General features: G+C 62.8%; 54 protein-coding genes, 1 tRNA gene and 1 pseudogene (1 of these 56 only partly in view). 26 read left to right on the top strand and 30 right to left on the bottom strand.

Features of this window, described 5'->3' with window-relative positions; translation table 11 throughout:
- Both NKI10_RS17840 and NKI10_RS17835 read right to left on the bottom strand, forming a co-directional pair.
- On the bottom strand, positions 1-220 hold the start of the coding sequence (locus tag NKI10_RS17840; RefSeq protein ID WP_352861225.1) for a CobW family GTP-binding protein. It extends 890 nt beyond the left edge of the window; only the first 220 of its 1110 coding nucleotides appear in the window; the start codon lies at positions 218-220; the stop codon falls past the left edge of the window.
- A 3-nt stretch (positions 221-223) separates the two neighbouring features.
- Entirely contained in the window at positions 224-1402 is a 1179-nt protein-coding gene (locus NKI10_RS17835) for a D-alanyl-D-alanine carboxypeptidase family protein (RefSeq protein WP_352861223.1), read from the bottom strand.
- Positions 1403-1635: 233 nt separating this feature from the next.
- On the opposite strand from NKI10_RS17835, the gene NKI10_RS17830 reads away from it, so the two are divergent.
- Both NKI10_RS17830 and NKI10_RS17825 read left to right on the top strand, forming a co-directional pair.
- Positions 1636-2799 (top strand): M20 aminoacylase family protein, encoded by a 1164-nt coding sequence (locus NKI10_RS17830; RefSeq protein ID WP_352861221.1) that lies wholly within the window; start codon positions 1636-1638, stop codon positions 2797-2799.
- 106 nt (positions 2800-2905) lie between these two features.
- Positions 2906-2982: transfer RNA gene (locus NKI10_RS17825), tRNA-Arg, on the top strand.
- 10 nt (positions 2983-2992) lie between these two features.
- On the opposite strand, the gene NKI10_RS17820 is transcribed toward NKI10_RS17825, so the two are convergent.
- The 5 genes from NKI10_RS17820 to NKI10_RS17800 all read right to left on the bottom strand — a co-directional run bounded on the left by NKI10_RS17820 (position 2993) and on the right by NKI10_RS17800 (position 8222).
- The gene (locus NKI10_RS17820; protein WP_352861219.1) at positions 2993-3979 is read right to left on the bottom strand and encodes a methyltransferase; all 987 of its coding nucleotides are present in this window, start codon (positions 3977-3979) and stop codon (positions 2993-2995) included.
- A 237-nt stretch (positions 3980-4216) separates the two neighbouring features.
- Complete coding sequence (gene chrA / locus NKI10_RS17815; RefSeq protein WP_352861217.1) at positions 4217-5608, bottom strand: chromate efflux transporter; 1392 nt, start codon at positions 5606-5608, stop codon at positions 4217-4219.
- Positions 5605-6423 carry a chromate resistance protein ChrB domain-containing protein gene (locus NKI10_RS17810; protein WP_023670055.1) on the bottom strand — a complete coding sequence of 273 codons (819 nt, stop codon included), beginning with the start codon at positions 6421-6423 and terminating at the stop codon, positions 5605-5607. The genes chrA and NKI10_RS17810 overlap by 4 nt, the downstream gene beginning before the upstream one ends.
- A gap of 140 nt (positions 6424-6563) precedes the next feature.
- Positions 6564-7352 carry a 3-hydroxybutyrate dehydrogenase gene (locus NKI10_RS17805; protein WP_352861215.1) on the bottom strand — a complete coding sequence of 263 codons (789 nt, stop codon included), beginning with the start codon at positions 7350-7352 and terminating at the stop codon, positions 6564-6566.
- 333 nt (positions 7353-7685) lie between these two features.
- Positions 7686-8222, bottom strand: a complete 537-nt coding sequence (locus NKI10_RS17800; RefSeq protein ID WP_023693712.1) for a TetR/AcrR family transcriptional regulator — start codon at positions 8220-8222, stop codon at positions 7686-7688.
- Positions 8223-8371: 149 nt separating this feature from the next.
- Here NKI10_RS17800 and NKI10_RS17795 point away from each other — a divergent pair, with 149 nt between their 5' ends.
- Positions 8372-9667 carry an efflux RND transporter periplasmic adaptor subunit gene (locus NKI10_RS17795; RefSeq protein ID WP_352861213.1) on the top strand — a complete coding sequence of 432 codons (1296 nt, stop codon included), beginning with the start codon at positions 8372-8374 and terminating at the stop codon, positions 9665-9667.
- The gene (locus tag NKI10_RS17790; RefSeq protein ID WP_023696405.1) at positions 9664-12747 is read left to right on the top strand and encodes an efflux RND transporter permease subunit; all 3084 of its coding nucleotides are present in this window, start codon (positions 9664-9666) and stop codon (positions 12745-12747) included. Before NKI10_RS17795 ends, NKI10_RS17790 begins: the two co-directional genes overlap by 4 nt.
- 164 nt (positions 12748-12911) lie before the next feature.
- On the opposite strand, the gene NKI10_RS17785 is transcribed toward NKI10_RS17790, so the two are convergent.
- Positions 12912-13373, bottom strand: coding sequence for a L,D-transpeptidase (locus tag NKI10_RS17785; protein ID WP_023683946.1), 462 nt, complete (start codon positions 13371-13373; stop codon positions 12912-12914).
- 331 nt (positions 13374-13704) lie between these two features.
- Here NKI10_RS17785 and NKI10_RS17780 point away from each other — a divergent pair, with 331 nt between their 5' ends.
- Positions 13705-13932, top strand: a complete 228-nt coding sequence (locus NKI10_RS17780) for a hypothetical protein (protein ID WP_352861211.1) — start codon at positions 13705-13707, stop codon at positions 13930-13932.
- Between the two features lie 137 nt (positions 13933-14069).
- Complete coding sequence (locus NKI10_RS17775; protein WP_023670062.1) at positions 14070-14240, top strand: hypothetical protein; 171 nt, start codon at positions 14070-14072, stop codon at positions 14238-14240.
- A 71-nt stretch (positions 14241-14311) separates the two neighbouring features.
- Here the strand turns inward: NKI10_RS17775 and NKI10_RS17770 are convergent, their stop codons facing one another.
- Complete coding sequence (locus tag NKI10_RS17770) at positions 14312-15016, bottom strand: response regulator transcription factor (RefSeq protein ID WP_023670063.1); 705 nt, start codon at positions 15014-15016, stop codon at positions 14312-14314.
- Positions 15017-15110: 94 nt separating this feature from the next.
- Here NKI10_RS17770 and NKI10_RS17765 point away from each other — a divergent pair, with 94 nt between their 5' ends.
- Together NKI10_RS17765 and NKI10_RS17760 are read left to right on the top strand one after the other, a co-directional pair.
- A complete protein-coding gene (locus tag NKI10_RS17765) occupies positions 15111-15839 on the top strand; it encodes a response regulator (RefSeq protein ID WP_023670064.1) in 729 nt (242 codons plus the stop codon).
- Between the two features lie 222 nt (positions 15840-16061).
- Positions 16062-18152 (top strand): hybrid sensor histidine kinase/response regulator, encoded by a 2091-nt coding sequence (locus NKI10_RS17760; RefSeq protein WP_023670065.1) that lies wholly within the window; start codon positions 16062-16064, stop codon positions 18150-18152.
- Between the two features lie 235 nt (positions 18153-18387).
- Here the strand turns inward: NKI10_RS17760 and NKI10_RS17755 are convergent, their stop codons facing one another.
- Complete coding sequence (locus NKI10_RS17755) at positions 18388-18768, bottom strand: hypothetical protein (RefSeq protein ID WP_352861209.1); 381 nt, start codon at positions 18766-18768, stop codon at positions 18388-18390.
- Positions 18769-19272: 504 nt separating this feature from the next.
- Between NKI10_RS17755 and NKI10_RS17750 the strand changes: the two genes are divergently transcribed.
- Positions 19273-20475 carry an aromatic ring-hydroxylating oxygenase subunit alpha gene (locus NKI10_RS17750; protein WP_352861207.1) on the top strand — a complete coding sequence of 401 codons (1203 nt, stop codon included), beginning with the start codon at positions 19273-19275 and terminating at the stop codon, positions 20473-20475.
- Positions 20476-20490: 15 nt separating this feature from the next.
- Here NKI10_RS17750 and NKI10_RS17745 read toward each other — a convergent pair whose 3' ends face one another.
- Positions 20491-21903: an aminotransferase gene (locus NKI10_RS17745; protein WP_352861205.1), complete on the bottom strand. Its 1413-nt coding sequence runs from the start codon at positions 21901-21903 to the stop codon at positions 20491-20493.
- Between the two features lie 293 nt (positions 21904-22196).
- On the opposite strand from NKI10_RS17745, the gene NKI10_RS17740 reads away from it, so the two are divergent.
- From NKI10_RS17740 to NKI10_RS17730, 3 genes are all read left to right on the top strand, one after another.
- Positions 22197-23114 carry an ABC transporter permease gene (locus NKI10_RS17740; RefSeq protein ID WP_023701363.1) on the top strand — a complete coding sequence of 306 codons (918 nt, stop codon included), beginning with the start codon at positions 22197-22199 and terminating at the stop codon, positions 23112-23114.
- Entirely contained in the window at positions 23111-23935 is an 825-nt protein-coding gene (locus NKI10_RS17735; protein ID WP_023670071.1) for an ABC transporter permease, read from the top strand. The genes NKI10_RS17740 and NKI10_RS17735 overlap by 4 nt, the downstream gene beginning before the upstream one ends.
- Before the next feature lie 91 nt (positions 23936-24026).
- Positions 24027-25100: an ABC transporter ATP-binding protein gene (locus NKI10_RS17730; RefSeq protein WP_352861203.1), complete on the top strand. Its 1074-nt coding sequence runs from the start codon at positions 24027-24029 to the stop codon at positions 25098-25100.
- Positions 25101-25140: 40 nt separating this feature from the next.
- Here NKI10_RS17730 and NKI10_RS17725 read toward each other — a convergent pair whose 3' ends face one another.
- The 5 genes and pseudogenes from NKI10_RS17725 to NKI10_RS17705 all read right to left on the bottom strand — a co-directional run bounded on the left by NKI10_RS17725 (position 25141) and on the right by NKI10_RS17705 (position 30276).
- Complete coding sequence (locus NKI10_RS17725) at positions 25141-26436, bottom strand: flavin monoamine oxidase family protein (protein ID WP_352861201.1); 1296 nt, start codon at positions 26434-26436, stop codon at positions 25141-25143.
- A complete protein-coding gene (locus NKI10_RS17720; protein WP_023670074.1) occupies positions 26433-27509 on the bottom strand; it encodes an extracellular solute-binding protein in 1077 nt (358 codons plus the stop codon). Before NKI10_RS17720 ends, NKI10_RS17725 begins: the two co-directional genes overlap by 4 nt.
- A 116-nt stretch (positions 27510-27625) precedes the next feature.
- Positions 27626-28709, bottom strand: a pseudogene (locus NKI10_RS17715) (ABC transporter substrate-binding protein).
- A 58-nt stretch (positions 28710-28767) separates the two neighbouring features.
- Complete coding sequence (gene betI, locus NKI10_RS17710; RefSeq protein ID WP_352861199.1) at positions 28768-29448, bottom strand: transcriptional regulator BetI; 681 nt, start codon at positions 29446-29448, stop codon at positions 28768-28770.
- 27 nt (positions 29449-29475) lie between these two features.
- Positions 29476-30276, bottom strand: coding sequence for a class I SAM-dependent methyltransferase (locus NKI10_RS17705; RefSeq protein WP_352861197.1), 801 nt, complete (start codon positions 30274-30276; stop codon positions 29476-29478).
- A 202-nt stretch (positions 30277-30478) separates the two neighbouring features.
- On the opposite strand from NKI10_RS17705, the gene NKI10_RS17700 reads away from it, so the two are divergent.
- Genes NKI10_RS17700 through NKI10_RS17685 form a run of 4 tightly spaced genes read left to right on the top strand, consistent with a single transcriptional unit; the run spans position 30479 to position 35176 of the window.
- Positions 30479-32098: a phytoene desaturase family protein gene (locus NKI10_RS17700; RefSeq protein WP_352861196.1), complete on the top strand. Its 1620-nt coding sequence runs from the start codon at positions 30479-30481 to the stop codon at positions 32096-32098.
- Positions 32085-33650 (top strand): phytoene desaturase family protein, encoded by a 1566-nt coding sequence (locus NKI10_RS17695; RefSeq protein ID WP_352861194.1) that lies wholly within the window; start codon positions 32085-32087, stop codon positions 33648-33650. The genes NKI10_RS17700 and NKI10_RS17695 overlap by 14 nt, the downstream gene beginning before the upstream one ends.
- A 51-nt stretch (positions 33651-33701) precedes the next feature.
- Complete coding sequence (locus NKI10_RS17690) at positions 33702-34928, top strand: aminomethyl transferase family protein (RefSeq protein WP_352861192.1); 1227 nt, start codon at positions 33702-33704, stop codon at positions 34926-34928.
- Positions 34929-34930: 2 nt separating this feature from the next.
- Positions 34931-35176, top strand: coding sequence for a hypothetical protein (locus tag NKI10_RS17685; protein ID WP_023715012.1), 246 nt, complete (start codon positions 34931-34933; stop codon positions 35174-35176).
- Between the two features lie 3 nt (positions 35177-35179).
- Here NKI10_RS17685 and NKI10_RS17680 read toward each other — a convergent pair whose 3' ends face one another.
- The 4 genes from NKI10_RS17680 to NKI10_RS17665 form a co-directional block, all read right to left on the bottom strand.
- Positions 35180-36238 carry a dipeptidase gene (locus tag NKI10_RS17680; protein WP_352861189.1) on the bottom strand — a complete coding sequence of 353 codons (1059 nt, stop codon included), beginning with the start codon at positions 36236-36238 and terminating at the stop codon, positions 35180-35182.
- Between the two features lie 250 nt (positions 36239-36488).
- Positions 36489-36788 carry a GNAT family N-acetyltransferase gene (locus NKI10_RS17675; protein WP_023683956.1) on the bottom strand — a complete coding sequence of 100 codons (300 nt, stop codon included), beginning with the start codon at positions 36786-36788 and terminating at the stop codon, positions 36489-36491.
- Positions 36781-37413, bottom strand: coding sequence for an alpha/beta hydrolase (locus tag NKI10_RS17670; RefSeq protein ID WP_352861187.1), 633 nt, complete (start codon positions 37411-37413; stop codon positions 36781-36783). Before NKI10_RS17670 ends, NKI10_RS17675 begins: the two co-directional genes overlap by 8 nt.
- A 4-nt stretch (positions 37414-37417) precedes the next feature.
- Positions 37418-38350, bottom strand: coding sequence for a VOC family protein (locus NKI10_RS17665; RefSeq protein ID WP_023670085.1), 933 nt, complete (start codon positions 38348-38350; stop codon positions 37418-37420).
- Between the two features lie 218 nt (positions 38351-38568).
- Between NKI10_RS17665 and NKI10_RS17660 the strand changes: the two genes are divergently transcribed.
- A complete protein-coding gene (locus NKI10_RS17660; RefSeq protein ID WP_352861185.1) occupies positions 38569-40128 on the top strand; it encodes an alkaline phosphatase family protein in 1560 nt (519 codons plus the stop codon).
- Between the two features lie 91 nt (positions 40129-40219).
- Here the strand turns inward: NKI10_RS17660 and NKI10_RS17655 are convergent, their stop codons facing one another.
- Complete coding sequence (locus NKI10_RS17655; protein ID WP_352861183.1) at positions 40220-41524, bottom strand: PRC-barrel domain-containing protein; 1305 nt, start codon at positions 41522-41524, stop codon at positions 40220-40222.
- Between the two features lie 258 nt (positions 41525-41782).
- On the opposite strand from NKI10_RS17655, the gene NKI10_RS17650 reads away from it, so the two are divergent.
- Complete coding sequence (locus NKI10_RS17650) at positions 41783-42703, top strand: diacylglycerol/lipid kinase family protein (RefSeq protein ID WP_023683959.1); 921 nt, start codon at positions 41783-41785, stop codon at positions 42701-42703.
- A 26-nt stretch (positions 42704-42729) separates the two neighbouring features.
- On the opposite strand, the gene NKI10_RS17645 is transcribed toward NKI10_RS17650, so the two are convergent.
- Positions 42730-42957: a hypothetical protein gene (locus tag NKI10_RS17645; RefSeq protein WP_023693688.1), complete on the bottom strand. Its 228-nt coding sequence runs from the start codon at positions 42955-42957 to the stop codon at positions 42730-42732.
- A gap of 166 nt (positions 42958-43123) precedes the next feature.
- Here NKI10_RS17645 and NKI10_RS17640 point away from each other — a divergent pair, with 166 nt between their 5' ends.
- Complete coding sequence (locus NKI10_RS17640) at positions 43124-44644, top strand: sensor histidine kinase (protein ID WP_502897548.1); 1521 nt, start codon at positions 43124-43126, stop codon at positions 44642-44644.
- Between the two features lie 59 nt (positions 44645-44703).
- Here NKI10_RS17640 and NKI10_RS17635 read toward each other — a convergent pair whose 3' ends face one another.
- From NKI10_RS17635 to NKI10_RS17625, 3 genes are all read right to left on the bottom strand, one after another.
- Positions 44704-45165 carry a hypothetical protein gene (locus tag NKI10_RS17635; protein ID WP_352861179.1) on the bottom strand — a complete coding sequence of 154 codons (462 nt, stop codon included), beginning with the start codon at positions 45163-45165 and terminating at the stop codon, positions 44704-44706.
- 11 nt (positions 45166-45176) lie between these two features.
- Positions 45177-45503 carry an ElaB/YgaM/YqjD family protein gene (locus NKI10_RS17630; RefSeq protein WP_023670092.1) on the bottom strand — a complete coding sequence of 109 codons (327 nt, stop codon included), beginning with the start codon at positions 45501-45503 and terminating at the stop codon, positions 45177-45179.
- Between the two features lie 124 nt (positions 45504-45627).
- Positions 45628-46389: a Crp/Fnr family transcriptional regulator gene (locus tag NKI10_RS17625; RefSeq protein WP_352861177.1), complete on the bottom strand. Its 762-nt coding sequence runs from the start codon at positions 46387-46389 to the stop codon at positions 45628-45630.
- 340 nt (positions 46390-46729) lie between these two features.
- On the opposite strand from NKI10_RS17625, the gene NKI10_RS17620 reads away from it, so the two are divergent.
- On the top strand, positions 46730-47047 hold the full coding sequence (locus NKI10_RS17620) for a response regulator (protein ID WP_050587123.1): 318 nt from the start codon (positions 46730-46732) through the stop codon (positions 47045-47047).
- A 53-nt stretch (positions 47048-47100) separates the two neighbouring features.
- Here NKI10_RS17620 and NKI10_RS17615 read toward each other — a convergent pair whose 3' ends face one another.
- Positions 47101-47652: a sigma-70 family RNA polymerase sigma factor gene (locus NKI10_RS17615; RefSeq protein ID WP_023670095.1), complete on the bottom strand. Its 552-nt coding sequence runs from the start codon at positions 47650-47652 to the stop codon at positions 47101-47103.
- Between the two features lie 3 nt (positions 47653-47655).
- The gene (locus NKI10_RS17610; RefSeq protein WP_023670096.1) at positions 47656-47859 is read right to left on the bottom strand and encodes a NepR family anti-sigma factor; all 204 of its coding nucleotides are present in this window, start codon (positions 47857-47859) and stop codon (positions 47656-47658) included.
- A gap of 212 nt (positions 47860-48071) precedes the next feature.
- On the opposite strand from NKI10_RS17610, the gene NKI10_RS17605 reads away from it, so the two are divergent.
- The 6 genes from NKI10_RS17605 to NKI10_RS17580 all read left to right on the top strand — a co-directional run bounded on the left by NKI10_RS17605 (position 48072) and on the right by NKI10_RS17580 (position 51548).
- The gene (locus tag NKI10_RS17605; protein WP_352861175.1) at positions 48072-48866 is read left to right on the top strand and encodes a response regulator; all 795 of its coding nucleotides are present in this window, start codon (positions 48072-48074) and stop codon (positions 48864-48866) included.
- A gap of 219 nt (positions 48867-49085) precedes the next feature.
- A complete protein-coding gene (locus NKI10_RS17600) occupies positions 49086-49253 on the top strand; it encodes a DUF1328 domain-containing protein (RefSeq protein WP_023670098.1) in 168 nt (55 codons plus the stop codon).
- Positions 49254-49413: 160 nt separating this feature from the next.
- Positions 49414-50448, top strand: a complete 1035-nt coding sequence (locus NKI10_RS17595) for a sensor histidine kinase (RefSeq protein ID WP_023711673.1) — start codon at positions 49414-49416, stop codon at positions 50446-50448.
- A gap of 129 nt (positions 50449-50577) precedes the next feature.
- A complete protein-coding gene (locus NKI10_RS17590) occupies positions 50578-50754 on the top strand; it encodes a hypothetical protein (RefSeq protein ID WP_023754149.1) in 177 nt (58 codons plus the stop codon).
- 141 nt (positions 50755-50895) lie between these two features.
- On the top strand, positions 50896-51222 hold the full coding sequence (locus NKI10_RS17585) for a hypothetical protein (protein WP_023670101.1): 327 nt from the start codon (positions 50896-50898) through the stop codon (positions 51220-51222).
- An 83-nt stretch (positions 51223-51305) separates the two neighbouring features.
- Positions 51306-51548, top strand: coding sequence for a YMGG-like glycine zipper-containing protein (locus NKI10_RS17580; RefSeq protein ID WP_023670102.1), 243 nt, complete (start codon positions 51306-51308; stop codon positions 51546-51548).
- Positions 51549-51587: 39 nt separating this feature from the next.
- Here NKI10_RS17580 and NKI10_RS17575 read toward each other — a convergent pair whose 3' ends face one another.
- The 3 genes from NKI10_RS17575 to NKI10_RS17565 all read right to left on the bottom strand — a co-directional run bounded on the left by NKI10_RS17575 (position 51588) and on the right by NKI10_RS17565 (position 55516).
- Entirely contained in the window at positions 51588-53234 is a 1647-nt protein-coding gene (locus tag NKI10_RS17575) for a CHASE domain-containing protein (RefSeq protein WP_352861172.1), read from the bottom strand.
- Positions 53235-53389: 155 nt separating this feature from the next.
- Positions 53390-54187, bottom strand: a complete 798-nt coding sequence (locus NKI10_RS17570) for an ATP-binding cassette domain-containing protein (protein WP_352861170.1) — start codon at positions 54185-54187, stop codon at positions 53390-53392.
- A gap of 12 nt (positions 54188-54199) precedes the next feature.
- Positions 54200-55516, bottom strand: a complete 1317-nt coding sequence (locus tag NKI10_RS17565; RefSeq protein ID WP_023670105.1) for a sugar ABC transporter permease — start codon at positions 55514-55516, stop codon at positions 54200-54202.
- Positions 55517-55740: the final 224 nt, after the last annotated feature.

Below are 55740 nucleotides of genomic sequence, written 5' to 3'. Positions count from 1 at the left end.
CGCCGCGCACCGTGCAGCACAGACAGCCGTCGGACAACTGGATGATGCCGTCCGAGGCCTGCTCGACCAGCAGGTGGTCGATCGCCACCTCACCGAATTCGTTGATGATGACGGCCGTGTCGACCAGTGCCGGATCTTTGAGCAGCCGGTTGAGCAATGTCGTCTTGCCGGCGCCGAGGAAGCCGGTGACCACCGTGACGGGTATCGGAAAGCCAGCCATCGCCTAGTTCGCGGCTTTGACCAGCTGGTCGCCCTGCACCGCGGTTGCCTGGCCCACCACGGCCGGTTCGGCGCCCTTTGGCGCCGGAATGTCTGGCCGCCAGCTCGGCAGCGGCACATCGGCGTATTCCTGGCCGCCCTGGTCGAGTATCGCCTTCGGCGCCGGCCCGGTGGCGCCGCCGAGGCCCACGGCAACCAGCGTCGGCACGTGGTCGAGCTTTTCCTGATAGGGCGATTTCGGCACGTCGGCACCCTTCGCGGCCACCGGCGGAGCCGCCTCGGACTGCTCGTGCGGCGCCTTCTTCCTGCAGATCTCATCATGCATGTCGTTGGGTGACATTGTATCGCCATAGGAAGGCATGGCCGCGACCGTGAGCCAGTTCGGGTCGGGCGTGGCAAAGCCCTGGTCGAGCAGCCTGGCGGCGGTCTCGGCACGGCTGATCGCCGATTTTTCGCCAAGCACGACCGCGACCAGCGTGCGGCCATTGCGTGTCGCCGAGCCGATCATGTTGAAGCCCGAGGGACAGACAAACCCGGTTTTCATGCCGTCGGCGCCGGGATAGCGCCCGATCAAGAGATTGTAGTTGGAGATCGCCTTCTTGCCGACGGCAAGGCCTTCGATCGAGAACCAGGGGGCGTATTGCGGGAATTCCTTGCGGATCGCCATCACCAGCAGGGCAAGATCGCGCGCCGTCGTATACTGCTCCGGCGAAAACAGTCCGTTCGGATTGACGAAATGCGTTCCGGTCATGCCGAGCCGCGCCGCCTCCGCATTCATGCGAACGGCGAATCCGACCTGCGAGCCGCCTATGTTTTCGCCGATGGCCATGGCGATATCGTTGGCCGATTTGACCAGCATCATCTTCAACGCATTGTCGAGCCGCATCACCGAGCCCGGCTTGAAGCCCATCTTGCTCGGCGGTTCGCCCGCCGAATGCTTGGTCACCTTGATCGGTGAATCGAGCTGGACCTCGCCGGCGGCAATCGCCCGGAAGGTGACATAGGCGGTCATCAGCTTGCTCAGCGAAGCGGGATACCAGCGCTTGAATGCGTCCTGGTGCTGCAGAACCTTGCCGCTGTTGAGGTCGAACAGGATCACCGGATTGGCCAAAGCTGGCCCAGCCAGCATGGGTAGCGCCAAGCCGCCCGTTAGCAGTAATTTGAGGATATGGCTGTGCCGCATCATGGAATCCGAAATCGCCTCTTGCCGTAGTCGCCCCTGGCTCCGTAAGATTTCGTTACGCGATGGCCAGCATGACCTGATCCGGCCCTCAATTTCCGGATCACATTGTCTGGGGTGCTATTTACCCTATGTGACGCCAAGATGGCAAAGTGCCAAGATGGCAACAAGCATGGCAATCACAATTGCAATCAAGCAGGCCAGATCGTCTGCTCCAACAGCGAGATGGAACCATTATGCCGATTCTCAACCGCGCCGCCGAGATGCAGGATGAAGTTGCCGGCTGGCGACGCCATCTGCACCAAACGCCAGAACTGAATTTCGATGTCTTCAAGACCGCCGCCTTCGTCACCGAGAAGCTGAAGGAATTCGGCTGCGACGACGTGGTGACGGGCCTCGGCAAGACCGGCGTCGTCGGCATCATCCATGGCCGCAAGGGGCAAGGCGCGACCATCGGCTTGCGCGCCGACATGGACGCGCTGCCGATCAACGAGATCACCGGCAAGCCCTATGCCTCGACCATTCCTGGCAAAATGCATGCCTGCGGCCATGACGGCCATACGGCGATGCTTTTGGGCGCCGCCAAATATCTGACCGAAACGCGCAATTTCGCCGGCTCGGTCGCGGTCATCTTCCAGCCGGCGGAAGAGGGCGGCGGCGGCGGCAACGAGATGGTCAAGGACGGCATGATGGAGCGTTTCGATATTTCGCGCGTCTTTGGCATGCACAACATGCCGGGCCTGCCGGTGGGCCAGTTCGCCATCCGGCCGGGCCCGATCATGGCGGCGACCGCCGAGTTCACCATCACCGTGAAGGGCCGCGGTGGCCATGCGGCGATGCCGCACGGCACGATCGACCCGATCGTCATCACCAGCCAGTTGGTCGGCGCCCTTCAGACGGTCGCTTCGCGCAGCACCGATCCGGTCGAGGCGGTGGTGGTTTCGGTGACGAAGTTCCACGCCGGCGACGCCTACAACGTCATTCCCGAGACCGCCGAGATTGCCGGCACGGTACGCACACTGAAGAAAGAGATCGCCAAGAAGTCGGAAGAGCGCATCCGCACCATCTGCGAAGGAATAGCCACCGCCTTCGGCGCGACGATCACTGTCGACTATGACGCCAACTATCCCGTGACCTTCAATCATCCGGAAGAAACGGTCTTTGCCGGCGATGTCGCGGCACATGTCGCCGGCGACACCCAGGTCCACCGCGCCATCCAGCCGGTGATGGGCGGCGAAGACTTCTCCTACATGCTGGAAGCCCGACCTGGCGCCTTCATCTTCATCGGCAATGGCGAGACCGCCGGCCTCCATCATCCGGCCTACGACTTCAACGACGAAGTCATACCGCACGGCATGAGCTACTGGGTGAAACTGGCCGAAACGGCGCTGACAGCCTGACCTGCCCCGACGAAAGGCCGGCCGATTAGCCTTCGGCCGGCCTCTTCATTGCCTTCGGCGAGCCTCTTGGCGAAACGATCGGAAGCGGCTATGTGTCGGGCCGCGTGGTCCCGTAGCTCAGTAGGATAGAGCGGCAGATTCCTAATCTGTAGGTCACAGGTTCGATTCCTGTCGGGATCACCAGCAGCCACGATCAGTCCGTGAGGCGCCCACGAAACAACGTGGTGCCGTCGGTCAGCTGCGACCTGGAGATATCCCGGAACCCAGCCTCGGCCATCCACCCGCGATACTGACCTTCCGTGTACGATTCGCCTGCGCGGTAAAGGTTCAGGAAGGTGAGATTGAGAAAGACACCCTCAGGCGGGCCGAGACGGTCGTCATCGACGACACCCCACCCCGCAATTGCGATCTCGCCTCCTCGGGTGAGGCAACGCGCCGCGTTCAGGATCGAACTGCGCGCCTGGTCCGGCGGCAGGACCTGGACGACGGCCTTCAGGATCGCCAAGTCATGCAGGCCGGTCGATGGCGCGACCGTTATGTCGCCTTCTTCGACAACCACATCGCCGGCACCGTATTCCGACAGGGTCGCTGGTGCGACCGCCGCGACCGTCGGGAGTTCCATCAATGTCGCCGCAATATGCGGCCATCGCTCGCGAAGACCGACCAGAATGGTCCCGGCGCCGCCGCCGATGTCGATCACCGAACGGACCGCCGAGAGGTCCAGCTCGCGGGCGAGATTTCGGCCGAAAATCACCCCTCCCGGTGCGAGCATGCGGCTGAAGGCCGCTGCGGATTCTGGTCCCGCTTCGGAAAAGTCGTGCAGCGCGGCCGGCCGGTTCTGCCGCAGCGACTCTGCGGTCAAAAGGTCGGCTCCCCAGAGTTCGCGCAGCAGCACATGATCGCCGCCGCGATAGGTCGGCTTGGACGCGTCGAGAAACTCCGACGATTCGGCTCCGTTGCGAAACTCACCATCCTCGACCTCGAGGAGACCGATGCTGGCGAGCGCGTAGAGGAGCCGCGACAGACGAGCGGGCTCGACTTTGAGCGCTGCCCCAAGGCTGTCGGCAGTCGCAGCATCGCCGCCGAGCCGGGTGAAGATGCCAAGGTCCAGCCCGGCACGAAGCGCCAAGGCAGGGGGCACCCCTGCGATCAGCTTGTCGATCCGATCGGAATCTACCATGTCATATCCCGTTGTGCGATCCAGGATCGACTTTGAACAGCTCGGCCAACCTCGTCAAATCAGTTCACCAGCGCGCCGCTCTCCGCGTCGAACAGGTTCAGCTTGGCGGTATCGGGTTCGACGTAAAGCGTATCTCCGGGGCCGGCGCTGATCCTACCAGCGCCCGCGACCGTTGTGCGCCGCCCCGGCATACCTCAAAAATCCGGCTGTGATGATGGCTGGCCGCGCCTTCGAACGCTACGCAGGCAAGGCCAGCAGCGCCAGTCCGGCCAGCGCCGAGCCGGCCAATGTCGGCAGCATGCCGATCCTCAGTTTCAGCATGGCGACCATGGCGGCTGCCGCCAGCAGCGCGGCACGCCAATCCAGCGACGACAGCACCGGCACCTCCATCCCCAGGCCAACGCGGTGCACCGCGCTGAAGACGACATGCAGTGCGAACCACAACGCAAGGTTCATCACCACGCCGACGACAGCCGCCGTGATCGCACTCAGCGCCGCCGACAGTGCCTTGTTGCCGCGCAGCGCTTCGATGTAGGGGGCACCGAGAAAGATCCAGAAGAAGCACGGCACGAACGTCACCCAGAGCGTCAGCAATGCGCCGAGCGATCCGGCGACAAGCGGTCCCATCGCACCGGCGTGACGATAGGCGGCGACGAAGCCGACGAATTGCAGCACCAGGATCAATGGTCCCGGCGTCGTCTCGGCCAGGCCAAGCCCATCGACCATTTCACCCGGCGCCAGCCAGCCGAACGAGGTCACGGCTGCCTGCGCGACATAGGAGAGCGCGGCGTAGGCGCCGCCGAATGTGACCACCGCCATCAGGCTGAAGAAGCCGCCAAGCTGTGCCCAAACACTGGCAGGGCCGGTCAGCGCCAGGATCAGTACGACCGGCCCGAGCCAGATCGGCAGCCAGATCGCGATGGTGCGCGGCGCGTGCCATTTCGTCGGCTTGGTGTGAGCGAGTTCGCCGCGTTCGAACATGACGTCGACGGCGCCCCTGACATCGGGCAAATTGTCCTTGCTGCGTGCGGCTCCGGAAAAACGCGCCGGTGCCAAGCGGTTGCCGATCCAGCCGGTCAGCCCTGCAACCAAGATGATCAGCGGAAACGGCAGCCTGATGACATAGATGGCAAGGAACGCGGCCACCGCGATCGCCACCATCACCCGGTTCTTGAGCGCCCGTTTGCCGATGCGGAGGACCGCCTCGACGACGACGGCCAGCACCGCCGCCTTGATGCCGAAAAACAGCGCCTCGATGACAGGCGCATCATTGTAAAGCACGTAGAAGATGCTGAGGCCCAGCATGACAAACGCACCGGGCAGCACGAACAGGATGCCCGCGACGAGGCCGCCGGCGGTCCGGTGCAGCAGCCAGCCGATATAGATGGCGAGCTGCTGTGCCTCGGGGCCTGGCAGAAGCATGCAGTAGTTGAGCGCATGCAGGAACCGCTGCTCGCCGATCCAGCGGCGATCCTCGACCAATTCCTTGTGCATCAGCGCGATCTGTCCGGCCGGCCCGCCGAAGGAGAGCAGGCCGATCCTTGCCCACAGTTTCGCGGCTTGGCGGAAGGTCGGGACGATCGGAGCCTCGGTAGCCTGTGCATCGTCGTCCGCGGCGAGGGCGCTCATGGCGCTTTGCCCGCGCTGGGCCAATTGTGGGTTTCGTCAGTGGCATCGCGGCACCATCTGAAGAACGCATCGTAGAGCAGCATGCCGGCATCAAGCTGTTCGAGATCGTCGCGGAACATGCGCGACAGCCCGAGCGATGCAGCGAGGAACCCGGCCGCCTGCGGTACGAGATCGAGGCGCGCCGTATCGGCTGCACGCACGATCAGCGCAAGGCGATCGAGCGCTTCGGACCGCAACCCGAACTCTTCGATCATCGTGTCGAAGGTGCAGCGCTCGCCGCGATGGCTCCAGAACACGTCGTCGATGTCGAAGGCAACTGCCCCAAACCGATCGGCGGCCGCCAGCACTTCAGACGGCTCGACAAACAGGAACACCGCTGAGGGATCGACGAAGCGGCGGATCAGCCAGGGACAGGCGATGCGGTCGACCTTGGGGCGGGCACGCGTCACCCAGACCGTGCGGCCCTTGTCGTCGCGGGGCGGTATCTTGTCGGCCTTGACCAGAAGTCCCTTGGCCGCCTGCCACGCCTCGAAGCCGCCTTCAAGGGATTCGGCAGCAATGCCCTCATGGCGCAGCCATGCGGCAACGCCTTGCGAGAGCTTCAGCCCCTTCTGGCAGATGACGACAGCATGAGCCCCCGTGAACTCGGCCGCCCAGCTCGAAACAGACTTGAAGTCGCGCCGGCACGAGGCCGGAAGCAGGCGCGGATCGGCGTCGTAGTCTTCGTCGATGCGGACATCGACAAGAACAGGCGCGTCGGACAGACCGACAAGGCGGGAAAGCTGCGCTACGGTGATTGCGGTTGTTGACGGCATGGCGTCCACCTCCAGAGTGAGAGTTTGGACGCGATCATTGGGCTGACGCCTCACGGGGTCGTCGCGAAGGAACCCCTTGCCACAATGCTGGATTGATCCTTCGCCTTTGTCAAGGAAAGAGCGGCGCCGGGGGACCGCGCCTACTGCGCCGTCCAGCCGCCATCCATCGGCAAGGTGGTGCCGGTGATCTGTCTGGCTGCGTCAGAGCACAGGAACAGGGTCAGCGCGGCGAGCTCCTCGACGGTGACGAATTGCTTCGTCGGCTGCGCTGCCAGCAGCACGTCGTGCTTGACCTGTTCCTCGGTCATGCCGCGCGCCTTCATCGTGTCGGGGATCTGCTTTTCGACCAGTGACGTCCAGACATAGCCGGGCGCGATGGCGTTGACGGTGATGCCGTCCTGCGCGACTTCCAGCGCTACCGTCTTGGTCAGACCCGCTATGCCGTGCTTGGCCGAGACGTAAGCCGACTTGAACGGCGAGGCGACCAGTGCATGCGCCGACGCGGTATTGATGATGCGGCCCCATTTGCGCGCCTTCATGCCGGGCACCACGGCCTTGATCGCGTAAAAGGCGGCCAGCAGATTGATGCGGATGATGGCTTCCCACTTGTCATCGGGAAACTCCTCGATTGGCGCGACATGCTGTATCCCGGCATTGTTGACCAGAATGTCAAGGCTGCCCAAGGCCTGCTCGGCTTCGTGCACCATGGCGGTCACCGCTGCGCCGTCCATCATGTTGGCGCCGGAGTAGCGGCACTGGACGCCGAAATCCTTCTCGATGCCGGCGCGCTCCTGTTCGATCGCCGCGGCTTCGCCAAGGCCGTTGATCGTGACGTTGGCGCCCTCGGCGGCAAGGGCGCGCGCAATGGCCAGACCAATGCCGCTGGTCGATCCGGTGACGAGCGCATTCTTCGAAGACAGGGAACCCATGGAGATCTCGCGACTGTTGGGAGGACTACAAAGGCACATAGTTTGTGCGCCGCAACATGACAATGCCATAACCATATGTCGGCGCGATCACAGCCCTAAAACGCGCTTTGCCGGCCTCGCCGAGCGCCGTCTCAAGGCTGACACGGCAGTGTTATGGTGCGGCGCAACATAGTCGGCCGCGCATTCGCGCAGTCATTCCTGAACCATCAATCCAACGAATCAGGGGGCTGTAGCTTGAAATCGCCGATGTCGTGATGCGTGCCTATGCCATGCCGCTCACCAACCGTCCTTTCCGCCCGGCCCGTATCGCTTCTTCGACCGCGACGCCCTGAGCTATCCCGCAATCTCCAGCAGGGCCGATACCAGCAAGCGGCGTTCGTCGGCGGAAAGCACGTCGGAATCGAAGAGGTTCATGCTGCGCAGCCCTTCGATGGCCAGAAAGCAGACCAGCAGCGTCTTCAGGTCCGGCGTCTCGCTCTTCAGCCGCTGCAGCAGCTGCGACTTGAAGGCTTTTATCGGCGTCAGGAAATCCGGATCCTCGGCGATCGCCGAGAATATCCACGAAGCCGTCGGCTTCGGCTCCTCGCAATCATCCGCCGAGAGCCGGATATAGGTGGCGAGCAGGCTCTCGCCGCTGGCGCCGGCGACACGGCCCGATTCCAGCGCCAGCTCGAACGCGCGCAGGTAATTCTCCACCAGGCCCTGCATCAGCTTGGCCTTGGTCGGAAAGTTATATAACAGGCCGCCTTTCGACACGCCGGCGCGGCTGGCGACGGCGTCAAGCGACAGGCTGCCGGGACCGGTCTCGCGTGCGACATCGGCGGCGGCGGCGAGTATCTTGTCGCGCGAATTTGCCCTTTGGGTCTTCATCGATCCCTTCCCCCGCACCAGCCTAGGCGGAATTGACAAGACCGTCCAGACGGTACAGTAAGTTCGCCGTCATTTGTAATCGGGACCTGGCGTCGATAAGTGTCCCGCTATTCGGCTATTTTGCCGGACATCGGCCGAGGGGACAGTTCGTGAAGCGCTTCATCTCTATCACCGCAATTCTGCTTCTGCTCGCTCTGGTGTGCGTCGGCGTTGTCGGCTTCAACCTGTTCCGCGACAACGCTATCAAACAGTATTTCGCCACCATGAAGCCGCCGGCGACGACCGTATCGACGGTTGTCGTCAAGCCTTCCGACTGGACGCCGGGCGTCGAGGCGATCGGCACGGTACGCGCCGTGCGCGGTGTCGACCTTACCGTCGAGACCACCGGCATCGTCAAGGACATCCTTTTCCATGCCAACCAGAAGGTGCCGGTCGATTCGGTCCTGCTGCAGCTCGACGATGCCGTCGAACGCGCGGATCTCGTCGCGGCCAAGGCGCAGTCCGTGTCCGACAAGACGGCGCTCGAACGCGCGCTGGAGCTGCAGCGGCGCGGCGTCGGAACGGATGCCACGCTCGACACCGCTCAAGCCGCTGCATCGGCCTCCGCCGCGCAGGTCAACAAGCTGCAGGCCGTGCTTGATCAGAAGCAGCTGACGGCGCCGTTCGCCGGCACCGTGGGCATCCCCAAGATCGACCTCGGCCAATATCTCTCGCCCGGCAACGCAGTGGTGACCTTGCAGGATCTGGACACCATGCGGGTCGATTTCTCGGTACCCGAACAGCAGCTGCCGCTGCTCAAGATAGGCCAGGCGGTGCGGCTCGGCCTCGGCGGCACCGGCGGCGGCGCCGACATGCCGTTTGCCGGCTCCATTCGCGGCATCGATCCCAAGATCGACGCTTCAAGCCGCCTGGTGTCCGTCCGCGGCGAGGTCGCCAACCCCGACGGCAAGCTGACGCCCGGCCAGTTCGTCCAGGTTCGCGTCGAGCTGCCGCAGGAGAAAAACATTCTGTCCTTGCCGCAGACGGCATTGACGTCGAGCCTCTATGGCGACTTCGTCTTCGTCGTCGTTCCGGCGAAGCCGGCGGAAGGCGCCCCGGCCGCGAAACCCGTGGAAAAGCCTGCCGCAGGGGCCGACGCGGCAAAGCCGGCCGCAGATGCAAAGCCGGCCGGCGCGAAACCGGCTGCCGAAGACGCCGCGGCGAAGCCCGCGGACAAGCCGGCTGTCGACCCCGCGGCAGAACCAGAAAAGCCGGCGCTTGTGCTGTCGCAGGTGTTCGTGAAGCCCGGCCGCCGCAACGACGGCATGGTCGAGATCATCGAGGGCATCAAGGCCGGTGACGAGGTCGTCACCGCCGGTCAGAACCGTCTCTTCAACGGCATGTCCGTTGCTGTCGACAACACCATTGACCCCAGCAAGTCGGCGAACCAGCAGGCTCAGAAATGAACTTTTCCGACATCTTCATTCGCCGGCCGGTCCTCTCCACCGTCCTCGCCTGCATGATCCTGCTCCTGGGTTTCCAGGGCATCTTCAACCTGTCGATCCGGCAGTATCCCAAGGTTGACGAGACGGCGATCACCATCACCACCGCCTATCCCGGCGCCAGCGCCGACCTGATCCAGGGCTTCATCTCCGCCCCGATCGCGCGGGCCGTCGCCTCGACCGAGAACATCGACTACGTCACCTCGTCCAGCCGGCCGTCTTCGAGCACTGTGGTCGTCCAGATGAAGCTCGGCTCCAATCCGGATGTCGCGCTGACCGAGGTCCTGTCGAAAGTGCAGGGCGTACGCGGCACCTTGCCGGATGCATCCAAGGACCCGGTCATCGTCAAGGGCACCGGCCAAGAGTTCGCGATGATGTACATCTCGATGCAGAATCCGAACATGAGCAAGGAGCAACTCACCGAATATATCGAGCGCGTCGTGCGGCCCCGCATGTCGACGGTCGAAGGTGTCGCCGACGTGCAGATCTTCGGCGCCGAGGAATATTCGATGCGGGTCTGGATCGACCCGGTCAAGCTTGCTGCGCGTGGCGTCACCGCCGCCGAAGTGCTGGCGGCGATCAACAACTCCAACTTCCTGTCGGCGCCCGGCAACACCGAGAACGAATATGTCGTCTCCTCGATCACGGTTCGCTCGACGCTGCAGACGCCTGAGGCCTTTGCCGAGCTTCCGCTGCGCTCGACGGACGGCCAGGTGGTGCGCTTGCGCGACGTGGCGCGAGTCGAGCTTGCCGCCGAGAGCACCGACACGAGGGTGAGCTTTAATGGCAAGCCCGGCACCTTCCTCGCCATCTTCCCGACGCCGGCCGCCAACCCGCTGACAACGGCGGAGGCGATCCACAAGATCGTGCCTTTGATTCAAGAGACGCTGCCGAAAGGCATGACCATCGAAATCGTCTACGATTCCACCGAACAGATCAGCGCCTCGATCGATGAAGTGTTCAAGACCATCGCCGAAGCCGTCGCCATCGTCGTCGTGGTCATCCTGTTGTTCCTCGGCTCATTCCGCTCGGTGATGATGCCGATCGTGACCATCCCGCTGTCGCTGGTCGGCGTCTGCTTTCTTTTGTTTGCGGTCGGCTATTCGATCAACCTTCTGTCGCTGCTGGCCATGGTGCTGGCCATCGGCCTTGTCGTCGACGACGCTATCGTGGTGGTGGAGAACATTCATCGCCACATGGAGGAGGACCACATGTCGCCGATGCAGGCGGCCTTCAACGGCATGCGCGAGATTTTCTCCGCCATCGTGGCCATGACCATCACGCTCGCCGCCGTGTTCGCGCCGCTGGCCTTCACCGGCGGCCTGACCGGCGCGCTGTTCCGCGAGTTCGCGGTGACGCTCGCCGGTTCGGTGGTGCTGTCCGGCCTCATAGCCGTCACCATCACGCCGATGATGGCGGCGCGTCTGCTCAAGGCGGGATCGCACAGTCGCTTCCAGCGCGTCGTCGACGGAACCTTCAGCCGTGTCGAGCATGTCTATGAGCGGGCGGTCACCGCCTCCTTGAGAAATCGACCGGTGACACTGCTGATGGTCGTGGCGCTGGTTGCGCTCACCGGCTTCATGTTCACCAAGACCTCGAGCGAACTGGCGCCGGAAGAGGACCAGGGCTTCCTGTTGTCGATCGTGACGGCACCGCGCTACGCGACCTCGGACTACACCGAGACCTACGTCAACCAGATCCTCGGCCTGGTGAAGGACATTCCCGAAACCAGGGCGCAATTCTCTGCCGTTGCCTTTGGCGGCGCCACCAACGGCGCCTTTGTCGGCTTCGCCTTCAAGGATTGGGCCGAGCGCCAGCGCAACTCAAAGGAGCTTCAAGCCGATATCCAGGGACGCCTCGGCAAGGTGGCCGGCGTCGAGGCCTTCGTCTTCGCGCCGCCGACGCTGCCGGGCTCCGGCGGCGGCCTGCCGATCTCCATGGTGGTGCGCTCGACCGGTGGTTCCGCCGAGGTCTACGAGGCGGCCGAGCAGATTAAGAACAAGGCGCAGGCCTCCGGCCGCTTCATCGTCGTGCAAAACTCGATGTCCTTTGACGCTCCGCAGGTGACGGTGACCATCGACCGCGACCGCGCGGCGGCTCTCAACCTGCCGATCGCCGACATCGGCCAGACGCTGACGCTGCTGGTCGGCGGCGCCGAAGTGGCTCAGTTCGACCGCGACTCCAACAGCTACGACATCATCCCGCAGGTGCCGAAGGAATTCCGCGACAATCCCGAGAAGCTCGGCGAATATTTCGTGCGTAGCGTGACCGGCGAAATGGTGCCGCTTTCAGCGGTAGTGAAGATTTCGACCAACGCCGCGCCGGCCGCGATCGAGCAGTTCAACCAGCTGAACTCGGCGACGATATCAGCGCTGCCGCTTCCCGGCGTCACCACGGGCGACGGGCTGCAGACCCTGGAGAACCTTGCCAAGGAGAGCCTGCCCGATACCTTCTTCATCGATTATTCCGGCCAGTCCCGGCAGGAGAAGGAGCAGGGCAACACGATCCTTATCGCGTTCGCAGCCGCCGTAATCGTCATCTATCTGGTGCTGGCGGCGCAGTTCGAAAGCTTCCGCGACCCGCTGATCATCATGATGGCGGTGCCACTGTCGATCTTTGGCGCCATCGTGCCGCTCAATCTGGGGCTTGGAACGCTCAATATCTACACGCAGGTCGGCCTGATCACACTGATAGGTCTGATCACCAAGCATGGCATTCTTCTGGTCGAGTTCGCCAACCAGCAGCGCGAGCTGCATGGCATGAGGCGGCGCGATGCGATCGTCGCCTCGGCCAAGGTGCGCTTGCGGCCGATCCTGATGACGACAGCGGCGATGGCGCTCGGCGTCGTGCCGCTGATCGTGTCCAGTGGTGCTGGTGCGGCGGCGCGCTATTCGATGGGCCTCGTGATCTTCACCGGCATCCTGGTCGGAACCATGTTCACCCTGTTCGTGGTGCCGATGTTCTACACCTTCATCGCCAGCAAGGACCTGCCGCACCACGCCGAAAAGCCAGACCCGAAGCTGATGCCGGTGCACGCGGACTGAGCTGCGAACGGCGTTAGCGAACAAACGAAAAGAGGCCGGAAATTTCCGGCCTCTTTTTTGACTGGATTGATTTACCGCGAAGCTCTGATGGAGCTTCAGGCGGGAACTTGCGGTGCGGCATGACCTGGCCGGCTGCGCTGCACCATCGCTCCAAACGCAGTCTGCTACTTGACGATGACGATGCTGGTGTTGGTCGGGCCGAAGGTTTCGACCAACTGGTAGAAGTCGGCGGCATTGTCGGGATGCAGCCGCACGCAGCCATGCGACGCCGGCCGTCCCAGCCGCTTGATGGCGTTGGTCGCATGCACGGCGTAGCCGCCGCTGAAGAAGACCGAATGCGGCATCGGCGCGTTGTCGTATTTCTTCGAATGCCACATCTCGTGCATGCGGGTCGGCTTGAACGAGCCGGTCGGCGTGACATGCGCACTGTCGCCGGTCGAGACCTTCCAGGCGAAAGTCGGCCGGCCATCGACCAGCACTTCCATGGTCTGCTGCGACAGCGAAACACGCGCCACGATCTGGTTTGCCGCGGCATGGGCGGTGCTGTTGGCGGTGCCAAGCAGAAGCGCGGCGCCGCCGGCTGCGGCGGTGACGTTGATGAGTTTGGCGGAAATGGCTTTGTACATGATGGCTCCTCTTTGCCGGTCCTGCCGGCGTCAATTCGGTGGCCGCCTTATCCCCGCGCCATGTTTCAGACTGACTTCGCTGAGGCTCGTTTGTGTTTCGAATCTGTTTCCTCTGGTTAACAAGCAAGGTGGACAAGGGAAGCGTGCTCCGCCTTCGCTGCGCACTCCCGATCACGCACCGCGCCCCCAAACGAAAGTGCTGATGTCCTTATATGAAAGAAGATTGGCTTCGCTCGAAACCGACTTGCAACAAAGCGCGGCCTGGGCGGCATGATCTGGTTACAGGCTCGCGGCACAGTCATCCCAACGAGAACAGCCGGCGCCAACGAAAATGAGCATCAAATCGACCACCCTGTCCTGGCTCTTCAGGATAAGCATCGCCGCATTTGTCGTCGGCGGCATCGGCACAGTAGCCGGCACCCCGATGACGAAACTGGCGGTGATGAATTCGGGTGAGATTTCGACGCTGCATGCCGCGCTGTTCATAGCCTTGGTCTGGATTGTCTCCAGTCTGCGCATCAACGTCTCTGGGCCCTCTGGCGGGTCGGCCTCGGGTTGAAGTGGATGCGCGGCCCCTCCGGCAACTTGCTGCCGAGAGGACCGAAGGCCCGCGTCGCAACGGGGGGCTCCGTGGGCGACGCGGGCACTTCGGGTTTATCCTGAAGCACCCGCGGTTCTGATTTTTGGGGACAACCGATGAAGACGAAATCTGCAGCCTCCGTGCTTTCGGTACTGCTCTATGCACAAGGCCTGCTCGGCTTTGCCGGTCTCGCCACGGTTCTCCTGAAGGACCGCGCGCATGCCGCCAGCGAAATCGTAGTCGCCAGCGAATTGCCGTCGGGACCATCGCTTCTGGTGGTGCGCTGACGCCTATGCATGGCGCCCGAGATTGCGCAGCTTTTTTGGGCGAGCCGAGGAACAATCCAGCCTCCCGACCCTCAGTCGGCGCGCTGCGTCGGCGGGTCGAACCGGTAGCCTGCGCCGCGTATAGTTGTGATGGTTTCGGTGTCGAGCTTGCGGCGCAGCCGCACGATGCGCGAATCGATCGAGCGGTCGAAGGCATCGGCATTTTCGGCGGGCGCCGCCGCAATGATGTCGTCGCGCGTCAGCACCTTGCGCGGGCTGGCCAGAAACAGCCTGAGCAGCGCCACCTGGCCCGGCGACAGCTGTTCTTCCGTACCCGAACGGTGCATGACGATGGCCGACCGCAAATCGACGGTGGCATTTTCCAGCACGATCAGTTCCTGGGCGGACCTGCCGCGCCGCGTCAGCAGGCCGCCGATGCGCGCGGCAAGCTCCCTGACATTGAGCGGACTTTCGACGACATCTGCGGCGCCAAGCTCGAGCGCCAGCACCTTGTCGACCAGATCGGCCGGCCGGCAGATCAGGATGAAATCCGGCCCCGCCTTCCCGTCCGCGCTCTGGCCGCCGCCATAACGCCTGAGCAGGTCCCGCCCTTCCGCCTGGCTGAGGCTGTCGCCGACGATGACGATATCGATGCCTCCGGCCGAAAGCAGGGATTCAGCTTCCCAGGGCTGCCGCGCCTCGCGCACGTCATGGCCGCGCCGGTCGAGATGATCGGCAAGATCGCCGGCCACCACATCGGCGACGGAAACCAGCGCGATGACGGATCGTGCAGCCATGTTTTTCTTCCCGTTCCCCCGCAACCGGATATGAGTGCTGGACATCATGTTTATACCCAATCTACTTTCCGCTGAAAGCGGGAGCGAGGCCATAGTGCGGGCACGGATTGTCATCGTCGAGGACGAGCCCGATCTCCGGGACGCGGTAGCCGAGTATCTCGGCGCCAACGGCTACGATGTGACCCAGGCCGGAAGCGCGGCCGAGGCGCGCGCCTTGCTGGAGACGGAATCGTTTCATTTGGCCATTCTCGACATCGCCATGCCGGGCGAGGACGGACTGTCGCTCGGCCGCTGGCTGCGCTCGAAAATACCGGTCGGCATCATCTATGCCACGGCTGCCGGCACCGCACTCGACCGCATTGTCGGGCTGGAGCTTGGCGCCGACGACTACATCGTCAAGCCCTACGAGTTGCGTGAGGTGCTGGCTCGTGTGCGCAGCGTGCTGCGCCGCGTTCCGCAGCCGAGCCCGCCCCAGGCGGCGAAGACACAAGCCGATGGCGGCCGCCGCCTGACCTTCGGCCCGTTCCAGGCCGACCTCGACGGCAGGCTTGTCACCGGCGCCAACGGCGCCGTCATCGACATGGCCAAGAGCGAGTTCGATGTGCTGGAGGTTTTCCTGACCCGCGCCAACCGGCTGTTGACGCGATCGGCGATCTCCGAGGCGATTGGTTTTGTTGAGGATCCTGAATCGTCGCGCGCCGTCGACATTCGCATCATGCGGCTGCGCAAGAAGATCGAAACCGATCCGGCCAATCCGAAATTTTTGCGCACAGTGCGCGGCGAAGGCTATATCTTCTCGCTGCCGACCGGTGACGGGCACTAGAGCAATTACAGGAAAAGTGTACGCGGTTTTCCGCCCGGAATTGCGTAAAAACAAAGAGATAGAGGCTTCTCCGTTTCCGTGAAACGGTGAAACGCTCTAGCAATTCCAGGAACAGTGCGTAGCGATTTCCGTTCGGGATTGCATTGAAACATGGAGCGTTTCACCTTTTTCGTGAAATGCTCCATAGCTGCCTAATTCGACGGCCCTTTACTGATGGCTGACATGACCGCTGAACCAGCACCACGTATGGACCCGCAAGGCGCTCGCCAGAGCGCCGCGATGGCGGCTGTGCGCGTCGTCCGCCGGTTGCGCGATGCCGGCGACTGGCAGCGCGAGATGGAAACCATCCTCGAAACGCTCTGCAGCGCCATGAATTGCCAGCGCGGCATCCTGTTCAGGCTGCGCGAATTGCCCGGCCAGGGCTTCGCCCAATCGGTCGCCGCCTACTGGATCGATCCTCGCTTCGGCGGCGAACTGGCTTCGCCGACGGTGATCATGCAGTCGATCGTCGATACCGATCCGCTGCTGGAGCGGATTGGAGAGGACGAGCGGCAAGGCAAGATCTTCGCCGGCCATACGCGCGATCTCGACGGGTTCCTCAGGGCCGATTTCGAAAAGCAGCACATCAAGTCGTTCCTGTCGGTATCGGTGTTCGCGCACGGTCATCTGTGGGGCACGTTCGCGGTCAATGACTGCCTAAACGAGCGCGAATGGACCGAAGAGGAAGAGGCGACGATGCACATCATCGCGCTCGCCATCGGCGACGCCATCGAGCACTCGCCGTCCGACGCCCATGCCAGCGAAGTCATCCGCCGCACCATGCTGCAGGCGTCGCTCGACGCCATCATCGTCATCGACGAGACCGGCTCGATCATCGAATTCAATCCGGCCGCCGAAAAGATGTTCGGCTATCAGCGCAGCGACATCCTCGGCAAGGACCTGCTCGATACCGTGGTGCCGGAATATTACCGCAAGGGCTATGTCTCGGGCGCCGAATACATGTCTGGCCGCGGCGCGCCGATGGTTGGCCAGCGGCTTGAGACCGTGACACAGAATGCGGCCGGCGAGGTGTTTCCCATCGAATTGACGGCGACCGAGATGCGGGTGGCTGACCGTCAGCTCATCTTCGGTTCGATCCGCGATCTGCGCGATAAGCTGCGCGCCGAAGAAGAGATCAACCGCCAGCGCGAAAAACTGCACCAGAACGAGAAGATGGCGGCGATGGGTTCACTGCTGGCCGGTGTTTCGCACGAGCTCAACAACCCGCTCGCCGTGGTCGTTGCGCAGTCGACGCTGCTGCATGAATTCGCCACCGACCCGCAGACCAAGGTTCGCGCCGAGAAAGTGCGCGCCGCTGCCGAGCGCTGCGGCCGCATCGTCAAAAGCTTCCTGTCGATGGTGCGCCTGCATCCGGCGGCGCAGGCCGAGACCGATCTCAACCAGGTGATCCGCGCCGCACTCGAAGTAACCGCCTATGGCGCACGCTCGAGCGGCATCATCATCGACACCGATTTCGCGCCCGGCCCGCTGCTGGCGATGGCCGATGCCGACCACGTCACGCAGGTGGCCGCCAATTTCCTGATCAACAGCCAACACGCTCTGGCCGGTATCGGCGGCGACCGCCTGATCAAGGTGCGGACATTCCGCAGCGATCGCGGCAACCCCGGGTTTTCGGTCGAGGACAACGGACCGGGCATTCCCGAGGCGATCCGCAGCCGCATCTTCGAATCCTATTTCACCACCAAGCCGGTCGGCGTCGGCACCGGCATCGGCCTGTCGATCTCGAAATCGATCGTCGAGCGCCACAACGGCAATATCTGGTTCGAGGAGGTGCTGCCGCGTGGCGCGCGCTTCGTCGTCCAGCTGCCGGTAATCACCGGCGGCGCGGCAGCAGCCGGCGACAGCCCGGCTCGTTCCAGCGGCTTGCGCCATGCGCTGATCATCGACGACGAACCCGACGTCGCCGGCTCCCTCTCCGACATCCTGGAACTGATGGGTATCAAGTCGCGGGTCGTGCCGGCCTGGACGTCGGCGGCGGCGACCTTGACCGGCCACATGCCGCCAGACATCGTCTTTTCCGACTTGCGCATGCCTGGCACCAGCGGCATTGCCATCTACCGCGAATTGCTCGCCGACAACCTGGCGCTGGCCAAACGCTTCGTGTTGGTAACCGGCGACCTGATCGGCGCCAAGGCCGAGATCGAAGCCTTGCCGGCGCCGCAGCGCCCGCAAATCCTGGAAAAGCCGTTCTCGACTCTGGACGTCCGCGGCGTACTCTCGGCAATAGCCGACCAGGTCGCCGCCGCCGGCTAAGTTTTCCGAAGCACCCACGTAGGGTCTATCGAGATTCGGGTCAGGCGGAGTCGAGAATGGTGGTTCCCGAGAACCGGAGCGGAGCGTACTTGAAGTACGCGAGCACCGGAAGCGCAGGGAACCTCCATGCGCAAGCCGGCCTCACCCGAGTATCGATAGGCCCTAAAAAAGAGGCTCCCGACCGAGGGAAGCGGCGGGAGCCAAGAACGAGCGCGGGAGGAAGCGCTCGGGAGGTTCAGAAAACGTTGGGTGTCGTGGTCAGCGGCGCTGCGTTGGCGATCATGCGGACGGAACGCGCCTTGTGCACGCCGGACTGGGCGGCGATGACGCGCAGGCACTCCGCGCTCTCGGCGCCCCAGGCCTGGCCCTGGCAGGCAAAATCGATTTCCGGCTCCGGCAGCCGGGCGGTCTTGATGGTGGTCGGCGCGCCCTGGACGACATTGGCCGGCGGGTTGAGCGAAGCGAAGGCCGGACCGGAAGCCGGTGTCAGGAACATGACGGCCAGAGCGCAGGCGCCCAGCATGGAGAACAGCGCAACCGGATGGTCGCTGGCGCGCTGACGCAGTGCCAGTTTGGCGCGCCGTTCGTTGCTGGCGATCTTGACTTTCGTATGCATAGCTGCTCCCCTTCGTTTTCTTATGAAACGAACCTAAGCGCGCCTGGTAACGGGCGAATGATGCGCTTGGCTTGCCCGCGTAACAGGTTTGAAACAAGAAATTCGGGCATATCCGGACAGATCCGGTCATGTGCCGACGGCAAGATGCATTTGCGAAGCTGTTTCATGCGCGCAATCAAATGTTGACGACAGGCGGGCCGCGAACGCACCAAGCCCGCTTCCTGTCGACCGCACTATGAACAAGCTCACACTGCGGATCGAATTTGCGGACGCCAGGTATTTTTCGTCTCGGAGCGAGCCGTGTTTGCAAGCTCGGCACGGCCAAATCCGCATGCCGGACAGCTATTTCACGACCCCGGTTAACGCCCGGATATTCCGGGATTTTCTGGCTTTCAGGCGGCCCTGTTGTACCGGCTTGAAAAGTTGAGATTTCTACAAGCCATTGCATTTCAATGCAAAATATGGTTTTATTGAATGAGTATTCAATAAAAGAAGAGCTTTTTTATGAACCCGCATCTCCGTGACGTGGCGATCCCCAATGATTGGGACCGGCGGGGTCTGCCGGGCTGGAGTTATCACTCCGACGCCCTTCTCGAACTTGAGAAGGAATACGTCTTCCGGAACCATTGGCAGATCGCCGGCCATGTCTGCGACGTGCCGAATGCCGGCGACTATCTGACTATGGACGTGGTCGGCGAGCGGGCGCTCATCGTGCGCGGCAAGGACGGCATCGTGCGCGCCTTCAACAACATGTGCCGGCATCGCGGCAGCCGCGTCGTCGCCGACAGCCAGGGCACCTGCAAGAACGCGCTGGTCTGCCCGTTCCATGGCTGGGTCTACAATCTCGACGGCACGCTGCGCGGCGCCGCCCGGCCGCGCTCCTTCCCCGAGCTCGACAAGACCGAATTCGGCCTGATGCCGCTCGACCTCGAGATATGGATGGGCTTCATCTTTGTCCGCTTTCGCAAGGGCGGCCCGCAGCCTTCGGTGGCCGAACTGTTGAAGCCGATCGAGGCCGAGATGGCACACTACAATGTGGCCGAGATGGTGCCGTCCTGGGGCATCTGGACACAGAAGACGCCGGTCAACTGGAAGTCGGTGCGCGACGTCGACAATGAAGGCTACCACGTTGCCATGGCGCATCCGGCGCTGCAGGATCTCTACGGCTCAACCTATTTCGACGAGCCGTTCATCAACGGCGTGTCGCGCTCGTTTGCCACCTACAATCCGCATGCCGGCCGGCGCTGGAGCGTGCGCGAATACATCAAGCTCACGCCCGATGCCTCACACCTGCCGGAGCATCTGCGCAGGGCCTGGATCTATTACGGCATCTTCCCCAACAACGCGCTGTCGATCATGCCGGAATCGGTGCAGTTCTATCAGGAGTTCCCGCTGTCGACCGGCGAGACGCTGCTGCGCGGCGCCATCTACCGCTACCCCGACGAGACCCGGGAACAGGCGGCCGCCCGCTATCTCGCCTACCGCATCGACCGCGATACCATGAACGAGGACGTGCAGCTTTCCGTCTGGTCAAACGAGTCCATGATCTCGGAGGCCTTCGAGGGTTTTTATCTCTCCGACCTCGAATACGGTGTGCGCACCCACCACGACCATCTGCGCAAGCAGATCCCGGTGCTGGGCCTGGAGACGGCGCCGGAGGAGAAGGACATGTGGAACCTCAATGAGGCTATGCGCTCGCAGGTGTAGGGGCGGAACTGCCAGTCACCCCTGCCACACGCCCTCTTTGCGCAGATCATCCATGGTCCGCGAAATGCCTTCGCGCAGGATCGCCACCATGTCGTCGATCTGCTCTCGCGTGATGATCAGCGGCGGCGACATCACGGACATGTTGATCAGCGGCCGGACCAGGAGGCCGAGTTCGTGGCAATGCGCGTCGATGCGCTTGCCGACATCCTTGTCGAGCTGCAGCGGATCCTTGCTTTCGCGGTCGGCCACGCACTCGACGCAGCCCATCAGGCCCATGCCGCGGACTTCGCCAACCAGCGGCAGTTCCTCCAGCGTCTTCAACTGCGCCTGGAAATAGGGCGCGACATCGCGCGTGTGGGCCAGCACGCTGTCTTCCAGGATATCGAGGTTCTTCAGCGCCACCGCGCAGCCGATGGGATGACTGGTATAGGTCAGGCCATGGCCGAACATCGCATCGGGATGGTTGGAACGGCGCATTTCCTGAAGCAGCCGCTCCGAGATGATGACGCCGCCAAGCGGGAAATAGCCTGATGTAACGCCCTTGGCGAAGGTGATCATGTCGGGGTCGATGCCGAAGCCATCGCCGGAGGCAAAGACATGGCCGAGCCGCCCGAAGCCGGTCACCACCTCATCGGAGATATAGAGGATATCGTTGTCCCTGCAGATTTCGCGAATGCGCTTGAGATAGCCATCCGGCGGCACGACGACGCCGCCGGATGCCTGCACCGGTTCGCCGACGAAAGCACCGATCTTCTCTGCGCCGACGCGGGCGACCGTATCGCGAAACTGATCGACCAGGAAATCGCAGAACGCGGCGATGTCAATGCCTTTCGGCCGCCGGAACGGGTCTGGCGAGGACAGTTTGACGACCAGATCGTCGGCGCCGTCCATCCAGTCGCGGTCGCGCGGCCGGCCGTTGAGCGAGGCCGACAGATAGGTCGAGCCGTGATAGGCGCCGCCGCGGCTGAGGATCAGCTTCTTTTCCGGCCGCCCGCGCACATTGTTGTAGAACTGCATGAAGCGCAGTGCCGTCTCGACAGCCGACGATCCGCCGGTGGTGAAGAAAGTATGGCTGAGATCGCCCGGCGCATGATCGGCGAGGCGCTTGGCGAGCTCGGCCGACGGCGCATTCATCGTATACCAGGGCGTGTTGTAGGACAGCATCATCGCCTGGTCGTACATCACCCTGGCCAGCTCCTCGCGGCGGTGGCCGACATTGATGCACCACATGCCGGCCGGCCCGTCGATCAGTCGCTTGCCTGTTACATCGGTGATGTAGATGCCATCGCCCTCGCCGATCAGCGCACGCGCTTCATTGCCGACCGAGCCGGCATAAGGCCAGGGCTGAACGAGATGACGCTTGGCCAGCTCGACCGCATCGTCACCGTCAGCCATTTCCATCGCTCTTAGGTCTCTTGCAGCCGCCATCATTGCCTCGCATCGTCTGAGCGTAATTTTCACCGGACAGAACATGAAGCGCCAAGGGCAGGAAAGCCGGCTTTCTTCACTCCATTTTGAATGTCCGTTCAATCAATATTACAGAAATAGCGCTTGATTTCAATGCACGGATGCGCTCATGATGAAAGAAAGCCGGCAAGCTTGGAGCTCGGCCAGCAAAGCGCGCTCCGCAAAAATTGGGAACAGGCAGCCGGCCCGGTCGAAGGGAGCATCATGGCGGAACAGTTCGAGCCAGCAACCGAGATCACGCCCGGGTCGCTGCAATGACGGTAGCTGCCGAAGGGGTGCCCACGCGGCGCATGACGCGAGCAAGGCGAAACGCCCTTCTGCAGTCCGAGTCCGTCCAGGGCCTTGCCCTGATCAGCCCGACCTTGGTCTACGCTTTGATCCTGCTGCTGGTGCCGATCCTGGTGGTCTTCGCCCACTCCTTCTGGACGCAGAACTACCTCACCATCGACCATACATTCACGCTGGAGAATTATCGCATCGCGCTGACCGAGCCGATCTACCGCGATCTGCTCTGGCGCTCGCTCTACATTTCGCTGACGGTGAGCTTTTTCACCGTCATCCTCGCCTATCCGATCGCCTATTTCATCTCGTTCCATGGCGGTCGCCACAAGAGCCTGTGGCTGTTCCTGATTACCATCCCGTTCTGGACCAGCTATCTCCTGCGCGTGATGTCATGGAAAGTCATCCTCGGCTATAATGGCGTGCTGAATTCCGGCCTGATGGGCCTCGGCATCATCGACGAACCATCGACCGCGCTACTCTACAATTCCAGCGCCGTCATCATCACGCTCACACACGCCTGGGCGGCCTTCGCCATCCTGCCGATCTTCGTTTCGCTCGAGAAGGTCGACCGCACCTTGGTCGAGGCTGCCACCGATCTTGGCGACGGCCCGCTGCGCTCCTTCCTGCGCGTGACGCTGCCGCTGTCGGCGCCGGGCGTCATCTCGGCCGCTCTCATCGTCATGATCCCCACCGTCGGCGACTATGTCACCCCAAGGCTGGTCGGCGGCAAGGATGGCGTGATGATCGCCAATGCCATCGAGTCGCAGTTCCATAAGGCCTCCAACTGGCCACTCGGCGCGGCACTGTCCGTGACCACCATGCTGGTCGTGACGCTGATGGCGGGCGCCACCGTGCTCATCATCCGCGCGCTGCAGAGGCTGGCGCGATGACAGCGAGGCGGCGCCTTTTTCCCGGCGGCTGGCTGTCCGCCTACGCCTTCCTCTACGTCGTCTTTCTCTATCTGCCGGTGATCTTCCTGCCGATCTTCTCGATCAACACCGCGCCGACGCCGAAATTTCCTCTCACCGGCTATACGCTGAAATGGTACCAAGACCTGCCGAAGACGCCGGCGCTGCTTGACGCCGCCTGGAACAGCCTGATCGTCGGTATCTCGGCATCGGTGCTGGCGACGCTGCTCGGCATCCTCGCCGCCCGCTCGATCACCCGCTACCGCTATCCCGGCCGCCGCACAATCAATGGCCTGATCATGGCGCCGCTGGTGCTGCCGGAAATCATCCTCGCCATCTCCATGCTGCTGGTCATGCTGCAACTGGGCTTGAGCCTTTCGCTGTTCACCGTCGTACTCGGCCATGTCCTGATCTGCATTCCCTATTCGATGACGGTGCTGACCGCCGGTTTCGAGGGCTTCGACCGCAGCCTCGAAGAAGCCTCCGCCGATCTCGGCGAGAGTGCCTTCGGCACCTTCCGGCGGGTGACGCTGCCGATGGTGGCGCCGGCGATCATTTCCAGCCTCCTGGTCTGCTTCACCATCTCGCTCGACGAGTTCGTCATCGCTTTCTTCCTGACCGGCACCGAGACGACGCTGCCGATCTATATCTGGGGCCAGTTGCGCTTTGCCGCCAAGCTGCCGGGTGTGTTGGCGCTGGGCACGCTGCTGCTGGTTGCCTCTTTCGTTTTGATGACCGTTGCCGAGATCCTGCGCCGCCATGCGGCCAGACGCACCCAGAGCGAGGGAGGCCTCTATGCCTGAGCAGTCCCGGGCCGAACGGCCTCAGGATGAACCATCCAAGCAAGATAAGTCCGAGCGGGCCCAATCTGATCGACCCCAAACCGACCGAGCAATGATCGAAATCCGCAGCGTTACCCGCAGCTATGGGGCGTTCAAGGCGCTCGACGACGCCTCGCTGACCATCAAGGAGGGCGAATTCTTTTCGCTGCTCGGCCCTTCCGGCTGCGGCAAGACTACGCTGCTGCGCATGATTGCCGGTTTCGACAACCCGACCAGCGGCTCGATCTCGGTCGGCGGCCAGTCGATGGAAGGCATCCCCGCCAACCGCCGGCCGACCAACATGGTATTCCAGAGTTATGCCATCTTCCCGCATCTCAATGTCGAGCAGAATGTCGCCTATGGGCTGAAACGGCTCAGGCTGGGAGGAACGGAAGAAAAGCGCCGCGTCGAGGAAGGGCTGGCGCAGGTGTCGCTCACCGGCCTCGGCAAACGCCTCGCCACCGAGCTTTCCGGCGGCCAGCGCCAGCGCGTGGCGCTCGCCCGCGCCTTGGTGATGCGGCCCAAGGTGCTGCTGCTCGACGAGCCGCTGTCGGCACTCGACAAGAAATTGCGCGAGCAGATGCAGGTCGAACTGCGCCGCCTGCAGCAGGCGGTCGGCATCACCTTCGTGCTGGTCACCCATGACCAGTATGAGGCGCTCGCTATGTCCGACCGCATCGCCGTAATGTTCGGCGGCAAGATCGCCCAGGTCGCCTCGCCCAAGGAAATCTACCAGCGGCCGGTCAACCGCCAGGTCGCCGATTTCCTCGGCGGCATGAATTTCGTAAAAGCGCAGATCGTCGAGGAGAGCAGCGCCTCGCTGGTCGTCGACACGCTGGGCTTCGGCCGGGTCAGGACCGACAAGCCGAAGGCCTTCGTGCGCAATGGCGGCGGCGCCACTCTGGGCATCAGGCCGGAGCGATTGCGCGTGCTGTGGGACAATGCGACGGCGAAATTCGAAGTGGCCGGCAAGGTGGTCGAACGCCACTATTTTGGCGAGATCACCCACCTGATCGTCGAGATACCCGGATTGGAAAAGCCACTGTCGGTCACCGAGACCAACGACTTCGGCGCCGACGATATCCCCGTCGGCACTTCGATCCGCCTCGGCTACGATCCCGAGGCCCTGGTGGCGATGGCGGACTGAGCATGATCCCGAAAAGTGGGAACCGGTTTTCGGAATAAGATCATGCTCCACTAAGAATTTTAAGTTCCGTCGCGATCTGTTTGGCTGCGATCCGCCCCATCACGATGGCGCCTTCGAGATAGCCCGGGAATGACGGCGACAGTTCCGACGATGCGAAATGAACAGGATCTGCGCCGGCACGGATCGTGCGCTCGGCATCCCGTGCCGTCACATCGACAATAAGGTCGCTGTAGGCGCCGCCGCTCCAGCGGTCATCGATCCAGTCGCGCTGGCTGAAATCGACAATGTCGGCTGCCTCCGGCCCAAGGGCATCAACGAGCCTTGCCGTGACCTCCGCACGCAACGCCGCGTCCGCGAGCGGACGCCAATGCAAGGCCAGCGGTCCGCCGACGAAGACGACCAGCGCGGCATGTTGCGCATCCTTGCTGGCGTCACAGGCGAACAGGCCCGGCAGGTCGCGCCACATCACCATGCCGCACAGGTCGCGCTCGCGCCAGAACGGCGTGGGATAGCGCACCAGGATCTTGATCACCGCACCGCTTTCCCAGACGCCGAGCGCCTTTGCGAGAGCCGGCGGCAGAGCGGGCGCGAAATCCAGCTTCGCGGCCGTCGCCGGCGGCAGCGCGACCAGCACTTTTCGCGCTTCGATGGAGCTGCCTGCCGAGACGGCACGAACCCGTTGCGGCCCGTGCTCGATGCGCGTAACCGGTTCGTTCAGCCAAACCCTGTCGCCGAGATCTCCCGCCATGTCCTCGGCCAGCGACTGCATGGTTTCAAGCAGTGAATATTGCAGCTCGGGCACCTCGTTGGTGATGCGGCGGTCATTGTCGATGAGGTACCACAGCGGCACCTTGTCCATCGCCAGGCACCACAGGCCTTCGATCATCGAGCGGAAAGCCGTCTTGGCGTCAGTGGGATCAGGCTGGCGTTCGAGCCAGGCGGCAGCGCTCATGCCGGCGATCGAGGGATCGTCCGGCTCGATCGCATTCATCCGCTCGCGGATTGCCATCGCGCCATGATAGGTCCGTTCGGCCTGTTCGACCGACAGCGATGGATGGGTGATGAAATCGCCATTCACATAGGTTTCGACGAAGGCCTTGCCACGGGACGCCGCCAGCGCCGTGACCTCCGGCATGTCTTCGCAGAAAAACTGTCCGCCGCTGTCGATGCGCTCGCCAAGCCCGTTGCGAATAGCCTCGACCCTGCCGCCGATGCGGTCGCGTGCTTCGAGCAGCACGACATCGATGCCGGCCTTTCTCAGCTCAAGCGCAGCCGACAGGCCGGTGAAACCGGCGCCGACGATGACGACATCGGTTCTTTCAGTCCTGTCGCTCAATAGCCGGCCTTGATCTTCTCGAATTCCGTGACCATGCGCTGCTTGAGCTCAGGCGGCACCGGCTGCTGGAACAGCGTCTTGTCCAAGAACTTGTCGAGATTGTCGAAGCCACGGTCGCTCAGCACCTGATGGTCGATCGCGGCCATCCCGGCGCTGTTGCCGTGGCCGTAGCCGAAGGTCTTGACCAAGTAATCGGACACGGCATGCGCGTTGACCGCACTGAGGAAATCATAGGCCTGATCGAGCTTGCCCGGCGCATCCTTCATCAGCACATAGCCGCACACCCAGGTGGATATGCCTTCCCTGGTGTCGCGGTTCATGGCGATCGGCATGCCTTGGCCCTTGAGCGTCACGAAGGTCTCATTCCAGCCCCAGACGAGGTCGACCTCATTGCCGGTAAAGGCCTGGTTGAGGTCGGTGTCGTCGGTCCAGTAAAAGCGGATGTTCTTGTGGACGTCACGCAGGAAGGCGGACGCCTCCTGGAACTGCGCGTCGGTCATCTTGGTCCAGTCCTTGAGGCCGATGACCAGGCTGGCCAGCGCATAGGCGTCATCGACATTGTCGCCGATGGTGACGCGGCCCTTGAATTTGGGATCGGCGAAAATCTTCAGCGACTGCGCTTCCTCCGCCGTGACCTTGTCGGTGCGGTAGAGCAGCGAAGTGTTGCCCCAGTCGAACGGCATGAACCAGGCCTTGCCGTCGGCGGTGACGGCGAGATCCTTCATCGCCATGATGCCGGGATTGAGATCCTTCCAGCCGGCGATCCGGGAGGTGTCGAGCGGTTGCAGAATGCCGGCCGCGCGCCACTTGGTCACGCTTTGTGAGCAGGGGTGGGCGATGTCGGCCTTGAAGCCGGCGCGCATCTTCTGGAACGCTTCCTCCTCGTCGCCGAAGAAAGCAAAGGTCGGCTCGGCGCCGTATTTGGCGGTGTAGTCGGGGTGCAGCAACGGATCTTCATAGCCTGACCAGTCGAACACGACGAGGTCGCCGCCGCCTTCGGCATAAGCAAGCACGGCGCCGGCGCCGACTGTAAGAGCAGCGGCAAGGGCGAGGCGGCGAAGCATGGAATTCATGGCGCGAAACTCCTCATCGCGAAAAGCGGCCGGGCGACGTTACGGAATTTCAGCGGCCTTGGCGAGACCGTCTGCCCGGCGCACTGACAGGCAGACGGAGGAGGCCGGACAGAGCTTTAGTAGCCTGCCTTGATCTTCTCGAATTCGGCGATCATCTTGAGCTTGAGCGACGACGGCACGGGCGATTGGAACAGTGTCTTGTCGACGAATTTCTGCACGTCGTCATAGCCCTTTTCTTTCAGGATCGCCGGGTCGACGCCGGCCATGCCCTTGGCGTTGGCCTGGCCATAACCCCAGTCCTTGACCAGCACCTTGGCCGGTCTCGGGATCGTTGATTGCGTTGAGGTAGTCATAGGCCTTGTCGACATTGCCGGGTGCGTCCTTGAACAGCACGTAGCCGCAGACCCAGGTCGAGATGCCTTCGTCCGTATCCTTCTTGGACTTGATCGGCACACCGGCAGCGACGGACTGTACCGTGGCATCGTTCCATGCCCAGGCGAGATCGACCTCGCCGCCGCTCAGCAGCTGGACGACGTCCGTGGTGTCGGTCCAGTAGGAGCGCACATTCTTGTGCACTTGGCGCAGGAAATCGGACGCCTGCTTGAACTGGTCGTCCGTCATCTTGGTCCAGTCCTTGAGCCCGATGGCAAGGCTGGCCAGCGCATAGGCGTCGTCGACATTGTCGCCGATCGAGACCCGCCCCTTGAACTTGGGATCGGCGAAGGCCTTCAGCGACTGCACATCCTTCGCGTCGATCTTGTCGGAGTTGTAGGTGAGCTGGGTGTTGCCCCAGTCCCACGGCATGAACCAGGCCTTGCCGTCCGACGTGGTGGCCAGATCCTTCATCGCCATGATACCGGGATTGAGATCCTTCCAGCCGGTGATCTTCGAGGTGTCGAGCGGCTGCAGCAGCCCCGCCTCGCGCCACTTTGTCACGCTCTGCGAGCAGGGATGACCAAGATCGGCCTTGAAGCCGGAGCGCACTTTCTCGAAGGCTTCGTCCTCGTCGCCGAAGAAGGCGAAGGTCGGCGAGTCGCCGTTCTTCTCGACATATCTGGGGTGGAAGCTCGGGTCCTCATAGCCGGACCAGTCGAACACGATCAGGTCCTTGTCGGCGGCGACCGCAAGCGCGGCGGCCGAAGCCGCCAGCGTCGCCGTCAGCGCCAATGTCAGTGTCAGGCGTCGGGTTATTCTTTTCATGCTGTTCCATCCTCTTTGTTTCTGATTGTTCGCTCCGGCTTGGATCCGCCGGTTGTTGTCAACGTCCGCTGTCCGGCGGGTAGTGTTTCGGAAAGGCGGCTGACAGGAATTGGTTTGCCGCCTGCAGCGCGCTCTCACGGGTGACGTCCTCGGTCCCCATCATCAGCCGCAGCCACAAGCCCTCCAGCATGGCGCTGAGCGCGAGCGCCATGACCTGCGGCTCATAGGCATAGCCACCGCCCTGCTTGAGCGTCGCACAGAGGTCGATGAATATCTTCTGGTAGGCCGCGTCGCGCGCCCCGCACAGCGCCTGGTAGGTCGGCCGCGACTTGGCCTCGCCCCAGAACGCGCACCACGCCGCGAGCTTGCGCTTGTTGCAGATCGAACGGTCGAAATCGGCGGCGACCAGCGCCCGCAGCTGCCGGGCTGGATCCTCGCCGGCCTTGGTCAGCGCGACGCGCCAATGCGCCGCATAGTCGTCGGCCATATAGGCAAGCGTGGCGACGAGCAGCTTCTCCTTGCTCTCGAAATGGAAGTTGACGATGCCGCGCGACAGGCCGGCGCCGTCAGCGACATCGGCCATCGTCGTTTCCGAATAACCGCGCTTGGCCAGCGAATCGATGGTCGCTTCGATCAGCTGCTGTTGCCTGACCTCCTTCGACGCCTTGCGGCCGCGTTTTTCCGGTTCGGTTTTTCCAGACGTGTCGGAGGATCGCTCTTCGCGCGCTGCAGCTTTCATCGGTGCCGTCATGCTCCACATTGCCGGCTATCCCACCACAGCCGGCTTCCACCCGCGAAGATGAGTGGGACGGTGCTCGCCACTGTCAAGCACCTTCTGCATGGCCTCCCAGGTCTTGATGTTCTTGTCGATATAGGCCGCTCCGACCGCGGCTGCCGCCGTCTCGTAGAGCGGGCCTTTCAGCCTTTCCAGCTCGCCGCGCGCGACCTTGCGATACCAAGAATTGCGGTCTCTGACGGCGACATCGGCAAAGCCGGCGCTGCGCATCGCTTGCGCATAGCGTGCCGGCGAGGCCATGGCGAAGGACAGGCCTTCGGCCGCGACATAGGCCTTCATCTCAGATGACGGCTCGCCGTCATGGCCGATCAGCCAGTCGGAGGCGGCAAAGACGCCGTCCGGCTTCAGCACACGGAAGATTTCGGCAAACAGCGCGTCCTTGTCGGGCACGTGCACCAGCGCATCCTTGGAGAAGAGGACATCGAACGAAGCGTCGGCGAAAGGCAGCGGCCCCGGCGGCGCCTGGACGAAGCTGGCGCGGTCTGAAAGCCCTCGTACAGCAGCCCGCTTTCTGGCCGCCTCGATCACCGGCCGCTCGATGTCGAAGCCGGTGGCATGAGCGGCACCGTGGCGCTCGACCAGATGCAGCGCGATGCCGCCGGAGCCGCAGCCGATGTCGAGGATCGTCTTGCCCCTGAGCGACAGCCCTTCGACCACCCGGTCGACCTCGTCTGGTCCGCCCGGCGACAGATAACCCTCGCCCCACAGCGCCTCGAGGAAGCGGATCGCGGCGTCGTCATATTCCGGCTCGCCATCTGCCGTTTCGATCATCAGACCTTAAGTCCCATCAGCCGAATTGCGCAGGTTCGAATGCCGGCAAAGCGTAGCGTATTAACAGGAAAACGCAATATCATTTGTTGAACATTCATTCAGAACGGCTGGACAGAATAGCCGCTGCCGTGCCAAATTCCGCGCATTCGGCGACAAATCACGCGAAAAATGAAGGGTCGAGCACCATGAAGGCTGGGCGCGAATGAAAGCTTGGGATGCGATCGTCATCGGCGGCGGACACAACGGCCTGGTCAACGCCAGCTATTTGCAACGCGCCGGGCTCGACGTGCTGGTGGTGGAAAAGAACGACTGGGTCGGCGGCGCCGCTACCAGCCGCGAGCTGACGCCGGGCTTCCTCTACTCCAACTGCTCCTATGTCTGCTCGCTGTTTCGCCCCGAAATCATGCGCGACCTCGAACTGCCGCGCTTCGGCTTGCAGGTGATTTCCTATGAGGGCGGCGCCGTGTTCACGCGCGATGGCGACTACCTCGCCAACTACCGCGATCACGATGCGCACCGGCGCGAATTTGCCCGCTTCTCCAGGCGCGACGCCGAGGCCTATGACCGTTATTCGCGCGACGTGACGCGGCAGTGCCGCTTCATCCAGCCGCTGCTGATGCGCACCGCACCGGACCCGACCAGTCTCAAGCCGCGTGACCTCGGAGAGCTTCTCTATCTCGGCAAGAAATTCGCCGGCCTGTCATCAGAAGAAATGGCGCTGACGCTGCGCTTCTGGACCATGTCGATCTCGGAATTCCTCGACGAATATTTTGAGACCGATGTCATCAAGGCGAACTTCGCTTTGTCCGGCATCATCGGTACCGCACTCGGGCCGATGTCGCCCGGCACAGCCTACGTGCTGCTGCACCATTATATGGGTGAGGTCGACGGCTCGGTCGGCGCCTGGGGCTATGCGCGCGGCGGCATGGGCGCCGTCGCCAAGGCGCTCGCCGGTTCCTTCAAGGCGTCCGGCGGCACCATCCGTACCGGCGCCGAGGTCGACCATGTGCTGGTGAGCCGAGGCAAGGCCAAGGGCGTGGTGCTGGCCGGCGGCGAGGAGGTCTACGGCAAGCTCGTCGTCTCCAACGCCGACGTCAAACGCACATTCCTGAAACTGGTCGAGGAGAAGGAACTGCCCGACATTTTCCTGCGGCGGGTCAGGAACTTCAAGATCCGCGGCTCCTCCGGCAAGGTCAACATCGCGCTGGATTCTCTGCCGGAATTCCCGGCACTGCCGAAGGATTCACCCGTTTATCGCGGCGACATGCATTTCACCGATTCCATGGAGCGCATGGAGCGCGCCTATGACGACTGGAAGGCCGGTCGCTGGTCGGCCGACCCATTCCTCGACATGGTCATCCCAACGACGCTCGACCCGACCATGGCGCCGCCGGGCAAGCATTTTATGAGCTGCTTCGTGCAGTACGCGCCGCCCAAGGTGAATGGCCAGGACTGGACCGATGCCGACCGCGACGGTTTCGCTGAAAGCGTGGTTGCGCAGATCGCGGAATACTCGCCAGGCTTCCGCGACCGCATCGTCCATATGGAGGTGCGCACGCCACGCGAGATCGAGGCCGAGGTTGGGCTGACCGAAGGCAATATTTTCCAGGGCGAGCTGACCTTCGACCAGCTGCTGTTCAACCGGCCGGTGCCGGGCTACGCGCAATACCGTTCGCCGGTCGGCGGGCTCTATATGTGCGGATCCTCGACCCATCCCGGCGGCGGCGTCATGGGCGCGCCCGGCCGCAATGCGGCAGCCGAAATCCTGCGCGATCTCGCCAAATCGACCTCCCATATGAGCCCGGCCCATGACGTCATTTGATGCCATCATCATAGGCGGCGGCCATAACGGCCTTGTCGCTGCCGCCACTCTGGCGAAAGCCGGCCGCAAGGTGCTGGTGCTGGAAGCCGCCGGCGATGTCGGCGGCGCGGCGCGCACCGAAGAGTTTGCGCCGGGTTTTCGGGTCTCCTCGATCGCGCATGTGCTGAACCGCCTGCACCCCGACGTGGTGAAGACATTGGAGCTGGAGAAACACGGGCTGCAGGTCACCCGTACAGACTTCATGCCGTCGGTCGCCTTGGCGAAGGACGGCCCGCCGCTTGTCCTGCATGGCGCCTATGGCGAAGTGCTGACCGGCTCCACTCCGTCCGAGCAGTCCGCCTGGAAGGAATTGCGCGCGCAACTCATGCGCTATGCCGGCATCCTGAAACCGTTCCTGTCGCGGCGCCCGCCCGATCTCGGTGGCATGTCGCTGCTTGAAACGGCAGCGCTCGGCCAGACGGCCGTGGCGCTGAAAAAGCTCGGCAAGGAAGACATGCGCGACTTCCTGCGCGTTCTCCTGATGAACGTCGCCGACCTGCTCGACGAGCAGCTTGCCGATATCAGGCTGAAGGGCCTGCTTGCCTTCGACGCCACGCTTGGTAGCCACCTCGGCCCGCGTTCGCCGACCTCCCTGCTCGGCCTCTACTATCGGCTGGCCGGCGAGACCGGCGGCAAAACCGGCGCGCAGATGCTGCCGAAAGGTGGGATGGGTGCAGTCGTCGCCACGATCCGCGCGGCGGCGGAGAAAGCCGGCGTCACCGTCCGCACGGCAGCGCCCGCGGCCAGGATAGTCGTCGAGAAAGGCCGCGCCCTCGGCGTGACCCTCGACGGCGGCGAGGTGCTGCACGCCAGAACGATCGTTTCCGCCATCAACCCGGCGACCACAATGCTCGATCTCATCGGCCCGCGCGAGATCGACACGGGTTTCGTGCGCAAGGTAAAGAACATCCGCATGAGGGGCGACGCGGCGAAGCTCCATCTGGCGCTCGATCGGCCACCGCAATTTTCCGGCGTCGACGCCGATAATCACAAGGGCCGTCTGGTTATCGCGCCCTCGCCCGACCATGTCGAGCGCGCCTTCAACCCGTCGAAATATGGCGAGTTCTCAGCCGAACCGGTGATGGAGATCACACTGCCGTCGCTCTCCGACCCGTCGCTCGCGCCAAGCGGCGCCTGTGTACTGTCGGCTGTCGTGCAATACGCGCCTTATGCGCTGAAAGAGGGTTGGGACGCCGGCAAGCCGAAATTCCTCAGCGCTGTCATGGCGCAGATCGAAGCCTACGCCCCCGGTATCGGCAAGTCCGTGCTGCATGCCGAGCTTTTGACGCCAGCCGATATCGAAGCCAACTACCGCATGCCGGGGGGCCATTGGCACCACGGCGAATTGCAGGCCGACCAGATGTTGATGTCGCGGCCGGTCTCCGGCTGGTCGGGCTACGACACGCCGATCGAGGGGCTGTTCCTGGCCGGCGCCGGTTCGCATCCGGGCGGCGGCGTTTCGGTTGCTCCCGGTTTGAATGCGGCGCGGCGCATCAGCGCGATGAAGGGATGATCGGATGTTTCAGCCAGTCAACGCCGCACTTTACGGCGAAGGAATGCCGTCATGACGAGTCCGGTCAACAACGCCGCCCGCACCACAGCGCAGTCGCATTTCCGCACACTGCGTCTCGGCACGCCGTTCCAGCCGCGCATCGATGCGCTGGCCAAAACTCAGGACTGGTATAATTGGGCCGGCTATCGCGCGCCGCATTCGCTGTGGGACGAGGAACTCGAATATTTCGCCATCCGCAGCCAGGCGGCTTTGTTCGACATCTCGCCGATGACCAAATACCGCATCGAGGGGCCGGATGCCGAAGCCTTCCTCGATCGCGTCACGCTGCGCGATGTCACCAAGCTGAAACCGGGCCGCGTCCACTACACCGCATGGTGCGACGACGAAGGTTTTGTCCTCGATGACGGCACGCTGTTCCGGCTGTCGCCGACCCGCTTCCGCCTGTGTTCGCAGGAGCGGCACCTGCCCTGGCTGCTCGACAGCGCCATCGGTTTCGAAGTGACCGTCGAGGAAGAGACTGAAAGCGTCGCTGGTCTCGCTCTGCAAGGCCCAACCTCCTTCGCCGTGCTGCACGAGGCGGGTTTCGCCGGCGTTGAAAAACTCAAAGTGTTCGATCTCGCCGAATTCCCGCACGATGGCGGCACTATCACCATCTCGCGCACCGGCTTCACCGGCGATCTCGGCTACGAACTGTTCATGCCGGCCGAAAAAGCGCTCAGCCTCTGGGACCGCCTGATGACGGCAGGCGAGCTGCGCGGCATCCGCGCCATCGGCTACGCCGCCCTCAATCGCGCCCGGCTGGAAGCCGGCCTGATCGTCGCCAATGCCGCCTTCACCACCGCAGACCATGCCATTCGCGCCGACCGTCTGCGCATGCCGGACGAGATCGGTCTCGGCTTTATGGTCGACCTGGGAAAAGGCCATTTCAATGGCCGCCGCGCCATCCTCGAAGCCCGTGCCAAACGCAAGCTGCTTTACGTGCTGGTCGGGCTGGAGATCGAAGGCAACATCCCGGCCGAGCACGCCATCGTCTATCACAAGAAGCATCAGGAGGTCGGGCTGGTCAGCGCCGCCATGTGGTCGCCGATGGCCAAGCGCAATATCGCCATCGCCTCGCTGACGCGTCCCTATGGTGATAGGATGGTCGAAGACCTCTGGGTCGAGATCTACGCCATGCGCGAGTTGCAGTACCAGAAGCTGATGAAGCGGGCCAAGGTGGTGGCCCGTCCCTTCATCAAGCTCGACCGCCGCACCGCCAATCCGCCGGCGGATTTCTGATCATGGCCGACGAACCGGATGATGGGGCGGAAGCCGCCGAACAGTGGCAGCTGGTCAACACGCCGCTCGGCGAAAAATGGTCGGGTCGCGCCCGCTATGCCGCCGCCATGTACTTCTACAAGCGCGGCGAGATGAGCGCCGAGACGCTCGAAGTCTACCGCATCTGCGCGCGGCTGGACTGGGAGAACCCGCTGCCGATGATCAGGGATCGCGGCGGCCAGGATTGGCTGAAGCGCATGGGCGCTTAAGCCTCAGCCTATGGTTCTTTCGAGAACGCTCAGCCAGTTGCGATAGGCGATCTTCTCGATCAACGCGCGTCCGAAACCGCGCGCGGCCAGCGCATCTATCAGCTTCGGCAAGCCGGCAACGTCGCCGATGACGGCCGGAATCATCGCCCCGTCGAAATCGGAGCCGAGACCGACGCCGTCCTCGCCCAGCGCCTGCAGCAGCGAGTCGACATGGCGCACCATGATGTCGAGGCTGGTGTCCGAATTCATCCGTCCGTCTTCACGCAGGAAGCCGGTGGCGAAGTTGAGCCCGACCATGCCGTCGGTCTCGCGGATAGCGCCGAGCTGCCAGTCCGTCAGGTTGCGCGAATGGGTGCACAGCGCATGCACGTTGGAATGGGTGGCGACCAGCGGCGCATCGCTGAGTGCGGCGACATCGCGAAAGCCTTTTTCGTTGAGATGCGACAGGTCGATCATGATCTTGAGCTGATTGCAGGCCTTGACCAGCGCCTTGCCGGCATCGGTCAGCCCCGGTCCGGTATCGGGCGACGACGGAAAGCGGAACGGGACGCCATGGCCGAAGGCGTTGGGGCGGCTCCAGACAATGCCGAGCGAGCGCAGGCCGGCTTCGTAGAGCACGTCGAGCAAGGCAAGTTCGGGATCGATCGCCTCGACGCCTTCAATATGAAACACCGCCGCGATCGAACCTTTCGCCATCGCGTCGCGAATGTCACCGGCACTGCGGCAGACTGTCAGCGCGCCCGCGCGCTCCAGCCGAAACAGGATCGAGGCCATGCCGATGGTGGAATTGAGCGCATCAGCGCGCGGCAGTTCCGGCGGCAACGGCTCATTGTCGCTCGGCGCCGGCGGCACCGCAGAGCGTTTGCTCTTCTCGACCGGCGGTGGAAAGATCGCGAACATGCCGCCGGCAAAGCCGCCCTTCTTCGCGCGCGGCAGGTCTATATGACCGCCCTGCGTCCCCTCGATGAACAGCTTTTCGACGTCGGTGTCTTTCGACTGGTACAGTCGCAGCAGCGTGTCGTTGTGGCCGTCGAAGACGGGGACGAGATCGGATTCGGTCATCAGGAAGCCATTCGGTCAGTTGGCAAGAGCGGACGAACCGCAGCGAACTGTGTACTTAGGCAAGAAGGCCGAACTGCGCAAATGCCAGAGAGGTGTTCGCTCTTGTGGCTGAGCGACTCCGACCACCTGCCGGTCCCCCGCTGCTTCGCAGCGTCCCGGCGTTCGCCGGCCTTTCATCATGCCACCGGCACGATGAATTCGCCTGCGGCGAACCGGCTGCTCACCCCACAAGGGGAGAAGGGAAAAAGGTCTATTGCTTCAGCACATCCGCCCATTCCGGATGGCGGCGGAACTGGGCGTTGGCGAAGGGGCAGAGCGGGATGATCTTCTTGCCCACTGCCCGCGCGTCCTCGACGGCGCGGGTGACGAGCCGAAGGCCGGCGCCCTGGCCGCGAAACACGTCCGGCACTTCGGTGTGATCGATGATGATCTGGTGCTCGCCGACCTTGGTGAAGGTCATTTCCGCCTCGGCGCCACCGGGCCCGCGCAGGACATAACGTCCCTTCGAGCCGCGGTCCTCGAGTTCGATCTCAGGCAATTCGTCAGGCATCGCTTGCTCCTTCAACCGGCGCATCGGCAAAAAGCCGCCTCGCCGCTTCGATCTCGTTTGGCCGAATTTCGTGGCCGCCATCGTGCCACTCCACTGTGACATCGGCGCCATCGGCGCGCAAATAGGCCTCCAGCCGGGATGTCAGGTTGGGCGGGCAGATCGGGTCGCGCTTGCCGGCGGTGACCAGGATGCGGCGTCCTGCAAGGCTGCCCTGCACCTGCGGCTCGAACGGGATCAGCGGGTGCATCAGCACCGCCGCATCGAACAGCTCGGGCGCGGCGAACACTACGGACGCCAGGATGTTGGCGCCGTTGGAATAGCCGAGACCCAAGACCGAAGATGGCCTTGCCGCTGCCACCTGCGCCTTGATGAAACCGGCCATCTTGGCGGTCGCCCGCGCGAGGTCGTCCATGTCGTAGACGCCCTCGCCGGTGCGGCGGAAGAAACGCGCCGCACCATGCTCGGAAACATCGCCGCGCGGCGATACGATCGTCGCCTGTGGCGCGAGGTCGCGCCCGAGCGACAGCAGCTGGCTCTCGTCCGCGCCGGTGCCGTGAAAGACGAAGAGCAGCGGGCCGCCGGGCGAACCCGGCAGCGCTTTATGGATGTAAGCTTCCTTGCTCATCGTCTCAGCCTTCCAGCTTCTGCAGATGTTCTTCAAGATAGGGCCGCAGATGCTGGTGCTGCGTCGGCAGTTTCAGCGCCTCGCCGAGATGGGCGGTGTCCTCGTCGCGGTCGAAGCCCGGCTCATTGGTGGCGACTTCGAACAGCACGCCGCCCGGCGTTCGGAAGTAGATCGCCCAGAAATAGTCGCGGTCGATCACCGGCGTCACACCATAACCCGTATCGATCAGCGCCTTGCGCACTTCGAGCTGCTGGGCGCGGTTCTCCACCGCGAAGGCGACATGGTGGACCGAGCCGGCGCCGAGATTGGCAAAGCCCGCGGTAGGCAGCGATTCGATATCTACGACATCAGCGCCGTTGCCGTTCTTGATGGCGAGCCGGCTGACACTGCCGGACTTGTCCACTTGCTCATAGCCCATGAACTTCAACAGCTCTTCCGTGGCGCCACCATCCTTCAATCTGAGCGAGACCGAGTGGAAGCCGCGTATCGCCTCATCAGCAGGAATGCCGCCTTTCAACCATGGCGCGCGGCTGTCCGCTTTGTCTTCGACCAGCGCGAAACCGTCGCCGTCGGGACCGGCGAAGGCCAGCCGCTTCTCGCCGAACGTCTCTTCGCGGGAGACACCCGCAACGCCTTCATCGGCGAAGCGCTTTTCCCAATAGCCGAGCGTGCCGGCCGGCACCGAATAGGCCGTGGTACCGACTTCCCCGACGCCATGGCGGCCCCTGGCAATGTCCGGGAACGGAAAATAGGTCATCACCGAGCCGGGCGTACCGTGCTCGTCACCATAATAGAGGTGATAGACATCTGGCGCGTCGAAGTTGACGGTCTTCTTGACCCGGCGCAGGCCGAGCTTGTGCGTGAAGAAATCATTGTTCTGGCGCGCATCGCCGGCCATCGACGTCACGTGATGCAGGCCCTTGATCTGGTCGAGCATTGTCTTGCTCCTTCCCTTCGGTTTGCGGCTCTTGCCGCTGTCCACGCCTATATGAGTGGCCGCCCGGCAATGGCAAAGGCAGCAAACTCAGAATGGACTGTATCCTAATAGTGAACAGCAGGAAATTTTCGTTCACCATTTAAGCAAGACTGACAAGGCTTGCGCTGCCGCCAAATTCCGGTTCATTGAACGTCTTCCCGACGTGACAGGATAGAGCATTGGCCGCGAAAAGCAGACGCCCGAACATCCTATTGATCTCCTGCGACCAATGGCGGGGCGATTGCCTGTCGGCTGCCGGCCATCCCGTGGTGAAGACGCCGAATGCCGATGCGCTCGCCGCCGAAGGCGTCCTTTTCATGCAGCATTACGGCGGCGCGGCGCCCTGCTCGCCGGCCCGCGCGTGCCTCTACACCGGCCTCTACCAGATGAACAATCGCGTCTGCCGCAACGGCACGCCGCTCGACGCCCGCCATGGCAACATGGCGCTTTCGGCCCGCGCCCTCGGCTATGATCCGACTTTGTTCGGCTACACCGACGTCTCGCCCGATCCGCGCACGATGGCGCCGGGCGATCCCCGGCTGAAAAGCTATGAGGGCGTGCTGCCCGGCTTCAGCGTTCGCCAGTTCCTGCCTGAGCATCAGAAACCATGGCTGTCATGGCTGAAGGCACGTGGCGTCGACACCAGCGCCGGCTCTCCCGGCATTCACCGCCCCGTGGGCGGGGAAGCGGGCGACGCCGTGACCAGCGCGCCGCCTGTCTATTCCAGGGACGAGACGCCGACCGCTTTTCTTGCCGGCGAATTCATTCGCTGGCTGGACGAACAGGATGCGCCATGGTTCGCGCATGTCTCCTTCATCAGCCCGCATCCGCCCTTTGTCGTACCGCAGCCCTACAACACTCTGTATGATCCAGCCGATGGTCCTGCCTTCCGCCGCCAGGAAAGTTGGCAGGTGGAAGCTGAGAGCCATCCCTATCTGGCTTACGACCTTGGTCGCCAGAAGCGGAGAAGCTTCCGCCCCGGCACCGACGGCCACGTGCGCGACTGGGGCGACGACAACATCCGGGCCATCCGCGCGATCTATTACGGCATGATCTCGGAGGTCGACGCGCAGCTTGGCCGCATCTGGCAAGCGATCAAGAAGGCGAATGCATGGGATGACACCATCATCGTGCTGACTTCGGATCACGCGGAGATGATGGGCGACCATTTCATGCTGGGCAAAGGCGGCTTCTTCGACGGCAGCTATCACATCCCATTGATCGTGCGCGACCCACGACGCGGCAATGCAGCCGGCTCGATCGTCAACCACTTCACCGAGGCAGTCGACATCTTTCCGACTTTGCTCGATCTGCTTGACGCCGACGCCCAGCTGCATCTCGACGGCCGCTCGCTAAAACCGTTCCTGCAAGATGAACCGCCTAAGGATTGGCGCGACGCGGCGCATTGGGAGTTCGACTTCCGCTCCATTGCCAACGGTGAGGCCGAACGGCATTTCGGCATCGGCTCGCGCCAGTGCAACCTCGCCGTCATCCGTACGGAAAAATTCAAATACGTGCATTTCGGCGGCGGCCTGCCGCCGCTGCTCTTCGACATGCAGAAGGATCCGGGCGAACTGGCCAACGTTGCCGCCGACCCGGCCTATCTCAGCGTGCGGCTTGAATTTGCCGAGCGGCTGCTTGCCTGGCGCGCCGAGCATCTTGACCAGTCGTTGGCGCTTGCAGAGCTGACGGACGAGGGGGTGGTGGGTATGTGGGTAGCAGTAGGCGGTAGGCAGTAGGCAGTAGGCAGTAGGCAGTAGAATGTTCCTGTCGGCCTGGTGCCTGATCGCCTAGTTTTCGCCTACTGCCTAATCCCTACTGCCTATTCCCTTACTGTACCATCATCCGCTGCTGGTCGCGCTTCTCGGCATAGCTGCCCTTGTCATAGGCGGCCTGCGCCTGCAGCTGCTCCTTGGTGAAGTTGGTGTAGAGATATTTGTTGCCGTCCTTGTCGGTCATGAATTTGAGCTTGTCCATGCCGACCGCGACCTCCTTGGCGCCGATGCCTAGAAAGCCGCCGACATCGATGATGACGGCATCCGGCTTGCTGTCGGGCGTGAGCACGACGTCGCCGATCTCGCCGACCTTGGCGTCGTTGGCGCCATAGACGGTGGTGCCCTTCAGGTCGTCGCCTCTGATGTTACCGACCGGCATTTCGGTCAATGTGGACTTGTCGATCGCTGCCGTTTGCGTCGGATCGGTGGCTTTTGTACCGGCCGGAGCTTCCGCGGTCTTGTCCGCTGGCTGAGCATTGTCAGCCGGTGCAACGGCCGTCGGGGCAGCCGGAGCAGTCGGCTGCGTCGCGTCGGAGGTTGTCGTCACGGGCGCCGGATCATAGGGCTTCCGGTCGAAATCAGGCTGCGCCTGCAGTTCCTCCTTGGTCGTCTGCGCCACCAGCCAGCGATCGCCGTTCTTTTCGGCCCACTGCGCCTTGGCGAAATCATAGGTGACGTTCTTTTCACCCATGCCGAGGAAGCCGCCGACGCCGATCACCAGCGACTGCGCCTTGCCATCCTTGGTCAGCACGATGTCGTTGACGTCGCCGATATTCTGGGCATCGTCGCCAGTGCCATTGTAGACATTCTCGCCGATGATGTTGGTTGCGAGATTGCCGTCAGCGCGTTTCACCGCCGGTTCTGACGGCGCGGCGTTGAGATCAACCGGCTTCTGCGGGTCGTTCTGCGCCGTGGAAGCAGGCGCCGAGGCCGGATCGTAGGGCTTACGGTCGAAGTCGGGCAGCGCCGTCAACGCTTCTTTCGTCGTCTCGGCGACGAGCCAGCGGTCACCATTCCTCTCGACCCATTGCAACTTGCCGTAGTCGAAGGCGACGTTCTTGCTGCCTATGCCGAGGAAGCCGCCAACGCCGATAATGGCGGATTTCGCCTGGCCGTTTTCATCGAGGACGACGTCGCTGACGTCACCGATCTTCTGCGCATCGTCGCCAGTGCCATTGTAGACGGACTCGCCGATGATATTGGTCATCAGCGCGCCGTCGGCCTGTTGCGGCGCCGGCGCGATGGTAGCAGGGGCTTCAGCCGGCGCTGGGGTCGTCGCCGGGGCCGTCGTTGACTGCGCAAACGCACCGGTAGCGATCAGCGTTGCGAGTGCGGTCGTCGCGAACAGTGTGCGGATCATGATTAAGTCTCCTCTTGCGTGATCTCGTGCGCGCCGCAATCGGCAAACCACTTGCCGGGAGACCGAAGGCGGCGCCTCCAATGGGATCACAACGTTGTGACAAGGCGCTTGTTCCGAAAAAACGGGAGCATCGAAACACCCCGGGCAAGTCCGTGGAATCGCCGGACTTTCCACCCGGCCGATGGAACCTTTCCCAAGCTTGCCCGTTTCAGCCTGCGGCTGGCATTCCGGCCACTAAAAAAGAACACGGAGCGGGGCATGCGATTTGCAGCGGTGCTGAACCGGGACGGCGGCACCTTGCGGACCACCGATCTTTCCGCGCTAACCGACCGCATGCGCCAGACGCTTGAGACGGCTGGTCACTCCATCGATATCGACATCGTCGCCGGCAAGGAGATTGTCGCGGCGCTCGACAAGGTCGCCGCGCGACGCGACATCGACGTCGTGCTGGCCGGTGGCGGCGACGGCACCATTTCGGCCGCCGCGGGGCGGCTGATGAATGGCAAGAAGGCGCTGGCCGTCCTGCCTGCAGGAACCATGAACCTGTTCGCCCGCGGCCTTGGAATTCCGCAGACCATCGATGGCGCGCTGAAGTCCTTTGCCGACGGCGAGATCATGGCGGTCGATATCGCGAGCGCGAATGGCCGGCCGTTCGTGCATCAGTTCTCGATCGGCCTGCACGCCAGGATGGTGAAGCTGCGCGACAATATGGAATTTGCCTCGCGCCTGGGAAAGATCCGCGCTTCGGCCAAGGCCGCTTGGACGACGATCAACAATCCTCCAGCCATGAAGGTGACATTGACGGTCGGCGAAGCCGAAATCGTGACCCGCATCAGCGGCATCGGCATTTCCAACAATCTGTTTGGCGAAGGCCATCTGCCTTATGCCGACAATCCTGCCGGCGGCGTGCTCGGCATCTATGTAACCGTGGCGCGGCAGCGTGGCGAGCTGGTCAGGGCGCTCTTCGACATGGCTCGAGGCAGGTGGCGCGACAGCGATCATGTCGAAACCCATCAGGCCGACAAGGCAATCGTGAAAATCCATACAGGGAGCAAGAAATTCGGCGCCGTCATCGACGGCGAACTGGTCAAGCTAGAGCGTGAAACGACAATCCAGATTCACCCTGGCGCACTGAACGTCTTGGTTCCGGCGCAAGCCGCCCAGGCGAAGGCCGCCTGATGCGATTACGAATGACGAGGAAAACCCTAGCCGCCCGACTGCCCCTCGCCGGCTGGCGCGCTCTGGTCGGCCGGCGCGGTCTGGCCGGTGGGCTGCCCCTGGCTTTCAGGGGTATCTGGATCGATCTTTTGGCCATAAATCTCGGCCGCTCCCCAAGCAATGAAAGCCAGGAGCAACGCGGCGACCAATATGCGCAGGCCGTGCCAACCCCAGCGCCCCTGACGGGCTTTGTTTTCAGGGGCGATCTTGGTCATTGGCGGCGTTCCTGTCGTGCAACCGGGATGGTGGATAAAACCATCGCCGGCGAAACATGGTGGGGTAACGATTGCTTGCTACAAAAGTTCCGGCGCGCGACGGCCGCGCAAGGTGCGCGCCACCGCGGGTGGGGCCTGCAAGCGAGGGGGCTTGGTGGATAGCAAGGTGGCGAAGCAGGCTGGTTTGCCGGTTGAGGTCCGCCGCGCCGTGGCGTCGCCGGAGCGGCTTGCCGTACTGCACGGGCTTGACGCGATCGACACCGACTCCGATCCCGACTTCGATCGCATCACCGGCCTTGCCGCCGCCGTGATGGGGGCGCCGATCGCGCTCGTCACGCTGCTCGACACCGAACGACAGTGGTTCAAATCCTGTGTCGGCTTTAACGAGACCGAAACCGCGACCGACATATCGTTCTGCGCCCATACCATTGCCGCCGGCGACGAGCCGATGGTGGTGCCGGATGCCAGCATCGACCCTCGCTTCTCCCGCAATCCGCTGGTCACCGGCGAACACCATGTCCGCTTTTATGTCGGCGCGCCGATGGTGGTCGCCGGCGCCCGCGTCGGCACGGTGTGCGTACTCGACCGGGAGCCGCATGAATTTCCGTCCGCTGCCGCGCTCGATCATTTGAAATCGCTGGCCAGCCTCGCCGCCAGCCTGTTTACCCTCAAGGACGCCACCCGCAGCGGCGCCATTGCCACGGCTGCTTTGGCGCAGGAGGAAAAGCGCCGAGCCATAGCGCTCGATGCCGCCTCGCTCGCCAGTTGGGCCTGGGATATCCGCACCGACATGATCGAATGCGACGTGCGTTTGTCGGAGCTGTTCAACCTGCCGCGTTCGAACCGGCTGCGGGCGCGCGACATTCTGGCCGCCATCGACCCGCGCGACGTCTACCAGACCGAGACGCGCTTTCGCGATGCCCTGACCGGCAGCGACGACTATTTCGGCGAATACCGGGTCAAAGGCTTCGATCCGCCGCGCTGGATAGTCACCCGCGGCCGCGTCATCGAGCGCGACGGCGAAGGCAAGCCGACGCTGATCTTTGGCGTCAACTACGACATCTCGGAACGCAAGCTCGGCGAGGACCGGCAAAGGCTGCTGCTGCGCGAGCTCAACCATCGGGTCAAGAACACGCTGGCGACGGTGCAGGCGCTGGCGACGCAGACCGTTCGCCACGCTCGCCGCCCAAGCGAATTCCTGGAAGCCTTCGGCGCCAGGCTGCAGGCGCTGGGCGCTGCCCATAACCTGCTGTCGGATCGCGAATGGCGCGGCATCGGTATTCGCGAACTGATGCAGATCGAGGTCAAGCCGTTCGATTCGGCAGAACGGCCGCGCATCGTGATCTCCGGTCCGGATCTGCTGCTTTCGCCCGACCAGGCGGTGGGGCTCGGTTTGATCATGCACGAACTGGCCAGCAACGCGCTGCAATACGGATCGCTGTCGGTTGGCTCGGGGAAGGTCGATGTCGACTGGAAGGCGGCGGGCAAGAAAGGCGCGCGCCGCCTTGTGCTGACCTGGAGCGAAAGCGGTGGGCCGAAAGTCGACCCGCCGGAACGCCAGGGCTTCGGCTCTATCCTGATCCGCCGCAGCCTCGCCAAGGTTTTGTCGAGCGAAGTGACCCACGAATTCCGCAGCGAAGGCGTGTTCGCCGAAATATCGATGCCGCTTGAAGATCTGCCGGCTTAAAGCAAATTTCAGAAGTGCGAAGCGGTTTTCCCGGGAACAGCGTATCAGCGCGACGCGCTTTAGTCGGCTTCGCTGTCTGGATCGCCCGGATCCGGTTTGACGTTCTCGCGGTAGATGGCATAGGCCGCGAGCGCGATCATCGGGCCGAGAATGACGCCCTTCCCGCCTTTCCCCTTGAGCAAGGCCGGCAGCACGGCAAGCGCCGCGGTGATACCGAGCGCCTTCAGGTCGGCATTGCGCCTTCGCGCACGTCGGCGTTCACGCGTTCCAGCCGCAAGTTGATGAATGAGCACGATAAGCCCGGCCAGTACCAGGAAACCAGCGGCGAAGCCAAGACAGGCGGCCATCGAGCCATAACGGTCAGCCGCCCAGATGTAGGCCGCCCCCAGGAGAAACCCGAGGCCGCACAGGGCAGCCACGGCGGCGAGCCCGTAGACGATTGCCGCCGTGCGCGCGCGGCGCATGGCGGCAATGGCTTCACCCGAGGCCAAGGCCGAGATAAGCGGTGCCAGCATGCCCATCTCTGTCGAAATTAGCGCCGGGCAAGAAGCGCAAACAGGAAGCCGACGCCGGCCGCGATCGCCAGTGAAGTTACCGGCTTCTCGCGCACATTGGCCGTGATCTGGGCCTCAAGATCCTTGGCGTTGCCACGCAGGCTGTCGAAGACGGCTTCGCCCTGCGCGCGCAACTGGTCGACGCCTTCGGCAGCAGCGCGCCGCGCCGTGCCGTAACCATGTTCGCCGGTCTTGGCCAATTGCTTGGTCAACTTTTCGATATCCGCCTTCAACTGCCGAATGTCGGCTTCCAGGTCGGCGTTCGTCTGACTTTCGTTGGCGGTTTTTCCTGCGGCAGTTGCCATTCTAAACTCCTTGCGTTTGCTTGGCTTCAAACGCCCGACACACGTCATGGTTCCGAAATCGGAGACCGTATCCATGAAAGGGTGTTTGCAAGTGCGAGTCCAGCCCCAGATGGAGGCCTGCCTGTCAGATCAGCGGCCGACGGCCTTCGCTTAGGCCCTCCCAGCGCGCGAGATCCTTCAGCCCCTCCCCGTCGATCACTTCGCAACCGCCGTCGCGCCAGGCGATCAGCTTGCGATCGATGAGCTTGCGGATCGTCTTGTTGGTGTGGACCAGCGACAGGCCGAGCGTATCGGCGACATGCTGCTGGGTAATCGGGATTTGCACCGGCGCCTTGCCGTTGAGCCCGACTGCCGCCGCGCGGCTGGCGATGAAGGCAATGAGATAGGCGGTGCGCTCGACCGCCGTGCGCCGGCCGACGCTGAGCAGGTTCTCGTCCAGCATGCGCTCCTCGCGCGACGCCAGCCAGGTAATGTCGTAAGCAAGGCCCGGATGGTTGCGGTAGAGCTCGTGCAGGTTTTCACGCTCGAAGACGCACAAAAGCATGGGCGACAGCGCCTCGACCGAGTGCTGCATTTCGCCCATCAGGCTGCCCTGCAGCCCGATAAGATCGCCGGGCATGGAGTAGTTCAGGATCTGGCGCCTGCCGTCCGACAATAGTTTGTAGCGGAAGGCCCAGCCCGAAAGCACGGTGTAGAGATGAGCACTTTGGCTGCCTTCGACCAGCACTGTGGCGCCCTTGTCGACGGACAGTTCGCCCTTCTTGAACATGCTGACATAGGCAAGCTCCTGCTTCTCGAATTCCCGGAACACCGGCAATGGCCGAAGCGGGCATATCTCGCATGGGTACTGACGGCTGGAAAACGAGCGACCATTCTGGCCCGACATTTCGATCCCTCTTTCGAAAGTCTCTTGCCAGAGACTGAGTGCTACGCCTTTGCAAGGCCGCGGTTCCGCTGCCGATGGCATGTCTTTTTTAAATGACAGGATGGCAAATAGCGATCATGACTCGCTACACTCCATTGAGGCGAATTCGAAGCTCGCTTGTGGAGTAGAGTCGGTGGGCGAACTTTTCGGATTAAGGCCTGACCGATCCCCCCAAGGTCCGCGATGCGGTTGACTGGAGTCACTGTACCCGATGCTGCAAGAATTGAGGAGAGATTGCCAAGTGCCGCCATTGCTTGAGGGATTGCGAATTCTTGTCTTGGAGGATGAATTCCTGATCGCCATGGATGTCGAGCAGCTTTGCCGCGACCATGGCGCGAGCGACGTAGTGATTGCCCGCGCTCTGGCCGAGATCGATGAGCAGAAGGTCGTTGGCGAGTTCGACGCCGCTATCGTGGACCTCATGCTAGGCGGAACGTCCACACTCGATTTCGCCGCGCGGCTGCGCCAATCGGGCCTGCCGTTTGTCTTTGCCTCCGGCTATTCGGACCCCGATGAGATCAAAGGGTCTTTTCCCGGCATCCGCCTGGTCACCAAGCCTTATTCGGGGACCGATCTCGTCGAGGCTCTGGCGGCGGCCTGCGGCCGCGCGCCAGTCTGAGATATCTTCGATGCGTATGTGTAGAGAGCCCGGCGAAAACGGGGCCTCCGCTGTCAGGCAGCGTTTGAACCCGTCACCTGGGACGAGATCGCGTCCGGCCCGTATTCGTCTTCACCGGAGATTTTGAGGATCTCCTGCAACCGCGTGCGGGCCCGGCTGACCCGGCTTTTGATCGTTCCGACCGCACAGCCGCAGATTTCGGCGGCCTCTTCATAGGAAAAGCCTGAAGCGCCGATGAGGATGATGGCTTCGCGCTGGTCCTCGGGGAGTTGCTCGAGCGCGCCGCGGAAATCCTTGAGGTCAAGCTGGCCGTGCTGAGCCGGATGAACGGCAAGCCTGGCCGTCATGATGCCGTCGCTGTCCTGCACCTCGCGGCCGCGCTTGCGCATCTGGGAATAGAACTCGTTGCGCAGGATGGTGAACAGCCATGCCTTGAGATTGGTGCCGGGCTGAAAGCTCTCATGCTTGTCCCAAGCCTTGACCAGCGTCTCCTGCACCAGATCGTCGGCTTTGTCGGCATTCTGCGTCAGCGACACGGCAAAGGCCCGCAGGCTCGGGATCGAGCCGAGCAGGTCGGTCTTGAACCCTTGTGAGACAGCTGCCATGCCTCAGTCCTTCTTCTGTGCAGGTTCGGCCTTTTCCAGTTGGCTGAGCAACTGGGCAAAGCGATCCGGCACATTGTCCGAGACCAGCTCGTCATAATATTGTTTGAGTTTGCGGCCGATTTCCGAATTCGCCCCGAGCGGGTCGCCGGAATTGGCCCGGCGCCTGTCAGCGGCGCCAGCCAGCGTTTCTTTATTCATGTCCTTCATTTCGCCCTTAAATCCAGCGCCCCGAGCCGCCCCATTACACAACGCAAAGCGGCCCCCTCGTCTGGTTGCCCATCGCACCACAAACGTCGCCCGTACGGTTTCGTTCCACAAGTCTCGGAACTTTTTCGCAAAACCCGCGTTTGGGTGTTGGGGCTTGCAATCAGCTTGACCTGCAATCTATGCAATCACGTCATCTGAGGGAGACGTCTACCATGAGCCTTTCCGCAACCATCGCTCCGCACCTGCCGTTCCTGCGCCGCTTTTCACGCGCCGTATCCGGATCGCAGGAGAGTGGCGATGCGCTGGTCGCCGCGATGCTCGAAGCCATCATCGCCGACGTCGACATCTTCCCGCAAGCGTCAAGCGACCGCATCGCGCTCTACAAGGTATTCGCCAAACTGTTCACCTCCATTGCCATCCGCGTTCCGCAGGAGCAGGCACAATCGGCATGGGAGCAGCGCGCCGCCGCCAATCTGAACGCCATTGCGCCACGGCCACGCCAGGCTTTCCTGCTGGTCGCGGTCGAAGGCTTCGGTGAAGAGGAGGCAGCTGAAATTCTCGATGTCGACGCCAAGGAATTCTCCGAACTGCTTGCCCAGGCGAGCAATGAGATCTCTCGCCAGGTGGCGACCGATGTGCTGATCATCGAGGACGAGCCGCTGATCGCCATGGACATCGAGGAAATGGTCGAGAGCCTCGGCCACCACGTGGTCGGAACCGCGCGCACCCATACCGAGGCGGTGGCGATGTTCGGCAAGACAAGGCCGAAGATGGTGCTGGCTGACATTCAGCTTGCCGATGGCAGCTCGGGTATCGATGCGGTCAACGAAATCCTGTCGTCGACTTCGGTGCCGGTAATCTTCATCACCGCCTTCCCCGAACGTCTGCTGACCGGCGAGCGGCCTGAACCGGCCTTCCTCGTCACCAAGCCGTTCAATCCCGACATGGTAAAGGCGCTGATCAGCCAAGCGCTGTTCTTCGACCGGCAGGCCAAGGCCGCCGCGTGAAGTAGGGCCTTCAATCTCCAACTTTTCGCCGCCTCGCAGCGTTGCCGGCACTGGCGATCGCCAAACCGGCGATCGGCGGCTGCCCGTCGCTCCGTATGGGACGCACGCGCGCGAATCAATTCGCATCCGGGCCTCTTCCAAAGACCTTCTTTTTCGGCAAATGGTGGAACAAACAGCAATCACTCACGTTTTTGATCCAGTATCGGAAGGAGACAGATCATGCTCTACTGGGCGCTCGTATTTCTCGTCGTGGCGATCATCGCCGGCGCGCTTGGTTTCGGCGGCATCGCCGGTACCTCGGCCGGTATCGCGCAAATATTGTTCTTCATCTTTCTCGCCTTCCTCGTCATCTCGCTTCTGGCCGGCCTGTTCAGACGGGCATCGTAGGAGCGGGCGAACACTGGAAGCCGCACCCCTCAAACGGTTTCCAGCCACCGCCGGGCGATGTCCTCCAACGGGACATCGTCCGGCGGACCTTTTCTGGGGACCTACTCAGGAACTGAGTCCAAGTGAATCGTTCGGTCCTGATCAGGTGGACAGGTGATTGATGCGTTCCATTGGCGGAGGCGAGAGCGGACAGGGCGACGAGGTGATCGCACTGCACCCGGCTGAAAGCGGAATGCAGCTTGGCCGGGCCTTGCTTCACGCTCTGCACAATGCCGGCATTTCTGTCCTCTATCAGGATCGTGAATTGAAGACTGTATGGGCCCGCAACATGCGTGCGCCGTGGGTCTCCGACACAGCCGACAGCAACGGCGCGTTGCCACCGGCGCAAGCTGAGCAAATCGCCGCCGCCAAAAGCAATGTGATCGCTTCCGGCAATCCGGAACGCCTTGAACTGAGTGTTCCCACCGGTGATGGCATGCGCTGGTTCCAGGTATGGGTCGATGCCGATCGGGGCAATCGCGGCGACGTGCAGGGCGTCGTCACCACGATGGTGGAAACCACCGAGCAGAAACGCCGCGAACAGACGCTGAAGACGCTGTTGCGCGAAGTCAGCCACCGCTCCAAGAACCTGTTGGCCATCATCCAGAGTATTGCCACCCAGACCGGCCGCTATTCCGAGACACCCGACGATTTCCTGAAGCGCTTTCGCGGCCGCCTGCAGTCACTGGCTTCCTCCCAGGATCTGGTAACGTCGTCGAACTGGCGGGGTGCAGCACTTCGCGAGCTTATCCGCGGCCAGGTCGTTCGCTACGGCGCCGATCCCGCGCAGAGCCTGCGCTTCAATGGCGTCAACCCCTACCTCAATCCCAACGCGGCCATTCATATTGGACTGGCAATGCACGAACTCGCCGTCAATTCATTCAGCTACGGCGCCCTGGCGCGGCCGGACGGCTTTGTCGAGGTAACCGCCGATCTGTCGAACGTCGCAGAGGCCGCAGACAAGCCGGCTTTGTCGCTGACCTGGGTCGAGGCCATTGTCGCCAATGATAACAGGCGCACCGAGAAACGCTTCGGCAGCGTTGCCCTCGAACGTGTCGTGCCGGCATCGCTGAACGGCACGGCGACGCTGGAGATCACCAGTGACCGCCTCGAATATCGCCTCGTCGTTCCGCACGGCAATTTCGAAACCGAATGAGCGGCGGGATTCCTTAACCGGCTGTTCACCATAAAATCCGATGCTGTGGTTCCCAGAGATTGCTGGATCTTGACCGATTCAACCGATGTTTCGGCCGCAGCCTGCAACGCGAGTATGGGAGGAATGATCATGACGGTTGCCGATATGAACAGGCTGGAGCAGGCCGCCCGGGTGTCGATGAGCGGCTTTCAGGATCCTGACGCTTCAGCCTCGCCTTTGCAGCACGCCTGGCATCCCTTGCTTCGCGTCGCCGCTGTCGCGCTCGTCGCCGCTGTTGTGCTGATCGTGGCGTCGCAATGGGTCTGAGCCAGATGCTCAGGTTCACGCTGCTCCCAAGCAGCCTGGCTCAGAAACTGTCCAGCTCGTAGCCGACCAATTATTAACGCCCTTTCGGCACAGGAACTTTGACGGCTGTGGACCGTTCTTATGGCGAGAGGACGTGTCGCCGTGGAACACATCGCCGCTTTGCTTTTGGTAATTGGCTGTTCGAACAACATGACCGAATGCCGTGAACTGCCGGTGCCGGTCAGTGTTTTCGAAACCGCCGAAGCATGCACGGCAGAACGTCCATTCGCTGCCGGCGACGTGCAGGGTCAGGCCGAGCACGTCGTTGCCAAATGTCTTACGGTCGACCCCGCGCTGGAAGATGATTACGACCAGATCGTCTGGAACGTGCGCCCGGACGGCACCCTCGACGCGTCTTTGCAGATTTCCAGTGTCGTGGTCGCGTCGAACGCCACGCGCCGCGAAAAAGACTCTCTTAGCCAACAATAAGATCGAGCGGGCAAAGGCTGCTGTTTCGTGCTAAATAGCGGCTGGAGCTTACTAAAGTGAGGACAAAAGTGAGGAGAGATTCTATGCGGAAATTGATTATTGCCATGGTTGCGGTGGTCGCCGTCAGCGGCTGCAGCACGACCGAGCAGGATGTCGGTGTCGGCGCCGGTGTCGGTGCTTTGGCCGGCGGACTGATCGGCGGCGGCAAGGGTGCGCTGATCGGCGCAGCCGTTGGCGCCGGTTCCGGCCTGCTGGTGCGCAACCTGCGCAACGGCTATTGCCAGTATCGCGACAATCGCGGCCGGCTCTACACCGCTCGCTGCTGATTCGCTTCAAAAGCGTCAGACAATCGCGACGGAGACCGGTCAGCCGGTCTCCGTTTGTTTGCCTGCATGAGGCGGCGGGATCCTGATTTCCACCGTAAGCCCATCGACGCGAAAATCTCGGGCAATCGTGCCGCGCAATTCCTGCGTGACATTGAGGTCGATCAGCTTGGTGCCGAAGCCGGTCTTCGCCGGCGCTTCGAGTTCCTTCTGCCCGGCCTCGCGCCAGTTCAGAACCAGCATCCGCTCAGACCCGCGCCCCTCGAACGACCAGTTGACCTTCAGCGCACCCACGGAATTGCCGGCCTCGCCATATTTCAGCGCATTCGTCGCCAGCTCGTGAAAGGTCAGGCCAAGCGCCTGCGTCGTCCTCTCGTCGAGAAGCACCTGAGGCCCTGACAATATCCCTTCCGGAAGCTCCTTGCCGAACACCTGGCCGAGCTCGATGCGCAGCAGGTCGCCAAGATCGGCCTTCTGCCAGCGCGAACGCGTCAGCATATCCTGGGAAGCCGCCATTGCCTGGAGGCGGGCCGAGAAGGAAGTTGAGAACTCCTGCACGTCGGTTGCTTGCGCCGCCGTCTGGCGCGCAATCGCCAGCACCCGCGTGATCGAATTCTTGATTCGATGCTTCATCTCCTGCAGCATCAAATCCTTTTCGAGCAGGCTTTTTTCCGTCGTTTCATGCAGCAGCGACTTGGCGTCGTAGGCGCGCTCCTGGTAGCGGGCCACCAACGCTATGGCGCCGGCCAGAAGCAGGCCGAACAGCCCGAGCATGACCGGAATGGCGCGCGAGGACGGTTGCGAAAATGCACTTGTCGGCCGAAACAGCACCGTCCACGGCCGACCGGCGACGATGATCTTGCGCGTCACCAACAGCCTGTCGCCAAAGCTCGCAACCGGCGGCGTTTCCGACTGGAACAGAAGATTGTCGGCGTCGGCCGTGCCGTCATAGACCGCGGTGTTGACCGGCAGCAAAGGCGTGCGGCTGAGCGCGGTCTGGAACAGGTCGCGGGCGCGGAAGGCCGCGTAGAGAAGGCCTGATGTCGATGATCTGGACGCGTTGATACCATCCGGCGCGGTTTCGACATTGAGCCTGACGAAGACCAGGAAACCGGTAAAGGTCTGCGCCGCGCCCGTGTCCTGGCCGAGTTGGACCAGACCGCTTGCGTGCTGTGCGTCATCGGCCAGCGCTTTTTCGATCGCCTCGCGCCGCACCGGCTCGGTGAACATGTCGTAGCCGATGGTGGATTCGTTGGCAGGGTCGAGCGGCTCGAACAGCACGACGGGCGTGCGCCACGGCTGTGTCGTGTCCGGATAGACCGTGTGGGCGGCGCCGCGGTCGCGCAACATGTCGCGCTCGACCGCCGCTTCGTCACCGGTCTTGGCCAGCCTGAGATAGCCGATGCCGCGCAGGCCAGCGAAATTGTTATCGACATTGAGGGCGCTGAAGAAGGCCTTGAATTCGCTACCTGAAATCTCGCCATTGCGGGCGTCGAACAGCGCCTGCGTCGAGCGCAGCAGTGACAGATGCAGATCGATACGGCTTTCGATGCGGTTGAGCGCGTCGTCGGCCGTCGCCTCGAACTTGATGCGCGCCGCTTCCTGGGTGGCGAAATAGGCGAAGCCCGCCATCGTAAGGCTGATCAGTGCAACGGCAATGAAGGCAAGGATCGGGAAAAACTTCTTCAACGCAGGCCCATGGACGGTTCGGGAACCTTTATGGGCAACTCGCCGCGGCAAGACAATGGCGCGGCCAAGCCATAATGACGGCTGGCATATCACGTATATTTAGCCGGCTTATCGGTCGAACATCGGTGAAGATGAGAGCCGATGATATCGTGGTCTCAGGCCGCGATCTTCAGCGCACCCGGACCGGGAATGGCGCCGGGCGGGCACTTTCCCAGGATGATCATGCCGAGCACTTCGTCCTGGGTCACATCGGTGGTGCGCGCGGTGCCGACGACCTGGCCGTTCTTCATTACGCAGACTCGGTCGGCAAGCTCGAACACGTCGTGAATGTCGTGGCTGATCAGGAAAATGCCGATGCCGTCGGCCTTGAGCTGCTTGACCAGTTCGCCGACCTGCGCCGTCTCCTGCGCCCCAAGCGCGGCCGTCGGTTCGTCCATGATCAGGATGCGGGCGTTGAACAGGATGGCGCGTGCGATCGCCACCGACTGGCGCTGGCCGCCCGATAGCTTGATCACGGGCTCCTTGAAGCGCTGGAAGCGCGGATTGAGCCGGCCCATCACCTTGCGCGCCTCGGCCTCCATGGCGACATCGTCGAGTGTCCCCCACGCGGTCATCAGTTCGCGGCCGAGGAAGAGGTTGGCGGCAGCGTCGACATTGTCGGCCAGCGCAAGCGTCTGGTAGATCGTTTCGATGCCGTATTTCTTGGCGTCGCGCGGATTGGAGATCGAGGCCTCCTGGCCGTTGACCAAGATCTGGCCGGCATCGCGCTTGTGGGCGCCCGACAGGATCTTGATCAGCGTCGACTTACCGGCGCCGTTGTGGCCAAGCAGCGCCACCACTTCGCCCGGGAAAAGATCGATGGACGCATCGTCGACGGCGCGAATGCCACCGAACGCGATCGAGATGTTGCGCATGTCGATCAGTGGCGTACCGGTGGGAGCAGTTTTTTCCATAATCGTTCCTCCCTAGACGCGCTTGCGGTAGACGGTGTCGAGCCAGACGGCGATGACCAGGACAGCGCCAACGACAATGCTCTGCAGCGGCGAGTCGATGCCGAGCAGCACCATGCCGGATTGCAGCGACTGCATCAGAAGCGCGCCGAGCATGGCGCCCATCACCGTTCCGGCGCCGCCCGCGAGCGACGTGCCGCCGATGACAGCGGCCGCGATCACCAAAAGCTCGTCCAGTGTGCCCAGCGCATTGGTTGACGCATTGAGACGGGCCGACGAGATCGCCGCGCTGATTGCAGCCAGCACACCCATGATCATGAACACCTTCATGGTCACCCAGCGCGTGTTGATGCCGGCGAGTTCCGCTGCCTCCGGATTGCCCCCGATGGCGAAGACATAGCGGCCGAAACGCGTGCGCTTGGTGATGAACGTCATGATGATGCCGACAATCACCGCCATCAGCACCGGTATGGCGATGCCATGCGCGATGAACAGCCCGCCTTCGGGAACGGTGATGCCGTTCTGCTGTGCGTACTGGCGCACGATGCCGATCGGCCATGGATAGGAATTGGCGATCCACACGGCGCCGAGGATGGCCGCGCAAGCGACCACGCCAAGCAATGTCTCGGCCCAGACGGGGCGCAGTGGAAAGCTGAAGCGCTTGCGCTGCGAGCGACCGTTGAGCAGCGCGAAGGCGACCGCCGCGCAGGCGACGATGCCGACGATCCAGCTGGCAGCGGCGCCAATCGAGCCGCGTGGTCCGCCGCCCATCAGCTGGAAGGTGGCGTCGAGTGGCGCGACCGTGCGCCCGCTGGTGATGAGCCATGCCATGCCACGCCAGACCAGCAGGCCACCAAGCGTCACGATGAAGGCCGGAACCTGCATATAGGCGATGATGAAGCCCTGGAACGCGCCGATCAGCAGACCAAGCACCACGCCGGCGGCAAGCGCGACGACCCAGAGCCAGGGGTTTCCAAGCTGGAAGCCGATGACGCGAATGAGGAATTCGGCCTGTGCCACGCCCATGATCATGCCGATCACGCCTTCGACGGAGCCCACCGAAAGGTCGATGTTGCGCATGACGATGACCAGTACCATGCCGGTCGCCATGATCGCGACCGAGGACGTCTGCACCGACAGGTTCCAAAGATTGCGCGGCGTCAGGAAAAGCCCACCCGACAGGATATGTATGCCGACCCAGACGACCAGCAGCGCGCCGACCATGCCGAGCATGCGCGTGTCGAGCTCGGTCGCTTTCAGGAACCGGGCGACCGCGCCGAGTTCAGACGCTCGTGCCGTATCGGCCTGCGGATTTGAGGTCGTGTCGGTCATGATGTCCTCCAGCGGCTTGCCGTCTGGCGCGGATGCCGGACCACAGCCTAGAAGTTTGCCGCCGATGGCGGAAACACACAATTCTCGTAGAGAAAACGCCGCCGCATTACACCCCCGGGGCCGCAATTATTGAAATACAGTCCAAGACTTTGAACCCGCCCCGCCGCCCGCCGCGCCGCCCCGGCAAAAATAGTGCTAAATTATACACACCGCCGAGATAACGA

This window comes from Mesorhizobium sp. M0802 (assembly GCF_040320115.1).
Classification (GTDB): Bacteria; Pseudomonadota; Alphaproteobacteria; order Rhizobiales; family Rhizobiaceae; genus Mesorhizobium.
The sequence above is the reverse complement of the archived record's forward strand: the minus strand, read 5'-3'. Positions and strand labels throughout refer to the sequence as shown.

Bases quoted from the DNA above. Each gene is read 5' to 3' on its own strand.
- NKI10_RS17835 (WP_352861223.1), bottom strand. From the start codon at position 1,402: ATGCGGCACAGCCATATCCTCAAATTACTGCTAACGGGCGGCTTGGCG.
- NKI10_RS17830 (WP_352861221.1), top strand. From the start codon at position 1,636: ATGCCGATTCTCAACCGCGCCGCCGAGATGCAGGATGAAGTTGCCGGC.
- NKI10_RS17820 (WP_352861219.1), bottom strand. From the start codon at position 3,979: ATGGTAGATTCCGATCGGATCGACAAGCTGATCGCAGGGGTGCCCCCT.
- chrA (WP_352861217.1), bottom strand. From the start codon at position 5,608: ATGAGCGCCCTCGCCGCGGACGACGATGCACAGGCTACCGAGGCTCCG.
- NKI10_RS17810 (WP_023670055.1), bottom strand. From the start codon at position 6,423: ATGCCGTCAACAACCGCAATCACCGTAGCGCAGCTTTCCCGCCTTGTC.
- NKI10_RS17805 (WP_352861215.1), bottom strand. From the start codon at position 7,352: ATGGGTTCCCTGTCTTCGAAGAATGCGCTCGTCACCGGATCGACCAGC.
- NKI10_RS17800 (WP_023693712.1), bottom strand. From the start codon at position 8,222: ATGAAGACCCAAAGGGCAAATTCGCGCGACAAGATACTCGCCGCCGCC.
- NKI10_RS17790 (WP_023696405.1), top strand. From the start codon at position 9,664: ATGAACTTTTCCGACATCTTCATTCGCCGGCCGGTCCTCTCCACCGTC.
- NKI10_RS17785 (WP_023683946.1), bottom strand. From the start codon at position 13,373: ATGTACAAAGCCATTTCCGCCAAACTCATCAACGTCACCGCCGCAGCC.
- NKI10_RS17780 (WP_352861211.1), top strand. From the start codon at position 13,705: ATGAGCATCAAATCGACCACCCTGTCCTGGCTCTTCAGGATAAGCATC.
- NKI10_RS17775 (WP_023670062.1), top strand. From the start codon at position 14,070: ATGAAGACGAAATCTGCAGCCTCCGTGCTTTCGGTACTGCTCTATGCA.
- NKI10_RS17770 (WP_023670063.1), bottom strand. From the start codon at position 15,016: ATGGCTGCACGATCCGTCATCGCGCTGGTTTCCGTCGCCGATGTGGTG.
- NKI10_RS17760 (WP_023670065.1), top strand. From the start codon at position 16,062: ATGACCGCTGAACCAGCACCACGTATGGACCCGCAAGGCGCTCGCCAG.
- NKI10_RS17755 (WP_352861209.1), bottom strand. From the start codon at position 18,768: ATGCATACGAAAGTCAAGATCGCCAGCAACGAACGGCGCGCCAAACTG.
- NKI10_RS17750 (WP_352861207.1), top strand. From the start codon at position 19,273: ATGAACCCGCATCTCCGTGACGTGGCGATCCCCAATGATTGGGACCGG.
- NKI10_RS17745 (WP_352861205.1), bottom strand. From the start codon at position 21,903: ATGGCGGCTGCAAGAGACCTAAGAGCGATGGAAATGGCTGACGGTGAC.
- NKI10_RS17740 (WP_023701363.1), top strand. From the start codon at position 22,197: ATGACGGTAGCTGCCGAAGGGGTGCCCACGCGGCGCATGACGCGAGCA.
- NKI10_RS17735 (WP_023670071.1), top strand. From the start codon at position 23,111: ATGACAGCGAGGCGGCGCCTTTTTCCCGGCGGCTGGCTGTCCGCCTAC.
- NKI10_RS17730 (WP_352861203.1), top strand. From the start codon at position 24,027: ATGATCGAAATCCGCAGCGTTACCCGCAGCTATGGGGCGTTCAAGGCG.
- NKI10_RS17720 (WP_023670074.1), bottom strand. From the start codon at position 27,509: ATGAATTCCATGCTTCGCCGCCTCGCCCTTGCCGCTGCTCTTACAGTC.
- betI (WP_352861199.1), bottom strand. From the start codon at position 29,448: ATGAAAGCTGCAGCGCGCGAAGAGCGATCCTCCGACACGTCTGGAAAA.
- NKI10_RS17705 (WP_352861197.1), bottom strand. From the start codon at position 30,276: ATGATCGAAACGGCAGATGGCGAGCCGGAATATGACGACGCCGCGATC.
- NKI10_RS17700 (WP_352861196.1), top strand. From the start codon at position 30,479: ATGAAAGCTTGGGATGCGATCGTCATCGGCGGCGGACACAACGGCCTG.
- NKI10_RS17695 (WP_352861194.1), top strand. From the start codon at position 32,085: ATGACGTCATTTGATGCCATCATCATAGGCGGCGGCCATAACGGCCTT.
- NKI10_RS17690 (WP_352861192.1), top strand. From the start codon at position 33,702: ATGACGAGTCCGGTCAACAACGCCGCCCGCACCACAGCGCAGTCGCAT.
- NKI10_RS17685 (WP_023715012.1), top strand. From the start codon at position 34,931: ATGGCCGACGAACCGGATGATGGGGCGGAAGCCGCCGAACAGTGGCAG.
- NKI10_RS17680 (WP_352861189.1), bottom strand. From the start codon at position 36,238: ATGACCGAATCCGATCTCGTCCCCGTCTTCGACGGCCACAACGACACG.
- NKI10_RS17675 (WP_023683956.1), bottom strand. From the start codon at position 36,788: ATGCCTGACGAATTGCCTGAGATCGAACTCGAGGACCGCGGCTCGAAG.
- NKI10_RS17670 (WP_352861187.1), bottom strand. From the start codon at position 37,413: ATGAGCAAGGAAGCTTACATCCATAAAGCGCTGCCGGGTTCGCCCGGC.
- NKI10_RS17665 (WP_023670085.1), bottom strand. From the start codon at position 38,350: ATGCTCGACCAGATCAAGGGCCTGCATCACGTGACGTCGATGGCCGGC.
- NKI10_RS17655 (WP_352861183.1), bottom strand. From the start codon at position 41,524: ATGATCCGCACACTGTTCGCGACGACCGCACTCGCAACGCTGATCGCT.
- NKI10_RS17650 (WP_023683959.1), top strand. From the start codon at position 41,783: ATGCGATTTGCAGCGGTGCTGAACCGGGACGGCGGCACCTTGCGGACC.
- NKI10_RS17645 (WP_023693688.1), bottom strand. From the start codon at position 42,957: ATGACCAAGATCGCCCCTGAAAACAAAGCCCGTCAGGGGCGCTGGGGT.
- NKI10_RS17635 (WP_352861179.1), bottom strand. From the start codon at position 45,165: ATGGGCATGCTGGCACCGCTTATCTCGGCCTTGGCCTCGGGTGAAGCC.
- NKI10_RS17630 (WP_023670092.1), bottom strand. From the start codon at position 45,503: ATGGCAACTGCCGCAGGAAAAACCGCCAACGAAAGTCAGACGAACGCC.
- NKI10_RS17625 (WP_352861177.1), bottom strand. From the start codon at position 46,389: ATGTCGGGCCAGAATGGTCGCTCGTTTTCCAGCCGTCAGTACCCATGC.
- NKI10_RS17620 (WP_050587123.1), top strand. From the start codon at position 46,730: ATGGATGTCGAGCAGCTTTGCCGCGACCATGGCGCGAGCGACGTAGTG.
- NKI10_RS17615 (WP_023670095.1), bottom strand. From the start codon at position 47,652: ATGGCAGCTGTCTCACAAGGGTTCAAGACCGACCTGCTCGGCTCGATC.
- NKI10_RS17610 (WP_023670096.1), bottom strand. From the start codon at position 47,859: ATGAAGGACATGAATAAAGAAACGCTGGCTGGCGCCGCTGACAGGCGC.
- NKI10_RS17605 (WP_352861175.1), top strand. From the start codon at position 48,072: ATGAGCCTTTCCGCAACCATCGCTCCGCACCTGCCGTTCCTGCGCCGC.
- NKI10_RS17600 (WP_023670098.1), top strand. From the start codon at position 49,086: ATGCTCTACTGGGCGCTCGTATTTCTCGTCGTGGCGATCATCGCCGGC.
- NKI10_RS17595 (WP_023711673.1), top strand. From the start codon at position 49,414: ATGCGTTCCATTGGCGGAGGCGAGAGCGGACAGGGCGACGAGGTGATC.
- NKI10_RS17590 (WP_023754149.1), top strand. From the start codon at position 50,578: ATGACGGTTGCCGATATGAACAGGCTGGAGCAGGCCGCCCGGGTGTCG.
- NKI10_RS17580 (WP_023670102.1), top strand. From the start codon at position 51,306: ATGCGGAAATTGATTATTGCCATGGTTGCGGTGGTCGCCGTCAGCGGC.
- NKI10_RS17570 (WP_352861170.1), bottom strand. From the start codon at position 54,187: ATGGAAAAAACTGCTCCCACCGGTACGCCACTGATCGACATGCGCAAC.
- NKI10_RS17565 (WP_023670105.1), bottom strand. From the start codon at position 55,516: ATGACCGACACGACCTCAAATCCGCAGGCCGATACGGCACGAGCGTCT.